Annotated in this window: 57 protein-coding genes (2 of these 57 only partly in view); 29 read left to right on the top strand and 28 right to left on the bottom strand. The window is 67.3% G+C overall.

The window, feature by feature from the left end; all coding sequences use genetic code 11:
- On the bottom strand, positions 1 to 499 hold the 5' portion of the coding sequence (locus ABZ004_RS05365; RefSeq protein WP_355678530.1) for a helix-turn-helix domain-containing protein. Its footprint begins 137 nt before the window's first position; only the first 499 of its 636 coding nucleotides appear in the window; its start codon is at positions 497 to 499; its stop codon lies beyond the left edge, outside the window.
- Positions 500 to 526: 27 nt separating this feature from the next.
- Here ABZ004_RS05365 and ABZ004_RS05360 point away from each other — a divergent pair, with 27 nt between their 5' ends.
- Positions 527 to 1,969 carry an MFS transporter gene (locus ABZ004_RS05360; RefSeq protein WP_355678529.1) on the top strand — a complete coding sequence of 481 codons (1,443 nt, stop codon included), beginning with the start codon at positions 527 to 529 and terminating at the stop codon, positions 1,967 to 1,969.
- A gap of 4 nt (positions 1,970 to 1,973) precedes the next feature.
- Here ABZ004_RS05360 and ABZ004_RS05355 read toward each other — a convergent pair whose 3' ends face one another.
- Positions 1,974 to 2,801, bottom strand: coding sequence for a phosphotransferase (locus tag ABZ004_RS05355; RefSeq protein WP_355678528.1), 828 nt, complete (start codon positions 2,799 to 2,801; stop codon positions 1,974 to 1,976).
- Between ABZ004_RS05355 and ABZ004_RS05350 the strand changes: the two genes are divergently transcribed.
- On the top strand, positions 2,783 to 3,217 hold the full coding sequence (locus ABZ004_RS05350) for a GNAT family N-acetyltransferase (RefSeq protein ID WP_355678527.1): 435 nt from the start codon (positions 2,783 to 2,785) through the stop codon (positions 3,215 to 3,217). The two genes, ABZ004_RS05355 and ABZ004_RS05350, sit on opposite strands and share 19 nt — an antisense overlap.
- 6 nt (positions 3,218 to 3,223) lie before the next feature.
- Here ABZ004_RS05350 and ABZ004_RS05345 read toward each other — a convergent pair whose 3' ends face one another.
- Complete coding sequence (locus ABZ004_RS05345; protein ID WP_355678526.1) at positions 3,224 to 4,606, bottom strand: epoxide hydrolase family protein; 1,383 nt, start codon at positions 4,604 to 4,606, stop codon at positions 3,224 to 3,226.
- Positions 4,607 to 4,788: 182 nt separating this feature from the next.
- Here ABZ004_RS05345 and ABZ004_RS05340 point away from each other — a divergent pair, with 182 nt between their 5' ends.
- The 4 genes from ABZ004_RS05340 to ABZ004_RS05325 all read left to right on the top strand — a co-directional run bounded on the left by ABZ004_RS05340 (position 4,789) and on the right by ABZ004_RS05325 (position 10,343).
- A complete protein-coding gene (locus ABZ004_RS05340; RefSeq protein WP_355678525.1) occupies positions 4,789 to 6,936 on the top strand; it encodes an MMPL family transporter in 2,148 nt (715 codons plus the stop codon).
- Between the two features lie 242 nt (positions 6,937 to 7,178).
- The gene (locus ABZ004_RS05335) at positions 7,179 to 7,754 is read left to right on the top strand and encodes a DUF5134 domain-containing protein (RefSeq protein WP_355678524.1); all 576 of its coding nucleotides are present in this window, start codon (positions 7,179 to 7,181) and stop codon (positions 7,752 to 7,754) included.
- An 85-nt stretch (positions 7,755 to 7,839) separates the two neighbouring features.
- Positions 7,840 to 9,180: an FAD-binding oxidoreductase gene (locus ABZ004_RS05330; protein WP_355678523.1), complete on the top strand. Its 1,341-nt coding sequence runs from the start codon at positions 7,840 to 7,842 to the stop codon at positions 9,178 to 9,180.
- Between the two features lie 80 nt (positions 9,181 to 9,260).
- Positions 9,261 to 10,343 (top strand): heavy-metal-associated domain-containing protein, encoded by a 1,083-nt coding sequence (locus ABZ004_RS05325; RefSeq protein WP_355678522.1) that lies wholly within the window; start codon positions 9,261 to 9,263, stop codon positions 10,341 to 10,343.
- Positions 10,344 to 10,347: 4 nt separating this feature from the next.
- Here ABZ004_RS05325 and ABZ004_RS05320 read toward each other — a convergent pair whose 3' ends face one another.
- Entirely contained in the window at positions 10,348 to 10,827 is a 480-nt protein-coding gene (locus tag ABZ004_RS05320) for a vitamin K epoxide reductase family protein (protein WP_355678521.1), read from the bottom strand.
- Between the two features lie 2 nt (positions 10,828 to 10,829).
- Positions 10,830 to 11,732, bottom strand: coding sequence for a DUF929 family protein (locus ABZ004_RS05315; protein ID WP_355678520.1), 903 nt, complete (start codon positions 11,730 to 11,732; stop codon positions 10,830 to 10,832).
- Positions 11,733 to 11,928: 196 nt separating this feature from the next.
- Between ABZ004_RS05315 and ABZ004_RS05310 the strand changes: the two genes are divergently transcribed.
- A complete protein-coding gene (locus ABZ004_RS05310; RefSeq protein ID WP_355678519.1) occupies positions 11,929 to 12,702 on the top strand; it encodes a class I SAM-dependent methyltransferase in 774 nt (257 codons plus the stop codon).
- Here the strand turns inward: ABZ004_RS05310 and ABZ004_RS05305 are convergent.
- Positions 12,691 to 13,263 carry a helix-turn-helix domain-containing protein gene (locus ABZ004_RS05305; protein WP_355678518.1) on the bottom strand — a complete coding sequence of 191 codons (573 nt, stop codon included), beginning with the start codon at positions 13,261 to 13,263 and terminating at the stop codon, positions 12,691 to 12,693. The genes ABZ004_RS05310 and ABZ004_RS05305 overlap by 12 nt on opposite strands.
- Positions 13,264 to 13,349: 86 nt before the next feature.
- Here ABZ004_RS05305 and ABZ004_RS05300 point away from each other — a divergent pair, with 86 nt between their 5' ends.
- Positions 13,350 to 14,228 (top strand): SDR family oxidoreductase, encoded by an 879-nt coding sequence (locus ABZ004_RS05300; protein WP_355678517.1) that lies wholly within the window; start codon positions 13,350 to 13,352, stop codon positions 14,226 to 14,228.
- A 35-nt stretch (positions 14,229 to 14,263) separates the two neighbouring features.
- A complete protein-coding gene (locus tag ABZ004_RS05295) occupies positions 14,264 to 14,722 on the top strand; it encodes a Fur family transcriptional regulator (RefSeq protein WP_355678516.1) in 459 nt (152 codons plus the stop codon).
- Here ABZ004_RS05295 and ABZ004_RS05290 read toward each other — a convergent pair.
- Genes ABZ004_RS05290 through ABZ004_RS05275 form a run of 4 tightly spaced genes read right to left on the bottom strand, consistent with a single transcriptional unit; the run spans position 14,688 to position 18,188 of the window.
- Positions 14,688 to 15,512: a metal ABC transporter permease gene (locus ABZ004_RS05290; protein ID WP_355678515.1), complete on the bottom strand. Its 825-nt coding sequence runs from the start codon at positions 15,510 to 15,512 to the stop codon at positions 14,688 to 14,690. The genes ABZ004_RS05295 and ABZ004_RS05290 overlap by 35 nt on opposite strands.
- The gene (locus ABZ004_RS05285) at positions 15,509 to 16,321 is read right to left on the bottom strand and encodes a metal ABC transporter permease (protein WP_355678514.1); all 813 of its coding nucleotides are present in this window, start codon (positions 16,319 to 16,321) and stop codon (positions 15,509 to 15,511) included. Before ABZ004_RS05285 ends, ABZ004_RS05290 begins: the two co-directional genes overlap by 4 nt.
- A 38-nt stretch (positions 16,322 to 16,359) precedes the next feature.
- A complete protein-coding gene (locus ABZ004_RS05280) occupies positions 16,360 to 17,241 on the bottom strand; it encodes an ABC transporter ATP-binding protein (protein ID WP_355678513.1) in 882 nt (293 codons plus the stop codon).
- Positions 17,238 to 18,188 (bottom strand): zinc ABC transporter substrate-binding protein, encoded by a 951-nt coding sequence (locus tag ABZ004_RS05275; protein ID WP_355678512.1) that lies wholly within the window; start codon positions 18,186 to 18,188, stop codon positions 17,238 to 17,240. Before ABZ004_RS05275 ends, ABZ004_RS05280 begins: the two co-directional genes overlap by 4 nt.
- 127 nt (positions 18,189 to 18,315) lie before the next feature.
- Between ABZ004_RS05275 and ABZ004_RS05270 the strand changes: the two genes are divergently transcribed.
- Positions 18,316 to 19,236, top strand: a complete 921-nt coding sequence (locus ABZ004_RS05270; RefSeq protein WP_355678511.1) for a cysteine synthase family protein — start codon at positions 18,316 to 18,318, stop codon at positions 19,234 to 19,236.
- A gap of 28 nt (positions 19,237 to 19,264) precedes the next feature.
- Entirely contained in the window at positions 19,265 to 19,927 is a 663-nt protein-coding gene (locus ABZ004_RS05265; protein ID WP_355678510.1) for a helix-turn-helix domain-containing protein, read from the top strand.
- Here the strand turns inward: ABZ004_RS05265 and ABZ004_RS05260 are convergent.
- On the bottom strand, positions 19,917 to 21,830 hold the full coding sequence (locus ABZ004_RS05260; RefSeq protein ID WP_355678509.1) for a potassium transporter Kup: 1,914 nt from the start codon (positions 21,828 to 21,830) through the stop codon (positions 19,917 to 19,919). The two genes, ABZ004_RS05265 and ABZ004_RS05260, sit on opposite strands and share 11 nt — an antisense overlap.
- A gap of 241 nt (positions 21,831 to 22,071) precedes the next feature.
- On the opposite strand from ABZ004_RS05260, the gene snpA reads away from it, so the two are divergent.
- Together snpA and ABZ004_RS05250 are read left to right on the top strand one after the other, a co-directional pair.
- Complete coding sequence (snpA, locus tag ABZ004_RS05255) at positions 22,072 to 22,698, top strand: snapalysin (RefSeq protein ID WP_355678508.1); 627 nt, start codon at positions 22,072 to 22,074, stop codon at positions 22,696 to 22,698.
- A 125-nt stretch (positions 22,699 to 22,823) separates the two neighbouring features.
- The gene (locus ABZ004_RS05250) at positions 22,824 to 23,633 is read left to right on the top strand and encodes an alpha/beta hydrolase (RefSeq protein ID WP_355678507.1); all 810 of its coding nucleotides are present in this window, start codon (positions 22,824 to 22,826) and stop codon (positions 23,631 to 23,633) included.
- Positions 23,634 to 23,692: 59 nt separating this feature from the next.
- Here the strand turns inward: ABZ004_RS05250 and ABZ004_RS05245 are convergent, their stop codons facing one another.
- From ABZ004_RS05245 to ABZ004_RS05210, 8 genes are all read right to left on the bottom strand, one after another.
- Positions 23,693 to 24,556: a helix-turn-helix transcriptional regulator gene (locus ABZ004_RS05245; protein WP_355678506.1), complete on the bottom strand. Its 864-nt coding sequence runs from the start codon at positions 24,554 to 24,556 to the stop codon at positions 23,693 to 23,695.
- A 57-nt stretch (positions 24,557 to 24,613) separates the two neighbouring features.
- The gene (locus ABZ004_RS05240; RefSeq protein WP_355678505.1) at positions 24,614 to 25,003 is read right to left on the bottom strand and encodes a VOC family protein; all 390 of its coding nucleotides are present in this window, start codon (positions 25,001 to 25,003) and stop codon (positions 24,614 to 24,616) included.
- 19 nt (positions 25,004 to 25,022) lie between these two features.
- Positions 25,023 to 25,763, bottom strand: coding sequence for an aminoglycoside phosphotransferase family protein (locus ABZ004_RS05235; protein ID WP_355678504.1), 741 nt, complete (start codon positions 25,761 to 25,763; stop codon positions 25,023 to 25,025).
- A 61-nt stretch (positions 25,764 to 25,824) separates the two neighbouring features.
- Complete coding sequence (locus ABZ004_RS05230; protein ID WP_355678503.1) at positions 25,825 to 26,529, bottom strand: class I SAM-dependent methyltransferase; 705 nt, start codon at positions 26,527 to 26,529, stop codon at positions 25,825 to 25,827.
- Complete coding sequence (locus tag ABZ004_RS05225; protein ID WP_355678502.1) at positions 26,526 to 28,118, bottom strand: ATP-dependent DNA ligase; 1,593 nt, start codon at positions 28,116 to 28,118, stop codon at positions 26,526 to 26,528. Before ABZ004_RS05225 ends, ABZ004_RS05230 begins: the two co-directional genes overlap by 4 nt.
- Before the next feature lie 40 nt (positions 28,119 to 28,158).
- The gene (locus ABZ004_RS05220) at positions 28,159 to 29,127 is read right to left on the bottom strand and encodes a Dyp-type peroxidase (RefSeq protein ID WP_355678501.1); all 969 of its coding nucleotides are present in this window, start codon (positions 29,125 to 29,127) and stop codon (positions 28,159 to 28,161) included.
- A 58-nt stretch (positions 29,128 to 29,185) separates the two neighbouring features.
- The gene (locus tag ABZ004_RS05215; RefSeq protein WP_355678500.1) at positions 29,186 to 30,607 is read right to left on the bottom strand and encodes an aminotransferase class V-fold PLP-dependent enzyme; all 1,422 of its coding nucleotides are present in this window, start codon (positions 30,605 to 30,607) and stop codon (positions 29,186 to 29,188) included.
- On the bottom strand, positions 30,604 to 31,929 hold the full coding sequence (locus ABZ004_RS05210) for an MFS transporter (protein WP_355678499.1): 1,326 nt from the start codon (positions 31,927 to 31,929) through the stop codon (positions 30,604 to 30,606). Before ABZ004_RS05210 ends, ABZ004_RS05215 begins: the two co-directional genes overlap by 4 nt.
- A gap of 80 nt (positions 31,930 to 32,009) precedes the next feature.
- On the opposite strand from ABZ004_RS05210, the gene ABZ004_RS05205 reads away from it, so the two are divergent.
- Positions 32,010 to 33,317 carry a CPBP family glutamic-type intramembrane protease gene (locus tag ABZ004_RS05205; protein ID WP_355678498.1) on the top strand — a complete coding sequence of 436 codons (1,308 nt, stop codon included), beginning with the start codon at positions 32,010 to 32,012 and terminating at the stop codon, positions 33,315 to 33,317.
- 40 nt (positions 33,318 to 33,357) lie between these two features.
- Positions 33,358 to 34,071, top strand: coding sequence for an HAD family hydrolase (locus ABZ004_RS05200; RefSeq protein WP_355678497.1), 714 nt, complete (start codon positions 33,358 to 33,360; stop codon positions 34,069 to 34,071).
- Positions 34,072 to 34,152: 81 nt separating this feature from the next.
- Here the strand turns inward: ABZ004_RS05200 and ABZ004_RS05195 are convergent, their stop codons facing one another.
- Positions 34,153 to 35,112: a sigma-70 family RNA polymerase sigma factor gene (locus tag ABZ004_RS05195; protein ID WP_355678496.1), complete on the bottom strand. Its 960-nt coding sequence runs from the start codon at positions 35,110 to 35,112 to the stop codon at positions 34,153 to 34,155.
- Positions 35,113 to 35,517: 405 nt separating this feature from the next.
- Entirely contained in the window at positions 35,518 to 37,590 is a 2,073-nt protein-coding gene (locus ABZ004_RS05190) for a S9 family peptidase (RefSeq protein ID WP_355678495.1), read from the bottom strand.
- A gap of 79 nt (positions 37,591 to 37,669) precedes the next feature.
- Here ABZ004_RS05190 and ABZ004_RS05185 point away from each other — a divergent pair, with 79 nt between their 5' ends.
- A complete protein-coding gene (locus tag ABZ004_RS05185; protein ID WP_355678494.1) occupies positions 37,670 to 38,380 on the top strand; it encodes a hypothetical protein in 711 nt (236 codons plus the stop codon).
- Between the two features lie 6 nt (positions 38,381 to 38,386).
- On the opposite strand, the gene xth is transcribed toward ABZ004_RS05185, so the two are convergent.
- From xth to ABZ004_RS05170, 3 genes are read right to left on the bottom strand one after another with little or no spacing between them, the layout of a single operon-like run.
- On the bottom strand, positions 38,387 to 39,190 hold the full coding sequence (gene xth, locus ABZ004_RS05180; RefSeq protein ID WP_355678493.1) for an exodeoxyribonuclease III: 804 nt from the start codon (positions 39,188 to 39,190) through the stop codon (positions 38,387 to 38,389).
- A gap of 9 nt (positions 39,191 to 39,199) precedes the next feature.
- Positions 39,200 to 39,445: a DUF3817 domain-containing protein gene (locus tag ABZ004_RS05175; RefSeq protein ID WP_355678492.1), complete on the bottom strand. Its 246-nt coding sequence runs from the start codon at positions 39,443 to 39,445 to the stop codon at positions 39,200 to 39,202.
- Positions 39,446 to 39,447: 2 nt separating this feature from the next.
- Complete coding sequence (locus ABZ004_RS05170) at positions 39,448 to 39,906, bottom strand: hypothetical protein (protein WP_355678491.1); 459 nt, start codon at positions 39,904 to 39,906, stop codon at positions 39,448 to 39,450.
- Positions 39,907 to 39,997: 91 nt separating this feature from the next.
- Between ABZ004_RS05170 and ABZ004_RS05165 the strand changes: the two genes are divergently transcribed.
- Positions 39,998 to 40,429 carry a MarR family transcriptional regulator gene (locus ABZ004_RS05165; RefSeq protein ID WP_355678490.1) on the top strand — a complete coding sequence of 144 codons (432 nt, stop codon included), beginning with the start codon at positions 39,998 to 40,000 and terminating at the stop codon, positions 40,427 to 40,429.
- Between the two features lie 293 nt (positions 40,430 to 40,722).
- Here the strand turns inward: ABZ004_RS05165 and ABZ004_RS05160 are convergent, their stop codons facing one another.
- Entirely contained in the window at positions 40,723 to 41,322 is a 600-nt protein-coding gene (locus ABZ004_RS05160; protein WP_355678489.1) for a TetR/AcrR family transcriptional regulator, read from the bottom strand.
- A 74-nt stretch (positions 41,323 to 41,396) separates the two neighbouring features.
- Between ABZ004_RS05160 and ABZ004_RS05155 the strand changes: the two genes are divergently transcribed.
- From ABZ004_RS05155 to ABZ004_RS05140, 4 genes are read left to right on the top strand one after another with little or no spacing between them, the layout of a single operon-like run.
- Positions 41,397 to 43,520, top strand: coding sequence for a short-chain dehydrogenase/reductase (locus ABZ004_RS05155; protein WP_355678488.1), 2,124 nt, complete (start codon positions 41,397 to 41,399; stop codon positions 43,518 to 43,520).
- A gap of 1 nt (position 43,521) precedes the next feature.
- Positions 43,522 to 44,388, top strand: coding sequence for an alpha/beta fold hydrolase (locus ABZ004_RS05150; RefSeq protein ID WP_355678487.1), 867 nt, complete (start codon positions 43,522 to 43,524; stop codon positions 44,386 to 44,388).
- Positions 44,385 to 44,777, top strand: a complete 393-nt coding sequence (locus ABZ004_RS05145; RefSeq protein WP_355678486.1) for a YccF domain-containing protein — start codon at positions 44,385 to 44,387, stop codon at positions 44,775 to 44,777. The genes ABZ004_RS05150 and ABZ004_RS05145 overlap by 4 nt, the downstream gene beginning before the upstream one ends.
- Positions 44,774 to 45,505, top strand: coding sequence for an MBL fold metallo-hydrolase (locus tag ABZ004_RS05140; RefSeq protein WP_355678485.1), 732 nt, complete (start codon positions 44,774 to 44,776; stop codon positions 45,503 to 45,505). The genes ABZ004_RS05145 and ABZ004_RS05140 overlap by 4 nt, the downstream gene beginning before the upstream one ends.
- Before the next feature lie 102 nt (positions 45,506 to 45,607).
- On the opposite strand, the gene ABZ004_RS05135 is transcribed toward ABZ004_RS05140, so the two are convergent.
- Entirely contained in the window at positions 45,608 to 46,132 is a 525-nt protein-coding gene (locus ABZ004_RS05135) for a hemerythrin domain-containing protein (protein ID WP_355678484.1), read from the bottom strand.
- An 88-nt stretch (positions 46,133 to 46,220) separates the two neighbouring features.
- Here ABZ004_RS05135 and ddaH point away from each other — a divergent pair, with 88 nt between their 5' ends.
- Complete coding sequence (ddaH, locus tag ABZ004_RS05130) at positions 46,221 to 46,988, top strand: dimethylargininase (RefSeq protein ID WP_355678483.1); 768 nt, start codon at positions 46,221 to 46,223, stop codon at positions 46,986 to 46,988.
- On the opposite strand, the gene ABZ004_RS05125 is transcribed toward ddaH, so the two are convergent.
- A complete protein-coding gene (locus ABZ004_RS05125) occupies positions 46,968 to 48,293 on the bottom strand; it encodes a DNA polymerase IV (RefSeq protein WP_355678482.1) in 1,326 nt (441 codons plus the stop codon). The two genes, ddaH and ABZ004_RS05125, sit on opposite strands and share 21 nt — an antisense overlap.
- 36 nt (positions 48,294 to 48,329) lie before the next feature.
- Here ABZ004_RS05125 and ABZ004_RS05120 point away from each other — a divergent pair, with 36 nt between their 5' ends.
- The 7 genes from ABZ004_RS05120 (at position 48,330) to ABZ004_RS05090 (ending at position 54,668) form a co-directional block, all read left to right on the top strand.
- On the top strand, positions 48,330 to 49,121 hold the full coding sequence (locus ABZ004_RS05120; RefSeq protein WP_355678481.1) for an MBL fold metallo-hydrolase: 792 nt from the start codon (positions 48,330 to 48,332) through the stop codon (positions 49,119 to 49,121).
- Between the two features lie 162 nt (positions 49,122 to 49,283).
- Complete coding sequence (locus ABZ004_RS05115) at positions 49,284 to 50,762, top strand: glutamate--cysteine ligase (RefSeq protein WP_355678480.1); 1,479 nt, start codon at positions 49,284 to 49,286, stop codon at positions 50,760 to 50,762.
- A 278-nt stretch (positions 50,763 to 51,040) separates the two neighbouring features.
- Positions 51,041 to 51,469 (top strand): universal stress protein, encoded by a 429-nt coding sequence (locus tag ABZ004_RS05110; protein WP_112247498.1) that lies wholly within the window; start codon positions 51,041 to 51,043, stop codon positions 51,467 to 51,469.
- Position 51,470: 1 nt separating this feature from the next.
- On the top strand, positions 51,471 to 52,088 hold the full coding sequence (locus tag ABZ004_RS05105; protein WP_355678479.1) for an HhH-GPD-type base excision DNA repair protein: 618 nt from the start codon (positions 51,471 to 51,473) through the stop codon (positions 52,086 to 52,088).
- A gap of 253 nt (positions 52,089 to 52,341) precedes the next feature.
- The gene (locus ABZ004_RS05100; protein WP_355678478.1) at positions 52,342 to 53,670 is read left to right on the top strand and encodes an RNA polymerase sigma factor; all 1,329 of its coding nucleotides are present in this window, start codon (positions 52,342 to 52,344) and stop codon (positions 53,668 to 53,670) included.
- Entirely contained in the window at positions 53,670 to 53,945 is a 276-nt protein-coding gene (locus tag ABZ004_RS05095; RefSeq protein WP_355678477.1) for a DUF6412 domain-containing protein, read from the top strand. The genes ABZ004_RS05100 and ABZ004_RS05095 overlap by 1 nt, the downstream gene beginning before the upstream one ends.
- 48 nt (positions 53,946 to 53,993) lie before the next feature.
- The gene (locus tag ABZ004_RS05090; protein ID WP_355678476.1) at positions 53,994 to 54,668 is read left to right on the top strand and encodes a YidC/Oxa1 family membrane protein insertase; all 675 of its coding nucleotides are present in this window, start codon (positions 53,994 to 53,996) and stop codon (positions 54,666 to 54,668) included.
- A 5-nt stretch (positions 54,669 to 54,673) separates the two neighbouring features.
- Here ABZ004_RS05090 and ABZ004_RS05085 read toward each other — a convergent pair whose 3' ends face one another.
- Positions 54,674 to 55,248: the 3' portion of a YncE family protein gene (locus ABZ004_RS05085; RefSeq protein WP_355678475.1), read on the bottom strand. 670 nt of this gene lie beyond the right edge of the window; 575 of the gene's 1,245 nt are visible here — the last part of the coding sequence; its start codon lies beyond the right edge, outside the window; the stop codon is at positions 54,674 to 54,676.

The raw sequence follows: 55,248 nt of genomic DNA, 5'->3' as shown, positions 1-55,248 counted from the left end.
AGAAGGCGGCGAGGAGCGCAGCGTCGCCGCCGAACACCGGCGGCCGTTCGAGCTCCTCGGCGAGGGCCTGTTGGAGACCAGCGGCGATCTCCCGCGCGCGATTGGCCAGCGCCGGTGATGCCGCGACCGTCTGAAAGAACGGCAGCGCTCCGTCAGCCAGGCCCGACAGCGGGTGCCGCGCATCGGCGAGCTCGAGCGTCAGATCGCGGAGGAGCACGAGGACGTCGTCGCCCGGACCCCGGTCCCGTACGGCGGCCAGCAGCAGATCGAGCGCGTCGGCCTGCCGATCGAGGAAGAGGTCCTCCTTCCGGGCGAAGTGCTTGAAGACCGTCACGCTCGAGACGCCGGCCGCCTTCGCGACGTCGGCGACCGTCACCGCGTCGAAACCGCGCTCGACGAAGAGCCCGGACGCGACCTCCGCGATCTTGGCCCGGGTCTGCGGCCCGCCCCGTGTTCCGGTCCTCGGCACGGCGATCAGCTCCTCATGAGGTTGTGTCACTAAGCTTAGTGAGTTAACTTAGTGACTATGATCATCGCACATTCTCCCGGATCGCTCCGGCAGGCCTGGGTTGCCTTGGCCGGGCTCTCGGCCGTGTTCCTGTTCGAGATGCTCGACAACTCGATCCTCAACGTCGCCCTGCCGACCATCGGGCGCGACCTGCAGGCGTCGACCACGCAGCTCCAATGGGTGACCGGCGGGTACGGCGTTGTGTTCGGCGGACTGATGCTCGTCTTCGGAGCCCTCGCCGACCGGTCCGGTCGCCGGCGGATGATGCTGATCGGGCTGGTGCTGCTCGCGGTTGCGAGTCTCGCGACCGCCTTCGTCAGCAGTGCGAATCAACTCATCGCGGTCCGGGTCGCGATGGGGATCGCCGCCGCGATGACCACGCCCGGTTCGATGGCGCTGGCCTTCCGGCTGTTCGCCGACGACGGTCTCCGGGTGCGCGCCTTCACCGTGATCTCGACCGTCGGCATGGCCGGCCTCGCAGTCGGCCCGACGGCGGGCGGCTTCGTGCTGTCCTTCGCTCCGTGGCAGGTGCTGCTGCTGATCAACGTCCCGATCGCCGCCCTCGCGTTCATCGGCATCCGGACTGGGATCGCCGCCGACGATCCCGCCGAGCTGCACCGCGACCCGGTGGACATCGGCGGGGCGATCCTCGGCACCGCCACGATTGTCCTCGCTCTCGTCGCCCCGACGTTCTTCGTCGAGCAGGGCGCTGGCGCCTGGCAGCCCTGGGTTACCACGGCTGCCGTCGTACTGGCCGCCGTGCTCTTCGTACTTCGCGAGCGGACGGCGAAGTTCCCGCTGCTCGATCTCAAGCTCGTCGCTCGCCCGCTGGTCGCCAGCGGTCTGGCCTACAAGGCTGCCTCCGGACTCGCGGTCGCGGGACTCGGTTACATGGTCACGCTGCAACTCCAGCTGGACTGGGGTTGGTCGCCTGCGCTGACGGCCATCGGCATGCTGCCGCAGGTCGTCGTACTACTGGCCGGTGGCGCACTCGTCACCCCGTTCGTGAAGCGGGACGGGCTCGAGAACTCCGCCTGGATGAGCTCGGCGCTGGTCGTAGTCGGCCTCGCCGTCTACGCGACCCTCGGTCGTCTCGGCTACGGATGGGTCGCGCTCGCCCTCGTGCTGGTCTCCGCCGGGATCCGCGTGGTCGGCGTCGTCGCCGGCACGAACGTCATGCGCGGTCTCCCCGAGAACCGCTCCACGATTGGCGCCGCCCTGGTCGACACGTCCTCGCAAATCACCACCGGCATCGGGATCGCCGCCACCGGCACGATCCTCGCCGCGATGTTCACCGGCAGCATCGCCACTGCGCACTGGACCCCACACCAGACCTCACAATTCGAGGCGGCGATCACCGTCGCGGGCCTGGCCCTGACCATCACAGCCGGAGCCCTCGTCAGCTGGGCGTACCTCCGCACCCGTCACACCGCGCCCATCGCCGAGCCGGTGGCAGCTTGACCAGTCAGAGGAGTTTGGTGAGGGAGCGATGAATGTAGTCCATCGTCATGTCGAGGTTGGCGGCGAAGGATGGGTTGACCTGGGACATCCCGGCGCACCAGAGGCCGAAGGCGACGTCGCGGGTGGCGATGAAGGCGTCGAGGTGAGTCAGGTCGGGGAGTTCGCGGTGGGCTGCATAGCCATCGAGGAGCGCGGCACGGAGTACGGGGTAGTTGTCGCGGTAGCGGTTGTCCCACAGCGGTACGGCGAGGTCGTAGAGCCAAGAGCCGAATCCACAGTCGTCGAAGTCGATGATGCGGAGCGCATCGCCATCGAAGAGAGCGTTCTCCAGATGCAGATCGGCGTGGATGAGTCCGTCCGGCCCGTCGGTCATGACCACAAGCATCCGGCGCGCGATCTCGTCGAACTGGAGGCGGACCGGCGTCGGCAGGAGATCCCAGCAGTCGGCGGCTGAGATTCCGCCGTACTCCATCGTGTTGCCGAAGAACGTCTCCCACTCCCACTGCATGCGCACGAAACCCGATGGGGGAGTCCACGTCGACGCGTGCTCATGCAGACGGGCAAGGACGCCGCCCAAACGCCGGAAATGCACAGGACGTGGGTTGTTCGCCTGCATGCGCCCGGTCTGCCAGAACGTGGTGTTCTCCCCATGCGCGATGAACGTCAGCCGCAGATCGTCGAGGGCGTAGTCCGCCAGCGCCCGCACGCCCGTACGCCGGATGCGGGCGACCTGAGCGCGCTTCGACTCCAGGTCGGCCATCCGCGGAGCGTATCGATATGTACGGGCAACATCACTTGCTTTTGACTGAGGGCATGGAGATACGACTCGCACAGACCAGCGATGCCGCCGCCCTGAACGACCTGCTGCAGCAGCTGGGGTATGCCCAGGGCGACAACGAGACGACAGCCGACCGGATCGAGAACTGGGGCAAGGAGGACTCGAGTGCGGTCTATGTCGCCGAGGCCGACGGTGAGGTTCTCGGCGTGATCGCGGTGCACACGTGCCCATTCTTCGAGCGGGCGGGCTCGTGGGGCCGGATCGTGGCACTGGTTGTCGACGAGCACGCTCGCGGCAAGGGCGTCGGTGCCGACCTGGTAGCCGCGGCGGAAGGCTTCGCCACCAGCCGCGGCTGCGTTCGCATGGAGGTCACCAGCAACGACCGCCGTACAGATGCCCACGCGTTCTACCAAGGGCGCGGCTATGTCATCCAAACGGGAAAGTCGTCCCGCTTTCTCCGCGATCTCTAACCAGGGTCAGCGAAGGGCGCGGAAGGCGTTGCGGACCTCGTTGGTGAACAGCAAGGGCTCTTCCCAGGCGGCGAAGTGGCCACCTCGGGCGGGCTTGTTGTAGTAGGTGAGGGTCGGGTAGGCGTTCTCGACCCAGCTCCGGGGCGCCACGAAGATCTCGCCGGGGAAGGCGCTGAAGCCGACCGGGACGGTGACCGGGGGAGGGACCTGGCGGCCGCCCTGGGGGTGGGCGCCTTCCCAGTAAACGCGGGCGGCGGATGCGCCGGTGCCGGTCAGCCAGTAGGTGGTGATGTTGTCGAGGATGTGCTCCCGGGTCAGGTTGCCGGACGGCTTGCCGTCGACGAAAGCCCCGGCGCTCTTGTAGTAGGAGTCGGTGTCGTGGTCGAGCATCCAGGTGGCCAGCCCGACCGGTGAATCCAGCAGCGAGTAGCCGATCGTCTGCGGCCGGGTGTTCTGCTCGATGAGGTAACCGCTGCCGGTAGCGCGGAACTGGTCGAGCGCGGCCGCGGCCGACTGCTCCTCGGCGGTCTCCTTCGGCTCGACAGCGCCGCCGAGGGCCGGCACCAGCAGGTTCATGTGGATTCCGAGCAGCCCCGCCGGAGCCTGGCGTCCAAGAGTGTCGGTGACTGCAGCACCGACGTCACCGCCTTGAGCGACGTACTGTGAGTAGCCGAGTCGTCGCATGAGTTCCGTCCACGCCTGGGCGATGCGGGCCGGTCCCCAGCCGAGCTCGGTCGGCTGGCCGGAGAAGCCGTAGCCGGGGATCGACGGGACGACGAGATGGAACGCGTCCGCCGCCCGGCCGCCGTGCTTGGTCGGATTCGTCAGCGGGCCGACGGCGTCGAGCATCTCGACGATCGAGCCGGGCCAGCCGTGCGTCATGATCAGCGGCAGCGCGTCCTCGTGCGGCGACCGGACGTGGATGAAGTGGATGTCGACGCCGTCGATCTCGGTCTTGTACTGCGGAAGCTTGTTCAGCTTCTCCTCGAACCGGCGCCAGTCGTACCGGGTCGTCCAGAACTTCGCCAGCGCCTGTGCGGTCGCGAGCTGGACTCCCTGCGAGCGGTCCGTGACCAGCTCCTTGGCCGGCCACCGCGTCTCGGCGACCTTCCGGCGCAGCGTGAGCAGCTGCTGCTGAGGAACCGAAACCCGGAACGGCCGGATCCGTGCATCATTGATTGTGCTTGCGGAGGCGGCTGCACCGGTGGCGGCGCCGGCCGGCGTTTCGCCGAACGTTGCCAGTGCGATTCCGGCGGCGCCCGCGGCCAGCCCGCCCTGCAGCACGCTCCGCCGCGTTGGCCCGGCCGCGTCGTTGGCTGTCGCTGTCGCTGTCGCTGTCGGCTTGGCACCTCCGTCGGTGGTGGTGAGTCGAGCCGAGGATGAGCGCATGGGTCTCCCTTTCACAATCGGACAAGCCTTCGTTGGTGGCTTCAGCCTGGTCGGATCCCAGCCTCGTCGCGCCCGTGGAAACCCCTGGTCGAGACCCCGTGTCAGCGTGGTGACACCGCGGTGTCAGGCTGACCCGCGATCGTGGTTGTCTACGAATAACCGGCCTGGAGGACAGATAGAAAATGTTTCACCGCATCGGGCGCGCCGTCGTCCGTCATCCCCTCTGGACGATCGTGGCGTGGGTCTTCGTCGCGGCCGCCGTCGTCGCGACGGCGCCGAGCCTGCCTTCCAGTAGCGACCAGAGCAGCTTCCTGCCGAAGAGCTACGAGTCGATCCAGGCCGCCGAGCTTCAGCAGAGTGCCTTCCCGAGCAGCTTCACGCCGTCCGCGATCGTCCTCTACTCGCGGGCCGACGGCGGCAAACTGAGCCCTGACGACCTCAAGGCCGCGGCGAACATCACTACCCAGCTCGGCGCCAAGAAGATCGACCAGGTCGAGCAGGTCGTCCCCGGCCCGCCGTCGAAGGACGGCCGCTATGTGATGGGCCTGGTCTCGATGAACGACGCGACCGCAGGGCAGCCGAAGCAGATGGACGCCGCGAAGGCGCTGCGGAACGACGCCAAGGAACTCACCAAGGGCACCGCGCTGGACGCCAGGCTCGGCGGTTCGGCAGCGCAGGGCCTGGACCAGCAGGAGTCGTCCAACCGGGCCAACGTCCTGACCTTCGTCGGCACCTTCGCGATCATCCTGATCACGCTGCTGATCATCTTCCGGTCGCCGATCCTCGCCGTACTCCCACTGCTTGTCCTGCTCGCACTGGTCTCGACCACCGCCAACGCACTGATCGCCGACGCCTCCAAGCTCTTCGGGCTCGAAGCGAACAGTTCGATCTCGGCGCTGCTGATCGTCGTACTACTAGGCGTCGGCACGGACTACTACTTGTTCCTCATGTTCCGGTACCGCGAACGCCTGCGGGCCGGTGATGAGCCGAAGCAGGCCATGATCAACGCGGTCGGCCGGGTCGGCGAGGCGATCGCCTCGGCAGCCGGTGCGGTCATGATCTCGTTCCTCGCGCTCCTGCTCTCCACGCTCGGCTTCCTCAAGCAGATGGGCCCCGCACTCGCCATCAGCGTCGCCGTAACCCTGATCGCCGCGCTGACCCTGTTCCCGGCGATCTGCTCGCTGATCCCGCCGCGCGCCCTGTTCTGGCCGTCGAAGGCCTGGCAGAAGGAGCCCACCAACGCACGCTTCGCCGCACTCGGCCGCGGTGTGCAACGCCGGCCCGGCCTGTACGCCGCTGTCTCGGGCATCATCATGGTCGCGCTCGCCCTCGGCACCCTGGGCTTCAAGGCGACCTTCGACCTGGCCGCCGGTTCGATGCCGGACACCAAGGAGTCGATGGTCGTCCAGACCGAGATGCAGAGCGCGTACTCGGCCGGTGCCGCGGAACCGACCTCGGTCCTCGTCACCTCGGGCAGCGCGATCGACCAGGCCGCGCTCCCGGCGTACGAGAAGAAGCTTGCGGCGGTCGACGGGGTCGCCGACGTCGCGCCGGCCGCGCTGAGCAAGGATGGCAAGACGGCCAACATCACGGTGACCTTGAAGTACGGGTCCGCGACCGACAAGGCGCTCGAGGTGATCAGCGACGTCCGGCAGGTCGCGCACGCCGAGGCGCCGCCGAACACCAAGGCGCTGGTCGGCGGGATGACCTCGATCTTCAAGGACATCAATGCCGCGGTGAACCACGACTACCGCACGGTGTTCCCGCTCGCCGCGCTGCTGATCATGGTCATCCTCGGCCTGTTGCTCCGCAGCGTCGTCGCACCCTGGTACCTGATGGCTTCGGTCGGCCTCGGCTTCGCGGCCACCCTCGGTGCCACGGTGCTGATCTTCCAGAAGGGACAGGGACATTCGGGGCTGATGTTCATGCTGCCGGTGATCATGTACCTGTTCGTGGTCGCGATCGGGACGGACTACAACATCCTGATGATCTCCAGGCTCCGGGAAGAAGCCCGGGAGGGCCGTGAGCCGCGCGAGGCCGCCAGCATGGCGGTGCGGCACGCCGGTCCGACGGTGGCCGCGGCCGGGTTCATCCTGGCGGCGACCTTCGCCACCTTGATGCTGGCCGGCAACTCGCTGCTGACAGAGATGGGTTTCGCCGTCTCCTTCGGCATCGTCGTCGCCGCGTTCGTGATGGCGATGTTCTTCACGCCGGCGCTGACCGCGCTGATCGGTCACGCCGCCTGGTGGCCGGGTGCGCAGGACCGCAAGCCGCCGACGCAGCACGCGCAGGCCGAGGAACGCGAACTCGACCTCTCCGCGAAGAGCTGACGTAGTAACTGGGGGGACCGGCTCGGCGAGTCGGTCCCCACCGGGAGACCTCGACCACACGCTCCCACGCCCTCACCTTCCTCATGCGCCTCTCGCAACACCGCAACGTCAAACTCCGCCGGATCGCCGAAGAAATCGTCGCCGACGTCGCCACAACGACCTGATCACACAGGGTTGCCGGAGCTGGATCGAGGGCATGTTTCCGAGTGCCGTCGTCGATCTGGGGAAGGCGTGGTGGTCCAGTGCTCGCTCACGGGTGGCAGGTCGCGCTGACCGGGTTGTTCTCGGCGACCACGGCGTACTGTTTCTGGAGGCTGGCGACCGCGCGGTCCCAAGGGATCGAAGCCGTCGTCGACGTGAACCACATCCTGATGGGCCCGGCGATGCTGCTGATGGTGTGGTGGCCGTCGGCGACCGGGGCGAAGTGGGTGCAGCTGGCGGTGTTCGCGGGGATGGCGGTGGTGTTCGCGCGACACCTGACCGGCCTCGTCACCGTGACCGGCCGGACTGGCGCGTTGCTGCACGCCGGAATGAATCTCGGCATGGTGTGGATGCTGCTGGCGATGCCCACGCTGATGACCGCTGATCCCGCGATGGCAATGGACATGCCCGGTCACCAGCACTTCTCGGAGCTGGCCGGAACCCGGATCTGGGCCGCGATGGGGAGCTGGGTCGCGGTCGGTCTGATGATCCTGGCAGCGGCCTGGTGGATCTCCCGCGTACTGCGGGCGCCGGGTCACCGCGTGCTCTGTGCCTGCCACGCCCTCGCCTTCTGCGGGATGGCCGCCATGCTGGGCTTGATGACGCCGGCCCTCTGAGTCGAACTTTGTGGTGGGGGTCACGTCACAAAACCTCGGTCGCTGTCGTCGGGTAGTCGTCCGGCAAGCGTATGGAGGGAATGGCATGAGTTCAGTAGTGGAAGATCTTGGTCGCGACTTCGGTGGAGAGATCATCGAGCCTGGGGGAGCGGAGTACGAGGCGGTGAGTGGGTCGGTGCTGGTTGCCGGCAGCCCAGCGGTGGTGGTGCGGCCGTCGACGGTGGCCGATGTTCAGAAGGCGGTCAGGTTCGCCGCCGACTCGGGGCTGGAGCTGTCGGTGCGCGGTGGGGGCCACGCGTTCGCGGGGTTCGGGACCAACGACGGCGGCGTCGTCATCGATCTCAGCAAGCTGGCGAGTGTCGAACTCGTCGACAAGGAACGTCACCTCGTGCGGATCGGTGGCGGCGCGCTCTGGGGACAGGTCGCGGCGACTCTGGCGACGCACGGCCTGGCGATCTCGTCCGGCGACACGAAGAGCGTCGGGGTCGGCGGGCTGACCTTGAGCGGCGGGATCGGCTGGAAGGTCCGGAAGTACGGCCTGGCCATCGACAATCTGGTTGCCGTCGAGCTGGTCACCGCCGAGGGAGAGGTCGTGCGAGCGAGTGCCGAGGAGAACCCGGAGCTGTTCTGGGCGATCCGCGGTGGTGGCGGCAACTTCGGGATCGTCACCGCGTTCGAGTTCGAGGCGCACCCGACGACCGAGGTCTTCCACGGCAAGCTCACCTTCCCGGCCGCCGAGGCAGCCGGCGTACTCCAGGGCTGGGCGGACTACCTCCGTACGGCGCCCGAGGAGCTGACCTCGACCGTCACACTCGCCAACCCGTTCACCGGCGGGCCGGAGGCGCCGATCGAGATCCTGGTCGCCTTCGACGGCGACTCACAGGAGCAGGCCAACGAGGTGATCGACCCCATCCGCCGCCTCGGCACGGTGCTCGCCGACACCGTCGTACGGAAGCCTGTCGCGGACACTCTCGAAGAGGGATTCGCTCCGCCGCCCGGCATCAAGGTCGTGAACCGGAGCGCCTTCGTCGCCGAGGAATCTGTGCCCGAGGTGCTCAAGATCCTTGCGGAGGTCGGTACGTCGGAGCGGTCGCCGATCCTTGCTCTGCGGAGTGTCGGCGGAGCAGTCGCACGGGTCGCCGATGACGCCACGGCGTACGCGCATCGTCAGGCGGAGTTGATGGTTCTGGTGACTGTTGTGGGTCCGGCCCCGGTGGTCGAGGCGGCTCAGCCAGGGCTGGATGCGATCTGGGCACGCCTCGCCCCCCACATCACCGGTGCCTACGCGAACTTCCTCGCCTCGGCGACGGACGAAGATGTCGCCGCGATCTATCCCACGGAAACCTACAAGCGGCTCGCGGCGGTCAAGAGCCAGTACGACCCGGGCAACCTGTTCCGCGGCAATCACAACGTGCGTCCGGCCTGACACGCGGGCGGCAGCAGAGTCCCGCGTTGGTTTCTAGACTTGGAGGAGTCGTTTTGCCCGGCCGGGGAGGTTCGCTGCGAATGTCTACCGGTTCGTACGATCGCGCGGCCGCGGCGCGGGTGCTGGCGGAGGCTGCTCGCCCCTTCGGCGAGTTGTCTCTCGGCCCCGCGCGCAGGGTTGAGGCGGAGCCGGTGCCGCTGGTGCCGGCAAGGGGGAGTCACCTGACCGAGCTACAGCTCACCTATGTGCGGGAACAGATGCGGCCGTGCCCGGCCTCATTGGTCACGAGTGCGGCCAGCACGGTGAATTGGCGCGACAGCGAAGGCGTTCTCAATGTGGCGCATTGCGGCTCGCTCGGGGCGGTCGTCCCGGTCGTGGCGCGGGAGGCGACGCTGGTTCTGTGGCGGACGTTGGCGACGGACGAACGGGCGCTCTCGGATGAGGCCCGGGCGGTGATGGCGGCGACCACGACGGACAAGGATCCGCTGGAGATTCTGCGGGTGGGGATCGACACGACGGCGCGCGGGTTGGTGCAGCACGCGTACCTTGCCGACAGTACGCCGTACGCGAATGCCGCCGATTTTGCTCGCGGGATCAGGGATTCCGGGATCTTCGGCGTCGTGGCGAACACCTGGTTCTGGGGTTTGCAGTCGTCGACGTTTCGCCGCGGGATGATCCCGGTGCGGCTGCGGATCCAGGACGGCATGGTTCGCTACGCCGCCGAGACGACGAGCATCCTGCGAGCGATGAAGGACGTGGCGATCGCCGAGGCGGTGTCCGAGCAGTACGCCAAGTTGCCGCCGGGGGAGCAGCCGCGATGTCTGGCCAACATGGCGGTGGACGGCACGCGGCTGCTGCCGGGAGTGGTGGACACCTTTGTCGAGACGTTCGTGCAGTTGCTCGATCTGGTCGAGGTCGGTCGGTCTAGGGATGCGGAGGAAACCGTGGATGCTGCCAACGAGGTGTTCGAGGTACCGGACATGACGTGCTCGCACTGCACGAACACGATCACCGGGGTGCTGGAAGGCCTGGGAGTGCAGGTGTCCGGGATCGACCTCGAAACCAAGCAGGTGGTCGCCGTGTTTCCGACGGCCGAGGTGCGGGAGCAGAGTTTCGAGGCGATCCGGGGACGCGGCTATACCGTCGTACCGGGGAGTGCTTGAGCAATCAGTCGATCGGCGGTAGGGCCACCCGGATGACGACGAGGCCGAACAAGATGATCGTGAGTGCGTGGACGACCGTGCACCACAGGCAGATCGCGTTGATCTGGAACAGCTCGGCCCAGATCAGGTAGCAGACGAACACGACGCCGACCACGACCGCCGCGAGACGGGCGCGGCCGGGCCATGGCGACGCTGTCCGCCAGAACGGCGGGAGCGACAGCACGGTCATCGCAGCGAAGAAGCCGAGGCCGAGCAGGGCGACCGGGATGCCTGCGAGCTCGGAGTACTTGCTGCTGGTGACCTTGGCGCAGTTGACGACGCCGGTGTTCGGGCAGGCGAGCGTCGTACCGGCGGTGAAGTGCTCGTAGGTCAGGTACGCCGCGACGGCGAGGCCGGCCACCGACACGACCAAGGTTGCCCAGGGCAACCAGCCGAGCCGTGCGACAGCCTCGGTGCGCTCCCGCGAGGATGTGGTCCCGCTCATGATCAGCTCTTCCCGAGCGTGCCGGTCGCTGCCGTGACCGCGGGTGACGTGCAGACCGCGGCGGGCTGGTTGTTGGTGAGCTTGCAGAGCGCGGCCGTGTACTTGTTGGCCGAACCGTCGATCGCCTTCGCGATCGGGCTCGACGGATCCTTCAGCGCGTCGGCGATCTCGGTCTGCGTCTTGCCGGCCAGCAGGTCCGGGCTGTACGTCGCGCCGGCCGAGACGTACTTGCCGCCGAGGTCAACGAACGGGATCGAGCCCGCGCTCGACACGTACGGCGGCTTGTTGTAGGTGTCGAAGGTGTTCTGGTCGGCCGCGGTCGGCGTGTCCAGCGGGGCGTACTGCCCGTTGACCTTCTCGTTCGTGGTCGTCTCGACGCCGGTGAAGGCCAGGTACTGGCTGGTGTAGGTGGCGCCATGGAAGGACAGCGTCGGCGTGTTCGGGCTGACGTCGTCGCCTGCGGAGTGCGTCGTGCCGAGGTTGCTGAAGGTGCCGAACCGGGAGAGCGCGACCGTGACCGGCCAGCGCTCCGCCGCGCAGTACGGGCAGAACTCGGCGCCGATGTAGAGCACCTTCGGCTTGCCGCCCGCGGTCAGGGCCGGCGCGGTGATCTCCGAGGGACCGCCCTGGACGCCGTCGGTGCCGACCTTGTCGAAGGTCTCGGCCGGAACGGAGGCGAGCGTCGTCGTCAGCGAGGTGTCGGCCTTGCCGGACGGTCCGGTGGCGGTCTTCTTCTCGCCACCCGCGAGCCGGATCGCGACCAGCCCGCCGATCACGGCGATGACCACCACGACGGCTCCGACGGCCAGCAGCAACCGTCTCCGCCGCTCGGCCCGCTGCTGAGCTGCCAGCTCCGCCGCGACCCGTTCCCGTGTCCTGGCCTTCTGTTCGACACGCTTACTCACTGCAATTCTCCCGCCTGGTCATGAAGCGAGCCGAGTCTAGCCACGGCCGCAGAACACCTCACCCACGACAGGCCGATCAGCCCACGTCGCAGCGAGTAACCAGACAACGGTCGACCCATACCCCGAGTTCCGCCTCTTGGGTGAACTCGTTGTGTCATAGGGTTCCTAAGGGGAACTTACTAGAGGAGGAGTGGGGATGGGGCGGTTGGCGGATGGGAGTGCTGGAGATGCGGATTACGGGCGGATCGGGGATGGGTATACGGCGTACCGGCAGCCTGAGGCGGAGATCGAGGGGGCTGTTCGGAGGGCGTTGGGGGATGCGCGGACGGTGCTGAATGTCGGTGCGGGGGCTGGGTCGTACGAGCCGCGTGATCTGGAGGTGACCGCGGTGGAGCCGTCGGCGCAGATGCGGGCTCAGCGGCCGCCCGATCGGGTCGCCGCGATCGACGGGATCGCCGAGGAGCTGCCGTTCGCGGACGACACCTTCGATGCGGCGATGGCGACCTTCACCGTGCATCAGTGGTCGAACCTGGAAGCGGGACTCGCCGAAATGCGTCGGGTCACGCGCGGTCCGGTTGTCGTGCTGACTTGCGATCCGACGCTGCTGCAGAAGTTCTGGCTCTACGAATATGCGCCCGAGGCGATCGAGACCGAAGCGCGTCGCTACCCGGCCGTCGACGTCATCACCTCAGGGCTGGGCGGCGGCCAGGTCATCGCGCTGCCGATCCCACTCAACTGCAGCGACGGTTTTGGCGAGGCGTACTACGGGCGCCCGGAACGCCTGCTCGACCCAGGCGCCCGCAAAGCCAACTCAGCCTGGAGTTTCGTCGCCCCGGAAGTTCACGAGCGGTTCGAAGCCACCCTCGGTCGCGATCTGGCCGACGGAACCTGGGATGCCGCTCACGGCCATCTCCGCACCCAGTCGCACTTCGATGGTTCGCTCGTCCTGATCGTCTCTTCAGCCAAGTGAGGCCGTGGCGGCCCGGAGGTCCGCCAGGGCCTTGAGAGCGTACGGAGCGAACTCGTCGGCGGAGTCGGCTTCTGACCATTCGGCGTACCCGCGTTTGAAGGCGAGGATGCCGAGTTCGCCGGCGAGCTGGGCGATCGGATCCGGGACGCCGCGGGCGACCAGGGCCGCGGTCATGGTTGCGGCGAGGCCAACACTCTTCAGGATGTCCCGCTCCTGGAGCTCGGTGCTAGCGGCGACGGCCGCCTTCAGCCGGGGACCGATCTCGTGATTCATCGGCCCGAAGGCGCTCGACGCCCGGGACAGCCCGGCCGCCACGGCCTCGAGCGGACCGGCCTCCGGTGGTGCCTCGGCGATCCCCTCGGCCAGCAGCCGGCTCAGCGCATCCTGGCCGGCCACGAGCAGCTCCCGCTTGTCGGGGAAGTGCCGGAAGAAAGTGCTCCTGGTGACGCCCGCACGCTCGGCGATCTGCGCGACCGTCGTCGCGTCGTACCCCTGCTCGGCGAAGAGATCGACGGCGGCCACGACCAGCCGTTCGCGCGCTCCCGGTTCCCACCGTGCCATGGCCCGATCCTACGTGATGGGACCATTGTCCCGTCACCCTGGTACTGTGATGGGATAAGAGTCCCATCACTTGTCAGGAGAGTCCCATGAAGGTCTTCGTCACCGGCGGCACCGGTCTGATCGGCTCAGCCGTCGTCGCCGAACTGCTCGGCCACGGCCACGCCGTGCTGGTGCTCGCGCGCTCCGAGGCGTCCGCAGCAGCTGCCGAGAAGGCAGGTGCCGAGGTATTGCGGGGGAGCCTGGCCGACCTCGACGTCCTCCGCGCCGGAACGGCCCAGTCGGACGGAGTGATCCACCTTGCCTTCAGTAACGACTTCAGCAGCCTGGATGCCGTGGCCCGATCGGTCGCCGAGGAAACGGCAGCCATCGCAGCACTCGGCGAAGAGCTCGTCGGCAGCGATCGCCCCTTCGTAACGGTTTCCGGTACGCCGTACGTGGCCGGCCGGGTCTCCACCGAAGCCGATGCGCCGTCGACCGAAGGCCTCGTGGGCGGCCGCGGTCGCGCAGTGCTGGCGGCCCTGGATCTCGCGTCCCGCGGAGTCCGGACCTCCGCGGTGCGCCTGCCGCGCACAGTCCACAACGAAGGCAAAGGTGGATTCGCCGGCATGCTGACGTCGATCGCGCGCCAGACCGGTGTCGCCGGCTACCCGGGCAACGGAGAGCAGCGCTGGCCGGCCGTGCACGCCCTCGATGCGGCCGTCCTCTTCCGGCTCGCCCTGGAGTCGGCCCCGGCGGGGAGCTCCTGGCATGCAGTGGCCGACGAAGGTGATGCCGTCCGCGACATCGTCACGGTCATCGGCGAGCAACTCGGACTCCCCGTCCAGTCGCTACCGCCGGAGTCATTCGGTGCCCTGGGTGCTGTGTTCGCAATGGACCAGCCGTCGTCGAGTACGCACACCCAGGACGCACTCGGCTGGAAGCCCATCCAGCCAAGCCTTCTCGAAGACCTGCGCCGCATCTCTTAATAGAGATGGAAACCATGTTCAGGTAGCCTTGACGCGTGACCGACGAGGTGGAGCGCCTCAGTGCAGCCGATATCGGGCTGCGGCGAACGCGCCAGCGGGCCGCGATCCTCGACATGCTCGCCGGTTGCCGGGAGTTCGTGTCGGCCGGCGAACTGCATCACCTGCTGGGATCCGCGGGGATCTCGATCGGCCTGACCACGGTCTACCGCGCACTGCACGACCTCGAGCGCGCCGAGTTGGTGGACGTCGTACGGGATGACGCCGGTGGGAGGCACTACCGGCAGCGTCCGGTGACGGGTCATCGGCATTACTTCATCTGCCGATGCTGCGGTCTGAGTCTCGTGGTCGACACGGATGTTGTCGAGCGCTGGGCGGAGGGGCTCGCAGCGGACGCCGGTTTCTCAGACCTCGAGCACACCCTCGAGCTCTCCGGCGTCTGCGCCGATTGCTACCAGGTGATCAATGGGGGAGAAGCCGGAAACGGCGCTGACTGACGATGACGGCAGCAGCGAAGACAGCTGTTGCGGCGGCCAGGATGCCGAAGCTGGGCGGCACTTTCGGCACGGTCGAGCTCAGCGCCAATCCGGCCCACATCTCGAGGATCGCCAACCCCGCCGACAAGGCGAGAGCTCGGTAGGGGCGGTCGGTCAATCGCTGTGCGGCGCCTGCGGGAGCAGCCAGGAGGCCCAGGATCAACAGCGATCCGACGGCCTGTGTCGCCACCGCTGCGCAAGCCCCGACCAGGGCGAGAAAGACAAACCCGAGAAGACGCACCGGTACGCCGCGCGCGGCCGCCACCGCTTCGTCAATGGAGGCGAACAGCAACGGCCGCGCGACCAGCACAACCGCGGCACAGACCACCAGCGCGACGACTGCCGACGTCACCGCCTGGGACAACGACAGCCCGAAGATCGACCCGAACAACACGCTGACCCCAGCATTGCCGTTCGCCGCACTCCGCGACGTCGTGTACACGGTCAGGAAGAAGACGCCCAGACCGAGGATCCAGCTGAACACATTGCCGATGGCAACATCATCCGGCCGGCCTCGCCGTCCCAGTACGCCGAGCAGCAGAGCGACCCCGATGGTTGCGGCGAAGAGGCCCAGCCGAGGATCGACACCGATCGCGAGGGCGGCGAGCGCACCGGTGAAGGCGACGTGGCTCAGTGCGTCGCCGGTGAACACTTGCGCCCGTAGTACGAGGAAATAGCCGATCAGACCCGCGGCGCCGGCAATCGCCGTACCGGCGAGCAATGCGTGCTGGAAGAACGCCTGGCCGATCATGCGACGGCCACGGAGGGCCGGAAACGAAGGCGCGCGAGAACGTAACCCACGAAGGCGAAAGTCGTCACGAAGAAGCCGATCGGATAGGGCGAGTAATACGCGGCGAACAGCCCGAACCACGTCACCACGACCGCGAAAACAACGGACAATGCCAAGCCGAGACGCGGGCTCGCCGTCAAAGCCTGAGCAGTCGCTGCGGGCATTACCAGCAAGGCAAAGACGAGCAGCGAGCCCGTGATCTGACTGGCCCCGGCCACCGCGGCGCCCAAGATGATGAGAAACACCATGCTGAGCATCCGCACCCTCACGCCGCGGCCGGCAGCGACATCAGGATCGACGGATGCGAAAAGCAACGGCCGGCCGATCACGGCCAGCACAGCCAAGACAACGAGGGCAACTGTTAGCAACACCCAGACCTGCGTCGCGGTGATTCCCAGAAAGCTCCCGAAGAGCAATGCGGTCACTCCGCCGAGCAATCCCTTGTAAAGCGCGGCGAACAGGAACCCGCAAGCCAGCAGGAAAGCCTGCATCGTCCCCGTCAAGGCCGACTCGAGCCCATCGGCATCCCGCCCGATCCGCGGTATCAGCCCGAGCACGATCGCCGCCACGACACAAAAGGCGAAATACCCGTACGTCGTACTCAAGCCGATCAGCGTCGCCCCGGCCGCACCCGGGAACCCGACGACCGCCAGCGTGTGCCCCGCGAAGCTCTGGCGACGCAGCACCATGAACCAGCCGACGATCGCAGCCACCACGGCGACGATCGTGCCTGCGCGGAAGGCGTTGACCATGAACGCATAGGCCCACATCTCCCGGAGGTCAGTCAGGAGGTTCCACGACCAGGACGTCATAACCACACGCCGCCAGGCGACTCGTGCCGATCGCTGTGGAGGGCGGGTGCCTCGGGTTGGCCGACGACGACGAGTCGGCCATCCGAAGTACGTAGTACCTCGATCGGGGTCTGGTAGAGCCTCGACAACGTCTCGGAGGTGATGACGTGGTCGGGGCGGCCGGAGACCGCACCGCCCTCGGCGAGGTAGACGACCCGGTCGAGCCGGGACAGGATGGGATTGATGTCGTGGGCAACCATCATCACGGTCACCCCTTCCTCGCGGCAGATCCGCCCGACCAGGGCCGCCATCGCCGCCTGGTTGGGCAGGTCGAGGCTGTCGAGCGGTTCGTCGAGCAGCATCAGGTCGGGCCGGCGGACGAGCGCCTGGGCGATCAGCAGCCGCTGCTGCTCACCACCCGAGCACTGACCGATCGGGCGGTGCGCGTACGCCGAGGCGCCGACCAACTCGATGACCTCGGCGATCCGGGCGGCTTTGCGCTGCCGGCCGGAGAACGGGAGACCCCAGCGGTCGCCGTCCCAGCCGAGGCCGACGACGTCGATGCCGCGGATCCGCAGTGAAGCGTCGAAGCTGCGCCGCTGCGGGAGATACCCGATCCGGTCGCCGGTCCGACCCGGTCGTTCACCCAGCACCCGCACCTCACCGTCGGCCGGCAACAACCCGAGCAACACCTTCACCAGCGTCGACTTGCCGACCCCGTTAGGCCCCAGCACCGCCACAAACTCACCAGCACTCACGTCAAGGTCCACCCCGGACCACAACGCCCGCCCCCCGACCCGAACCGCCGCCCCCCGCAAAGAAACAGCAGGCAGAGTCGTTGCGGCCGACAACCGAGTGCGAGGCTCCGGTGGAGCGGACGGGTGCGGGGCGGTTGTCATTTGGTTGCGGCTTTGGTGAGGGCTTGCTGGATGCCTTGGAGTTGGCGGACCTGCCAGTCCTGGAAGGAGACGCCGGCCGGCGTCGGGGTTTCGGTGACGGTCGCCACCGGGATGCCCTTCGCCTCGGCTGCCTTGACCTGGGCGGCGACGTCCGGCGTGCTGTTCTGGCTGTTGTAGACGTAGATCTTGATCTGCTTGCCGGCGATCTGCTGATCGATCAGCGACTTGTCGCGCGCGGTCGGGTCGGTGCCCTCGCTGATCGCACTCAGGAATGTGTCCGGCGTCAGCATCTTGAGTCCGAGCCCCTCGGCCAGCGGGCTCACGATCGACTCGGACGCGCCGATCGGCGTACCGGCGTACTTGCTCTTGATGTCGCTGATCAGCTGGTTGTACGGCGCCAGCGTCTGGTCCACGAAGGTGGTCTTGAGCTTGTCGAAGTCGGCGGCGTCGGCCGGGTCGAGCGACTTGTAGTCGTTGGTGATCTGGTCGATCACCTGCCGGACGTTGGCGGGGGAGTACCAGCGGTGCGGGTTGCCGCCGGGCTGGATGCCGACGAGGTCGCCGACCTTCAGGTCCGTGCGGCCGTCGGTCGGGTTCGCGGCCAGCAGCTTGTCGGCCCAGGCGTCGTACCCGATCCCGTTGACGATGGTGAACTGCGCGCCGGCCACGGTCCGCGCATCGGCCGCGGTCGGTTCGTAGTCGTGCGGGTCGGCATCCGGGTTGCTGATGATGCTGGTGACCTTGACGTGGTCACCACCGAGCTGGGCCGCGATGCTGCCCCAGAAGTTCTCGGCCGCGACGACCTGGATCGTCTTCCCGCTGCTCGCGGGGGTGTCGGCGCTCTTCGGCGACGAGGTGGAACAGGCGGCGGCAGCGAGCACCGCCAGCGCCGTCAGCCCGCCCGCTGCGAGGCGGCGGACAGCGGATACGGAGTGAACGCTCTTCACGAAGATCCCTTCAGATGAAAATGACATTCAAAACCATACTCCCCCGAACGGCGGCAGCGAAACCGCGGGCGGGCTAGTTCAAGATCTGAACTACAGGTTTTCCGCTCACCAGCCGAAGCTTGTGAGCATGAAGGTCACGTCTCCCACGGTGCTGGACCAGATCGGTGATACCGCGTTGCTGCCGTTGCGCCGGCTCGGACCACACAACGGATCCCGGATCCTGCTCAAGCTGGAGGACGGCAATCCGACCGGCAGCATCAAGGACCGGATGGCGCTGGCGATGATCGAGGCTGCCGAAGCCGACGGCCGGCTGCGGCCGGGCGGCCGGGTCGTCGAATACACCGGCGGGAGCACCGGCGTCTCGCTGGCCCTGGTCTGCGCCGTCGCGGGATACAAGCTCGACATCGTCAGCTCGGACGCGTTCGCCGCCGAGAAGCTCGCGCACATGCGGGCGCTCGGCGCCGAGGTGCACGTGATCGCCAGCGACCGAGGCCGGATGACGGAGAAGCTCACCCGCGACATGATCGAGGCGGCCAGGATCATTGCCGCGGACAACGGCGGCTTCTGGACCGATCAGCTGAACAACACCGACCAGCTGCAGGCCTACCACGCGATGGCCGACGAGATCTGGGCCCAGACCAACGGTGAGCTCGATGCGTTCGTGCAGATCGTCGGTACTGCGGCGTCGCTGCGGGGAAACGCTGAGCGGCTGCGAGCGTACGACGACTCGATCACCGTCGTCGGGATCGAGCCCGCCGAGTCCGCTGTCTTGTCCGGGCACCCGACCGGTGCGCACAAGATCGACGGCGTCGGGGCCGGCTTCGTCGTACCGCTGTGGCACGACAAGGTCGCTGACGCGATCGAACTGGTCTCCACCGAGGAGGCGACGGCTATGGCGGTCGCCCTCGCCCGGACCGAAGGACTGTTCGCAGGCACGTCGACGGGAGCAAACGTGGTGGTTGCCCTGCGCATCGCCGAACGGCTCCCACCGCACTCGACGATCGTCACGGTCCTGTGTGACACGGGCATGAAGTATCTGAGCAAGTGACCGCGGCCGACGTCGCTAATCTGGGCCGATGAACGGGTACGGGCAGTTCTGCGCTGTGGCACGCGCGCTCGACATCGTCGGAGAACGATGGACCCTGCTGATCGTGCGGGAGATGCTCTCCGGGCCGGTCACGTTCGGCGACATCCGTCGAGGCATTCCCCGGATCCCGCCGGCGACACTGACCACCAGGTTGCGTTCCCTTCGCGCGGCCGACCTCGTCCGCGTTGCCGACCGCCGTTATCAGCTGACCGCTTCCGGGCTGACCCTCGCTCCGGTCGTTCGTGAGCTGGCGCGGTGGGGGATGACCACCGAAAGCGCTGCCTTGTCCGAGGACGACCTCGACACCGCGGCACTCACCTGGGATATGCAACGCAGGGTCGATCTTGATGCCCTGCCCGAGAACACCGTGGTCCTCGCGCTCGAGTTCACCGACCGACCGGAGCGAGACCGGTACTTCTGGCTGCACCTGTCGAGAACGAACGTCATCCTGTGCCGGCAAGACACCGGCGCGCCGGTGGATCTCTGGCTCACGGCACCGACTGCCGAGGTCACCCAGTGGTGGCTCGGCGAACTGACCTGGTCGCAACTGCAGCGGCATCCGGGAGTCACCATCCACGGAAACCGTGGTCTACAACGCCAGATGCAGAACTGGTTCCTCCGATACGCGTTCGCCAGGCAGCTCAGACGTTGATCTGGGAGCCCATGATGACGACGCGGTCGCGGGGGAGGGCGAAGTACTCGGCGGCGTCCGCGCTGATCCGGGAGGTGGCGACGAAGAGGCGTTTGCGCCAGCGGGCCATGCCGGGGGCATCGCCGGCCCGGAGTTCGATCGTGGACAGGAAGTACGACGTGTCGTCGAGCTTGACCGAGATCTCCGGGCTCTGCTCGGCGGCCAGCCGTAGTACTTGCGGTACGTCGGGACTCTGCAGGTAGCCGAGTCGCGCGGTGACGTGGACGATCCCGTCGTCGGTGTGGCCGAGGTCGTCGACAGTGACCCGGTCCTCGTCGGCGACGTGCGGGACCGGCTGGGTCTCGAGCGAGAGGATCACCACGTTCTCGTGCAGGATGTGGTTGTGCTCGACGTTGGCCCGCATCGCGAGCGGGACGGTGGCCTTGCCGCGGTTGAGGAACACCGCCGTACCGGGCACCCGCCGGAGCGGGGGATCGGCCTCGTGCAGCTCCTCGATGAAGACCGGTAGCGGACCCTCGTCGCTCTCGCGTTGCCGGGTGACCAGCTCGCGTCCACGCTGCCACGTGGTGAGCACCGTGAAGACGGTGACGGCGATCAGCAGCGGCAACCAGGCGCCGTGAGTGATCTTCGTCAGGTTGGCGGCCAGGAAGAGCAGTTCTACGGTGAGGAAGGCGCCCGCGCCGAGAAGCACCACCCAGAGCGGCTTACCCCACTGCCGGCGAACGATGTAGAAGAACAGCAGCGTGGTGATGGTGATCGTGCCGGTCACCGCCATACCGAAGGCGAAGGCGAGAGCGGCCGACGACTCGAAGGCGAAGACGAGCGTGATGACCGAAATCATCAGCGCCCAGTTGATCCACGGGACGTAGATCTGGCCGACCGTCTCGCTCGAGGTGTGCAGGATGCGCAGGCGTGGCAGGTAACCGAGCTGGACCGCCTGGTGTGCGACGGAGAACGCACCGGTGATGACGGCTTGCGAGGCGATCACGGTCGCCGCCGTCGCGAGCAGGATCATCGGAATGCGCGCCCAGCGCGGGATCAGCAGGAAGAACGGGCTGCTGATCGCCGACTGGTCCGCGAGCACCAGAGCGCCCTGGCCGAGATAGCTGAGGATGCAGGCGGGGAACACGATGAACAGCCACGCGCGGGCGATCGGGGCCCGGCCGAAGTGGCCGAGATCGGCGTACAAGGCCTCGGCCCCGGTGATCGCCAGCACCACGGCGGCGAGGGCGAAGAACGCGGTCGAGAAGTGGCCGGTGAAGAAGCTGATCGCATACGTCGGCGAGAGCGCCTTGAGGACCGCTGGGTGACGGGTGATCCCGGCGATGCCGCAGGCGGCGATCGAGCTGAACCACACGACCATCACCGGCCCGAAGGTCCGGCCGATCCGTGCGGTGCCCAGCCGCTGGACGGCGAACAGCACGATGATGATGGTGGCGGTGATCGGTACGACGAAGTCGCCGAGGCCGGGCTCGACGACCTTGAGGCCCTCGACCGCGGACAGCACCGAGATGGCCGGGGTGATCATGCTGTCGCCGAAGAACAGCGACGCGCCGAAGATCCCGAGACCGGCCAGGATCAGCTTCGTCCGCTTGCTGCCCGCCACGGTCCGGCCCCTGATCAAGGTGATCAGCGCCATGATGCCGCCCTCACCGTCGTTGTCGGCGCGGGTCACGAACAGGACGTACTTGATCGTCACGACGATGGTGACCGACCAGAAGATCAGCGAGCTGACGCCGTAGACGCTGTCGATCGAGGCCGGCACCGGATGCGGATCGCCGGGGTTGAAGACCGTCTGGATCGTGTAGATCGGGCTGGTGCCGATGTCGCCGAAGACGATCCCGAGGGCACCGAGCGTCAGCGCTGTCTTGGCCGGCACGCGCGTCTTGCTGGGGCTGCTCACCCGCGCATTGAAGCATCACCCGCTGACCGGCACGGAACCGCGACCCGCTCTTTCACAGGCTCTTCACAAGGCCCGGCGAAGGGCGCCCTGCGTCGGATGCGGGCCGATCGCCGTGGGCAGAAGGATTGCCCTCGGATTTTCACCGACCTGATGCGGAATTCCGGCCGCGCTGCCAGCATCCCGAGTTAGCGAACAGTAACCGACTGATCGCTCTCCGCCCAGAGTGAGTAGTGAGGTTCCCATGTCTTCACGCAGCATGCTGTCCGTCGTGGCGATCGCCGCGCTCGCAGTAGCCCTCCCGGTCGTCGCCGCCGCCCCGAGCGATGCCGCACCGGCCCCGTCCGCTCCGACCCAGGTCACCTCCACGTACGTCGGCAGTGCGCAGGATGCCGCCAACAACAAGGCCTTCTACGACGCGGTGATGAAGTCGGCCCAGGCCAAGCGAGCCAAGCTGGGCAACAAGACGGCCGCCGTCACGGTCGTCTACAGCGCCAGCCGCGCTCCCAGCTTCAGCACCCAGATCGCCCGGTCCGCCCAGATCTGGAACAACGCCGAGAACAACGTGACCCTGGTCCAGGGCTCCAACTACGACTTCTACTACCGGGAAGGGAACGATTCGCGCGGCTCCTACGCCAGCACCGACGGCCACGGGAGCGGCTACATCTTCATCGACTACAGGCAGGCCCAGCAGTACGACAAGACCCGGATCGTCGCCCACGAGACCGGCCACGTGCTCGGCCTTCCCGACCACTACTCCGGTCCGTGCAGCGAGCTGATGTCGGGCGGCGGCCCTGGCCCGTCCTGCACCAACCCGTACCCGAACTCCACCGAGGCGGCTCGGGTCGACCGCCTCTGGGCGAACGGCTAACCCTCGTTGCCGCCCTGGCTCCCTCGAGCCAGGGCGGCATTTTCTTTTCTCCACAGCGATGAGTTCCGGCGACGGCGGGAGTCCTACTCCCGACAAGCAGTCCGAACCATCCTGAGGAGCACACGATGAACAACACCCTGACGGTCCCCGGCGCCGACCTGTACTACGAACTGCGCGGTCGCGGCCGCCTCGTCGTACTGGTCGGATCGCCGATGGGGGCGCGGTCCTTCGAGCCGTTGGCCGAGTTGCTCGCGCCCGACTACACGATCCTCACCACCGACCCGCGCGGGATCGACCGCAGTCCGGTCCACGATCCCGACCAGGACTCGACGCCGCAGTTGCGAGCCGATGACCTGGCCGCCCTGCTCACGAAGGTCGATGCAGGTCCGGCGACCGTCTTCGGGTCGAGCGGTGGCGCCATCACTGCACTCGCTTTCGCCCAGGCGTATCCGTCGTTGGTGGAGACGGTCATCGCGCACGAACCGCCGCTGGCGGAACTGGTCGAGGATCGCGACGAGCTGCACGCCGGAACGGAGAAGCAGATCGCCACCTACCTCGACGGCGACATCGTCGGGGCCTGGCGGCTGTTCATGGCCCAGGCGAACATCGAGCTGCCGCCCGGGTTGCTGGAGATGATGTTCGGCCCCGATCGCCCGGCCGAACAGCTCAAGGACGAGCGGCGCTGGTTCGAGCACGAACTGCTCGAGACCACCCACTGGCAGCCAGACCTGCCCGTACTACGGGCAGGCGCGCCCCGCATCATCGCGGGCATCGGTGAGGAGTCGGCCGGCCAGGTCTGCGACCGAACGACCAGAGCGCTGGCGGCCGAACTGGGGATCGAACCAACCATGTTCCCCGGCGGCCACACCGCCTTCGCCGACAACCCGACGACCTTCGCACCCCGCCTGCGAACCGTCCTCGAATCCACCATGTGAACTCGCCCCGAGCCGCGCCGACTGGCCCCCACTCTGTCAATACCTGATCCAGGGCGAGCTCAGTCGAGGTCGTGGAGGATGGCGGTGATTTGCTGGGCTGCTTTGTGGGGGCGGGGGCCGGTGGTGGCGAGGGTGTCGAGGATGCGGGTGTAGGTGTCGACGTCGGTCGGCCGGTCGAGGTAGGACGCGGTGGTGAGCTGCTCGACGTACACGACGTCCGGCAGGTCGGGATGTGGGAAGCGCAGGATGCTGAAGGCTCCGGAGGTGGCGGCGTGCCCGCTGCTGCCGAGCGGGATGATCTGCAAGGTGACATTGGGCCGATGAATGGACTCGAGCAAGGCGATGAGTTGCTCGCGGTGCACGTCGGGCCCGCCGATCGGCCTTCGTAGTACGGACTCTTCGATCACTGCCCAGAGCTTCAGAGCAGGATCGCGATCGAGCACCGCCTGGCGGGTGATCCGGAGTGCGGCGATCCGGTCGATCTCGGCTTCGGAACGTTCCTCGTTCGTCAACCGTGCAACGGCTCGCGCGTACTCCGGCGTCTGTAACAGCCCAGGCACGAACTGCACCTCGTAGGTGCGGATCAACTCCGCGGCCGCCTCCAGTCCGAGATAGGCACCGAACCAATCGGGGGTCACATCGCCGTACTGATGCCACCACCCGCGATTGTTCGCATCACGCGCAAGCTGCAGCAAACTGTCCCGCTCGGCATCGCCGACCTCGTACAACCCCAGCAGATCGGCGACATCGCGCTCCTTGAACCCGACCCGGCCGAGCTCCATCCGGCTGATCTTCGACTCCGACGACCGGATCGCCCAGCCGGCCTCCGATCGTGAAATTCCCGCCCGCTCACGCAGCCTCCGCAGCCGCGTGCCGAGCATGATCCGCAACGCCGTCGGCCCTGCCTCACTCCGCCCCGCCATATCCCAAGCTTACCTCATTATCGAACATATGTTCCCATGAGATCAGCCGCCTTCGAGCTACTGGGAGACGCGCTGCACCAGCTGGATGGGGTGCTCGTCGGGATCGACGACGAAGGCGATCCGCAGCTTTCCGTCGAGGAACGGATGCGGCGGCGTGTGCTCCTGCGCGCCGGCTTCCAGGGCCATCGCGTACGCCGCCTCGACGTCGTCGGTCCAGAGCGTGATGCTGGCGCGATGCCCGCTCGTCACCGGCACGATGCCGTGACTCTCGGCGGCCGGCTCCGGCAGCGCCAGCCCGACTGAGAACCCGCCAAGCTCGATCTCGATCTTGACCGGCTGGTGCTGACTCGTCCGGAAAGTCTCCTGAAAGCCGAACCGCCGGTAGAAGGTTGCGGCGCGCTCGGTATCGGCCACGAACAGGATCACCTGGGGATCGCTGAAGTACATCCTTCGATCTTGCCAGACCTCACATGCGGGATCTGAGGACGTCGAATTCGCAGCCGGGGGAGTTGGGATCGAAGCCGTGCTCGATCAGCCAGCGCGAAGCGAGGAGGCTTCGGAGCGACCACCAGGCGCGGATGGCGTCGAGGTCGACGTCGGATCCGTAGCCGGTGAGGACGTCGGCAAGGCGTTCCTCGTGCCCGAGCGTCAAGCTCGCCAGGTCGAACATCGGATCGCCCGGGCCGGCCTCGGACCAGTCGATGATGCCGGTGAGCTCGTCACCATCGACGAAGATGTGCGTGATCTGCAGATCTCCATGCACGAACATCGGCCTCCAAGGCCGGAACGCCGCCTCGGCGATCTCCCGGTTGCGCTTGACCAGATCACTCGGGAGAACACCGCTGCTGATCAGCCAATCGCATTCGGCTTCGAGCTCAGCCGGGAGTTCGTCGTAATTCTTGCGACCAGGCCACGGTGGCAGCGGCGCCTCATGCAGCCTCCGTACGGCGGCGCCCGCAGCAGCCCAGGCCGCCGGCGAGGCGGTCGACGGCGCACCCAGTACGCCGAGCGCCGTCCCTGGCACCGCGGAGATCGCAAGGACGGGCGGATTCCGCCACAGGATCTCCGGCGTCGGCACCGGCGCCAGAGCCATCGCCGCCACCTCGACGTCGATGTTCTGCTGATCGGAGTCGATCTTCAGGAACACCTCACCGACCCGCAGCGTCGCGCGCTGGCTATGGGCAACGACAACCTCAACCTCGTCCACGCGGTCATTCTCGCGGAGCTACTCACCGACGTCACCGGCTTTATCGGCCGGCGACGCGGCGTCAGTCGCGGAGGTATTCGGCTCGCCAGCGGTAGAGGGCGGGGTCCGAGGGGCTGGGTTGTTTGTCTAGCTGGATGAGGCGGACGTCGCCGGTCGCGAACGCGTCGATCGCGGCCCGGGTGAGCGGCCAGGGCGGCCCTTCGACGACCTCGTCCGCGATCTCCACACCGTCGACCTCGTCGCGGGCGGCAGCGATGACGAGCAGGGTGCCACCGACCCGCACCAGCGCGGTGACCTGCTGGGTCGCGGCCGGTTGCAGGTGGATCGGGAGCGCCTGCACGGTGTAGATCTCGACCACCAGATCGAACGCACCCCGCCAGTGAGCCGGCGGATCGAACAGGTCGGCGACCACATACTCGACCTTGGTATCCGGATGGGCGTCCCGCGCGGCCGCGACCGCAGACGGCGAGATGTCGAACGCCGTCGTGTCGTAGCCGAGGTCAGCTACCAACTCGGCGTCCCACCCCATCCCGGCACCGACAACAAGAGCCCGCTTGCCCGCGCCCGAAGGCTCAGCCGTCCCGACCCAATCGGTCAGCAACGCGTGCGCACCGCCGCGATCCCACGGCACCACAGCCCGGCCCTCACCGGCCGCGGCGTACAGCTTCTCGAACCACCCGGTCGGATCGTTCTCAGCCAGCGATTGGGCGGCAAGCCGGCGGGAGGCGACGTCGGGATCGGGATCGGGGGTCTGTTCGGCTGTCATACCGGTGATTCTTCCGTCTGCCCGGCAGGATCCCCGGGATCGCCGGTCGCATCTTGACCAATTCCTGAAGGCTGATGGATCGCCCGCACAGCCTGCACGGTGTCGACCTGATCGGGCGTCTTGTCGTCGCGATACCGGACCACCCGGGCGAACCGCAGCGCCATCCCGCCCGGATACCGCGTGGACGTCTGTACGCCGTCGAACGCGATCTCGACCACCACCTCCGGACGCAGATAGACCGTGTAGTCGTCCCGGCGAACCTCGAGCTCCTGGAACTTCTCGGTCTGCCAGCGCAACAACTCGTCGGTCAGCCCCTTGAACGTCTTCCCGAGCATCACGAACTCGCCAGTCTCCTCGTCCCGCGCGCCGAGATGCAGGTTCGACAACCAGCCTGTACGCCGGCCGTGGCCCCACTCCGCCGCGAGCACCAGCAAGTCGAGCGTGTGCGTCTGTTTGACCTTGACCCAGCCGGATCCCCGCCGACCCGCTTCGTACGGCACCGACAGCGACTTCACCATGACACCTTCATGGCCGCGCTGCACGGCATCGGTGAAGAAGGCCTCGCCGGCTTCGGCGTTGTCGGTGACGAGCCGGGGGATCCGCTTTTCCTCGGGGATGACCTTGCTCAGCCATTCGTGGCGCTCGGTGCTGTCGAGGCCGAGCAGGTCGTTGCCGTCCAGATGCAGGATGTCGAAGAAATACGGCGTCAACGGCACCGTCTCCGGACCGGTGGCCGCGCGCGTCGCCGTACGGGATCCGGTGACCTGGAAGGCTTCCGGGCGGCCGTCGGCGCGCAGGGCGATGAGCTCGCCATCGAGAACGACCTTGTCGACCTTGAGCTCGAGGACCGCGGTGACGACCTCGGGCACCCGGCCGGTGATGTCGTCGAGGGTCCGGGTGTAGACGACGACCTGGTCGCCGTCGCGGTGCACCTGGATGCGGATGCCGTCGAGCTTCCACTCGATCGCGGCCGGGCTGCCGGTCTTCTCCAATGCCTCGGCGATGCTGGTCGCCGACTGGGCGAGCATCGGCTGCACCCCCCGCCCGACCTCCAGCTTGAACTGATCGAGGCCGGCCTCACCCTCGGTCAGCACGGCTACGGCAACGGGCGCCGCGGCACCTCGCAACATGGTCGCCGCCCTGATCTTCGCCAGCGGGACGCCGGTCGCTTTGGCGACCGCGTCGGCCATCACTCCGTCGAGCGCCCCCTGACGCAGCTCGCCGCCGACCAGCAGCCGGAGGAACTTCTGCTCCTCGGCCGTCGCCCGCTCGAACAACGCGTCCACTGCCGCCCGCCGCTTCGCCTGCGACCCGGCACCCGCGAACTCGGACAGCTCGGCGAACGCCGCGTCGACCTCCTCGATCGTCAGCGAGGCCGTCTCGGCAGGCGCCGGCGCGTCCATCAAGGTCCGCCAGCCGACGCCCGTACGCCGTTGGCGCAGCTCACCGGACAGGTACGTGACGACGATCGCCGTCTCCTCCGCCTCGGTGGCGCTGACCAGCAGGGTCGCGATCAGATCCGCCTTGGCCCGGCGCGACCGCGTCCGACTCAGAGCGGCAGACGTCGCGACCACATCAGCTAGCAACATGATCCCAGTCTCGCCCACCCCACCGACATTTTCCGGTAGGTCAGGGAGCCGGTGGGAGGTCGTCCAGGAAGTCGGCGGTCGGTGTGTAGAAGAGGGTGCCGGTGACGGCGGTGGAGAAGTCGAGGATCCGGTCGTAGTTGCCCTCGGGCTCGCCGAGGAACATCCGGCGGAGCATCAGCTCGGTCACGCCGGGGTCCTTGGCATACCCGATGAAATAGGTGCCGAACTCCTGCGCGCCGATGGAGCCGAACGGCATGTTGTCGCGCAGGATCTGCTGCTCGTTCCCCTCCTCGTCCTCGATCACGTTGAGCACGATGTGCGCGTTGGACGGCTTCTCGTCGTCGGGCAGCTCGGTGTCCTCCAGCTTGGTCCGCCCGATCACGAGCTCCTGCTGCTCGACGGTCAGCGCGTTCCACGCCTTCATGTCGTGCAGGTACTTCTGCACGATCACATAGCTACCTCCGGCGAACGACGGATCCTCCGGCCCGACCAGCACCGCCTCCGAAGCCTCCGCGCCGGCCGGGTTCTCGGTGCCGTCCACGAAGCCGAGCAGATCGCGCATCTCGAAGTACTTGAACCCGTGCACCTCGTCGATCACCGTTGCCGCGCCGTCCAGCTCTTTCATCACCTGCTGCGCCAGCTCGAAGCAAAGGTCCAGCTGACCGGCGCGAATGTGGAACAGCAGGTCACCAGGTGTCGACACCGCCTTGTGCTTGCCGCCGTTCAGCTCCACGAACGGATGCAGCTTCGCCGGCCGGGGTCCACCGAACAAGCGATCCCACGCGTCCGACCCGATGCTCGTCACGCACGACAACCCACCGTCGGGAACCCGGAAACCGACACCCCGCGTGAGGCCCGTGATCCGCTCGAGCAGCGCCCGCGCGGCTTCCTCGCCGCCCGGCTCGATCCGGACGACCAAGAAGATCGCCGCTCCGGTCAAGGGCATCAGCACGGATTGCGGCAGGGCACGGGTTGTCGCGGCCGGACCAGCGGTCGGATCGGTCACCATCGGCACTCTCCTTCGGACAGATTGAGCGTCAGCATGCAACAGGTCCTGACACGCCGGCTCAGGTGGGTCTCATCAGCCGATCAAGGAAGGCGATCAGCAAAGCCTCCCGCAGCCTGGGCGGCGCGACATCCAGCAACGCGTTCACCGGCGCCATCCGTTCGGGCAGCCCATCGCTGTCCCCGAGCCCCGCCAATGCCAGCAGCCCATCGAACGCCGCATCGTCCAGCGTCGCCGGATCCAGCCCACCCGCAGCCGCAGCCAGCTCAGGAGCAACCTGAACCGGCCCAGCCTCCTGCGCTTTCCGTACTGCGGTACGCAACGCCTCAATGAGCTTCTCGCCCCGCGCAGCAGTCGCCGCACTCACCGTCAGATGCAACGAGGCCGGCTGATCCCGGAAACTCAACTGCGGCTGCACGAACCACCCCAACGCAGCCATCTCGTCGGCAATCGTGAACACGTCCGCCCGCTCATCACTGCGCAATGCCACCAACGTCGTCGCCGGCGTCGCAAGCACGCTCAACCCATCCACCTCGTCCGCCGACTCCGCCAGCCGCACCGCGGCGTCGTACGCCGTTCGCGCCAGCCGCCGATATCCGTCGTCACCGATGTGCTGCACGACCGCCCAAGCAGCCGCCAGCGGAGCACCTGATTTCGTCGACTGGGTGGTCGAGTTGAGCATCGTGTACCCAGGCCAGTCCGCGTGCGCGAAGAACTGCGGCCGCCGCAATTCCGCCGACCGATGCAGCAGGATCGACGCCCCCTTCGGCGTGTACGCGTACTTGTGCAGATCCACCGAAATACTCGTCACCCCCGGTACGGCGAAGTCGAAGTCGGCCACCTCGACCCCGTCGGCGCGCAGGTACGGCAACACCCAGCCCCCGATGCAGGCATCCACATGACACCGAACACCCCGCTCGGCCGCCAGCGCAGCGATCTCCGGCACCGGATCGACCACACCGTGCGCGTACGACGGAGCGCTCGCCACCACCAGCACCGTGTTGTCGTCGCAAGCCGCCGCGATCTCGCCGGGCCGCGCCTTGAAGGTCACCGGATCGACATCGACCACGATCGGCCGCACGCCGAAGTAGTGCGCCGCTTTGAAAAATGCAGCATGAGCCGTGGACGGCAACACCATGCTCGGCCGCGCCGTATCACCCGCCTCGATCCGGGCAGCATCCCGAGCAGCCTGTACGGCGAGGAGGACCGACTCCGTCCCGCCAGAGGTCACCGTGCCGACCACACCCGGCCCACCTTGCAGCAAACGTGCCGCCCAGCCGACCAGGTCATTCTCGAGTGTCCGCAGGCTCGGGAACACCGTCGGATCAAGGCCGTTCGTAGCGCCGTACAAGGCCAAGGCCTGCCGCCCGATCTCGTCCGCCTCGGCGAGACCCGAGTCGTACACATAGGCGAGCGTGCTGCCGCCGTGGGTCGGCAGATCGCCTTCCTGCAAGGCCTTCAACCGGGCCAGCACGTCGCTCATCGCGCCTCCAGTACTTCGTCCGCCGTCAATCGGTATCGCCGCAAGGTCAGGAAACTCAACGCCGTCAGTCCAACAGGCACCACCGACATTCCGGCCACGATCGCAGTGACGGCCGAATCTGGTTGGACCGCATCCCGTCCGGTCGACGAAACGTACCCACCTGCCGCCAGCACCAACGCGTACAAACCTGGTCCCAAGGCAAGCCCGAGTGTTTCGCCGGCCGTCCAGATCCCGGTGAAGACGCCGGCCCGGCGGATCCCGCTGCGTGCCGCATCCACCGCCGCAACGTCCGGCAGCATCGCGAGCGGAAAGACCTGTACGCCGGTGAACCCGATCCCGACCACGCCGGTCGCGAGGTACACGTACCAGACCGGCACGTGCTGGGCCGGCAGCAGTAACAAGGCGCCCAGCCCGAGCACTGCCGAAGCCGCGAGGAAGCCCGTCTTCTTACCGAATCTGTTGCCGAAGGCAAGCCAGAGGGGACTGACGACGAGCGCCGGACCGACGACGCAGACGAAACAGATCGACGCAGCGCCAGGATCGCGCAGGACGTAGCGCGCCAGGTAGTCGATCCCGGCCAGCATCGATCCGATCGCCAGCGCCTGCAGCATCAGCGTGAACAGGAGCCAGCGGAAATCGGCCGCTTGTGCGACCACCCTGAGCTGTTCGCGGAGGGTCCCGGTCGCCTCGCCGGGTCTGCCGATCGGGGCGCGCCGCGTACCGTAGTACGCGCCGATCGTGCCGATCGCCAGGAGCACTGCGACGACCAGGCCCATCACCCGATAGCCGTCGCGGCCGCCGATCGCGTCGCGGATCGCGGGGGAGCTGCCGCCGCTGATCAGGATCGCGATGGTCAGCACGGCCACCCGCCAGGACATCAGGACGGTTCGCTCGCCGTAGTCGTCGGTGATCTCGGCGGGCATCGCGATGTAGGGCACTTGGAAGAACGCGTACGCCGTCGCGCAACCGAGGAACGCCAGCAGGACCCAGGTCGCGTCGAACCACTGCGAATCGAGATCAGGTACTGCGAACAGCAGGGCGAAGCAGACCGCCAGCGACAGGCCTCCGCGCAGCAGGAACGGGCGGCGGGGGCCGAGTGGTGATCGGTGGCGATCGCTGATCCGGCCGGCAAGCGGGTTGAGGATGACGTCGAGGGCCTTGGGCAACAACACGATCGCGCCGGCCGACGCGGCGGCGATGCCGAGGGTGTCGGTCAGGTAGGGAAGCAGCAGCAGGCCCGGCACCGTGGCGAACGACCCGGTCGCGACGGACCCGAGGGCATAGCCGACCCGCACGGAACGAGATAGCGGCTGAGCGGACATGGCGGAAGCATGCCAGCAGAACGGCATCCCGTGCTGAGCGTTGTCCACAGGCCCTTGCCCCGATCTCATAGAGTCACGCCATGGATTCGCACCAGGGCCCGCCACCGACCCCAGACCCAGGCGAAGAACCGCGCCCGACGGACGCGCAACAACCACCCGCCGCCACGGGACATGAGGCACCTGGCTTCTGGTCAGCCGAACAGCCCCCGCCCTGGGGCGGCCCACCACCACCGCAGTACGGGCAGCCGCAGCCCGGACAGCCGCCGTACGGGCAACTGCCGCCGGGGCAGGCGCCGTACGGGCAGTCCGGGCCGGGACAACCTGGCCAACCGCAGTACGCGCCACCGCAGTACGGACAGCCGCCGTACGGGCAGCCGCAGTACGGGCCGGACGGGTGGGGGCAGCTGGCCTTTGGGCAGCGGGCGCCTGTGGCGCCGAGGGTGGTGGCGGCGCCGGCGGGGGAGCCATTTCATCGATTGGGGCGGAACGCGAAGTTCCGGTGGTGGCAACCACTTGCCGGTACTGCGCTGTTGGTCGCCCTCGCGCTCACCCTGACCCTCGTCGTACTGATCGCGTGGGAGGTGGTGCACGGTGTCGTCGCAAAGAATTTCACCGCACCCGAAGGCAACGCGCTCTTCCCCAACACGACCGAGGACCTCGCGGCGCAGCTGGTGATGCTCGGCATCCTCACACCGGCCGTCTTGTTCGTCGTCCGGATAGTGCAGCGCCGCCCCGCCTGGAGCGTCGCCTCCGTCAAGAACCGCCTCCGTCTGCGCTGGCTCGCCATCTGCTGCCTACCGGCGATCGGCTACCTGGCACTGTCCTACGCCCTCGGTACGGCGGTCGACGCGATCTTCCCCAACGTCGACACCGACACCTCCGACTCCGGTTCCTGGGTCGGACTCAGCGCCTTCATCCTGCCGGCCGTGCTGATCGTGCTGCTGGTCCCGTTCCAATCCGCAGCCGAGGAATTCATCTTCCGCGGCTGGTTGATCCAGGCCGTCGGTTCCTACGGGCCGGACAGCGGCAGCAATGTGGTGAAGCGGATCCTGCGCACGCCCTGGCCGGCATTGGTGATCAGCAGCGCGGCTTTCGTCTCGGCGCACGGGTACACGGGTTGGGCGATGGCAGACATCTTCCTGTTCGCGATGACCGCGGGCTGGCTGGCGGTCCGGACCGGCGGGCTCGAAGCCGGCATCGCGCTGCACACGATGAACAACCTGTTCGCCTTTTTGTTGCCTGCGGCAATGGGTAAGCTCGACGGCTGGTCGAACCAGGGTGGCGCGCCGTGGACGTTGCTGGTCAGCGACATCCCGTGCCTGGTGTTCTACGCATTCGCCGTGCTGTGGCTGGCGAAACGGCAGAAGCTCGAGACGGTCAGCGGATAACCGGAGGAGATTGTCGGCGGCGTCTGGTTCACTCTTCGCCGTGACGAACCCGAAGAGTGAACCGATCGAAGCCGTCCTGTTCGACTGGGGCGGGACCCTGGCGACCTGGCACACGATCGACCTGTACGCCGTCTGGCGGTCGGTGGCCGAGCTGATCGACGAGGCGCGGGCCGAGGAGGTGGCCAAGCGACTACTGGCGGCCGAGAACTCGATCTGGCAGCGATCGAAGGAAGAGCACACCAGCAGCACGCTGGAGGAGGTCTGCCTGCTGGCGGAGGTCGCGATGACACCGGCCGCGCTCGCGGAGTACGAGCGTCAGTGGCAGCCGCACACGGTGCTGGAGCCGGACGCGATCGAGACGTTGACGGCATTGCGGGAGCGCGGGCTGAAGGTTGGGGTGCTGTCGAACACGATCTGGTCCCGGGAGCGGCACGAGGAGATTTTCGCGCGGGACGGCGTACTGGACCTGCTCGACGGTGCTGTCTACACGAGCGAGGTGCCGTGGACGAAGCCGCACCCGGAGGCGTTCCTCGCGGCGATGCGGGCTGCTGGGGCGACTGAGCCCTCGCGCTGCCTGTTCGTCGGCGACCGGCTGTTCGACGACGTGTGGGGAGCCCAGAACGTCGGCATGCGCGCCGTCCACATCCCGCACAGCGCCATCCCCGCCGACCAGATCGGCCACACCGAAGGCGTCCCCGACGCCACCATCCAGCACCTGTCAGAGCTGCCTGCCCTGATAGATAGCTGGCAGTAGGTACGAGAGGACCCCCGGCCGGGAGGGTGGTCGGGGGTCCTTGGGGGTGGGGCTTCAGTTGGCTGGCGCCGAGGGCTCGGTCTAGGCGGCCAGGGACGGGTCGGCGAGGCGACGCAAGCGGCCGAGGGCCTCTCGCTCGATCTGCCGGACCCGCTCGGCCGAGATGCCGTGCACCGCGCCGATGTCGGCCAGCTTCGCCTGCCGGCCGTCGTGCAGGCCGTACCGGCGCCGGATGACGTCCGCCGACCGCGGGTCGAGCTGGTCGACCAGGCTGAACAGTCCGGACCGGTCGGAGGCGTCGGCCACCAGCTGATCCGGCCCGGGCGCGGTCTCGGCCGCGATCAGGTCGCCCAGCGAGGTCTCACCCTCGTCGTCGATCGGGTTGTCCAGGCTGATGTGGTCCCGGCCGATCCGGATCAGGTCGGTGACCCGCTCCACGTCCAGGTCCAGCTCCAGCGCGATCTCTTCGAGCTCCGGCTCACGTCCGAGCTTGCGCTCCAGCGTGCGCCGGGCCGACCCGATCTGGTTCAGCTGCTCCACCACGTGCACCGGCAGCCGGACCACGCGGGCCTGCTGCGCGATACCGCGGGTGATCGCCTGCCGGACCCACCAGGTCGCGTACGTCGAGAACTTGAATCCCTTGCGGTAGTCGAACTTCTCCACCGCGCGGATCAGGCCCGTGTTGCCTTCCTGGACCAGGTCCAGGAGCGGCATCTGGGACCGTCCGTAGCGGCGGGCGATCGAAACCACCAGCCGGAGGTTCGCGGTCACGAACCGCTGCTGCGCGCGCTGGCCCTCTTCGGCCAGCCACTCCAGCTCTTCCTCCGTCGCATATTTGGGCGCTCCGCCCTTCTTACGTCCAACCCGCCCCTCGGCCAGCAGTTGCTCCGCGAGGAGACCTGCCTCGACCGTCTCAGCGAGCTCGACTTCTTCTTCAGCGGTCAGCAACGGCGTACGAGCGATCTCTTCCAGGTAGAGACCGACGCTGTCCTTGCCGTCGATACCGTCGTCCGTTGACCGGACACGAGCCATGCGAGCCACCGAAACTCCCTTCGTCGTTACATGGAGAGCAACGCTCGAGTGAGGTTCAAGATTCCACGATGAGTGTGTAAACAGCCTGAACGTTCCCTGAGATTTCCCGGCACCGTTTCTTCAGCGGCAACTCAGCGTGGAACCCACGAGCGGATCGGTTCTGCGCGCGCCGGTCGCCGGATCCGCAAATTCGGCTTCTTCTGCTGGGTTTCCGCTCCTGGGACGCCGTGATCCTGCGATTGGTTGACACGGGAGAGCCGTTGTTTTGTCAGGAATCCGGCGGTCGAAATGTGGTGCAGCACACACAAGATCAGAACCTCACGACGAGATCAACGCGTCCAGTACCCGCGCTCTTCCCCGCAAAACAAAGAGCCCCGGGAAGTGAGGACTTCCCGGGGCTCTTCGGTGATCGGGTCAGGCCAGGCCGAGCACATCCAGTTCCCAGGCCGACTGGAACGCGAGCTCGCGCCACGCGTCGTACCGGCCGCTGCGTCCGCCATGCCCGGCTTCCATCTCCGTCTTCAGCAGTACGTCGACGGTGCCGGTCGCTGTCGCCCGCAATTTGGCGACCCACTTGGCCGGCTCGACGAAGAAGACCCGGGTGTCGTTCAGGCTGGTGATCGCGAGGATCCGCGGATACTGCTGGGCCGACACGTTCTCGTACGGCGAGTAGGACTTCATGTACCGGTAGACCTCGGGGTCCTCGAGCGGGTTGCCCCACTCCTCCCACTCGATCACGGTCAGCGGCAGCGACGGGTCCAGGATCGTCGTCAGCGCATCCACGAACGGCACCGACGCGATCACGCCACCGAAGGCCTGCGGCGCCAGGTTCGCGACCGCACCCATCAGCAGACCGCCCGCGCTACCGCCGTGCGCGACGATCCGCTCGGGCCGCGTCCAGCCGGACTCGACCAGGTGTTCTGCGCACGCGATGAAGTCGGTGAACGTGTTCTTCTTCGTCAGCGTCTTGCCGTTGTCGTACCAGTGCCGGCCCATCTCGCCGCCGCCACGGATGTGCGCGATCGCGAACACCACGCCCCGATCGAGCAGCGAAAGCCGCGCGATCGAGAACCACGGGTCCATCGACGCCTCGTACGAGCCGTACCCGTACAGCTCGACCGGCGCGTTCCCGTCCTTCGGGACGTCCTTGCGCGCCACGATCGAGATCGGCACCTGCGTCCCGTCCGGCGCCGTGGCCCATTCCCTGTACTGCGTGTAGTCGCTCAGGTCGACGCCGCCGAGCACGGGCTGCTGCTTGAGCAACCGGCGCTCTCCGGTCACCACGTCGACGTCGTACGTCGTACTGGGCGTGACCAGCGACGTGAAGCTGAACCGGTAGCGGGTGTCGTGCCACTCGTCGTTGCGGCCGGGGGAGACCGTGTAGATCGGCTCGTCGAAGGTGAGTGCCTCGGGAGCGCCGAAGACCGATCCCTCGCGGCGCATGATCGCGAGCTCCGTGAGCGCATCGCGGCGGCGGTACAGGATCACGTGGTCTGCGAACGCGTCGACACCGAGCAGCCGGCTCGACTCGTCGCCCTCGATCAGCGTGGTCCAGTCGCCGGGCGCATCCAGGGACGCGGTCGCGAGGGAGAAGTTCGCCGCATCGGCGTTGTGGGTGATCAGCAGTTGATCGCCGGCGTGCTCCACGTCGTACTCGACGCCCTCACGCCGCGGTGCGACCACGACGAGCTCGCCGGTGGGGTCGTTGGCGTCGAGCAGCCAGACCTCGCTGGTGAGCTTGCTGCCGAGGCTGATGACGATCGCCTGCTCGTTGCGGGTCAGGTCGACGCCGACCCAGAACCGCTCGTCCGGCTCCTCCAGGACGAGGACGTCCTCGGTTTCGCCGAGGGTGTGCCGCCAGATCTGGTGCGGGCGCCAGGCGTCGTCGACCTTGGTGTAGAAGATCGTCGAGCCGTCGGCCGACCAGGCCGATCCGTAGTGCAGTTCGGGCAGTTCGTCCGGCAGCAGGTCACCGGTGTCGAGGTTCTTGATCCGCATGGTGAAGCGCTCGTCGCCGGTCAGGTCGGTGGAGTACGCAAGCAGCCGGCCGTCGGGGGAGACGTCGACGGTGCCGAGCGAGAAGAACTCCGAGTCACCCGCGACCTCGTTCCCGTCGAGCAGGATCTCTTCGCCGGGAATCTCGCCGTCGGTGGCCGGCGGCTCGTCCCCGTCGACCTTCACCCGGCAGCTGATCGCGTACTGCTTCCCCTCGACCGTGCGGGTGTAATACCAGTACCCGCCGCGCCGAGCGGGCACGCTCAGATCGGTCTGCAGGGTGCGGTCCGAGATCTCCTGAAAGATTGCCTCCCGCAACGGTTCCAGGTGCGCCGTGCGAGCCTCGGTGTACTCGTTCTCGGCCCGCAGATACCCCAGCACCTCGTCGTCACTCTTGTCCCGCAACCACTCGTAGTCATCGACGAAGACGTCTCCGTGATGGATGCGTTCAACAGGCTTCTGCGCCGCGACCGGCGGCTTCAACTCGGACATGCGAGCGACATTACAACCTGCCGTACGCCGACGACGCTCCCCGGGACGGAAGCCCCTAGCGGTCTGGTTTGATGCGGTGGTGACCGATTGGGCAGCACTGCAGACCGCGTACGGATCCGCCGAGGGCATCCCGGCTCTTCTTGCACGAGCTGCTGCGGCGGGATCGGATGACCAGGAGCTCTGGAACGAGCTGTACAGCCACCTGTGCCACCAGGGAACGGTCTACAGCGGGAGCTATGCCGCGCTCCCAGCCCTGGCCCAAATGAGCGTCCGGCATGAGCCGAGCGACTACATCGCCGCGCTGCACCTGGCTGCCGGGATCATCGCATCGAACGACGTCGTCGGAGACCGTACGGCGGTTCGTCGGCGGTACGGCCGGGAGCTGGACGAATGTCATGCCGTCGCCGAACAGAATCTGCCGCTGGCGAGGGACGACACCTACTTCATCTACGGACTGCAGGCGCTGATGGCGTTCGAGGACGGCGGTGTCTGGCAACTGCAGCTCGACTGCCTGATCCACGGTGAGGCCGCGCTGCAATGCCCGTCGTGCGACGAGGACTTGCTTCTGGACCTCGACATCGCGGAGCCCCGGGTCAGTGGTTCCTCGGACGACGTGGCGGCGGCCGTCACCCCGCTCGAACCTCGGGCATCGTCGATCGAGGGCCGTCTGCTAGCTCTCGCACGCTCCAACGACCGGCCCGTCGTTGCGGCCGAACTGCCCTACCTCTTCGGCACCTCGAGCTGCCCGGAGTGCCACGAGCCGTTCTCGATTCCGTCAGCTCTCGTCTGACTGGGATCAGATCGCGTACGTGGCTACGACGGGGGCGTGGTCGCTCCAGCGTTCGGCGTAGGTGGGGGCTCGGTGGGTGCGGCAGGTGGTGGCGGTGGTGGCCAGGGCGGGGGAGGCGATCTGGTAGTCGATGCGCCAGCCTGCGTCGTTGTCGAAGGCCTTGCCTCGCCAGGACCACCAGGAGTACGGGCCGGGGCCGTCGCCGCCGAAGTGGCGGCCTAGGTCGACCCAGCCGGCGGCGAAGAGGGAGTCGAGCCAGGCGCGTTCTTCGGGGAGGAATCCGCTCTTCTTGCGGTTCGCTTTCCAGGCTTTCAGGTCGACCTCGCGGTGGGCGATGTTGAGGTCGCCGCACATCAGCACGTGTCGCCCGTCGGCCCGTAGTACGGACAAGCGCTCGGTGATCGCATCCAGGAACGCGTACTTCTCGGCCTGCCGCCGGGGAGTCTCGAATTCGCCCGTGAACACATAGGTGCTGATCGCGGAGAGCGTGCTCCCGTCGTCCAGCACGATCTCGGCCTCGACCCATCGTCCGCACCCGGCGAACCGCTCGGGCCCGATCTCGGTCGTCTCCAGCTTGATCGGGCGACGGCTGGCGATCGCGACACCCGCGCGGCCCTTGTGACCCTCGATCGTCGGTTCGGCGTGCGCGATGTGCCAGTCGCCGCCGAGGTGATCCCGCAGTACTTCGTCGGTCGCGCGAACCTCCTGCATCAGCAGCAGTTCCGGATCGGTCTCCTCGAGCCAGGCCGCCATCCCGCGCCGGTAAGCAGCCCGAATCCCGTTCACATTGACCGTCGCAACCTTCAGCACCCCAGAACCCTAACGTTCGCCGGCCGCCCGCAACGCCAGGTACCCGCCGACACCCGGCACGAAGGACAACCACTTCGCCTTCGCCGGTGCACCCTGCAGCGAGAAGACGGTCACGATCGTCACCAGGTACGCCGTACCGTGCGTCGGCCCGAGTGCCGAAGCAACGGGTGCCCAGTGCACGGTGAACAGGTTGGCGAAGAGCAGCACGACGGTGATCGCCTCGACCGCCGCGGTGATCTTGAGCAGCCGTAACATCGTCAGACTCCCGTGGTCGAGCCGGGGCGGACGATCATCAGGACGACCACGATTGCCCAGAGGAGAGCGAAGATTCCGGTGGTCATGGAGAGCGTTTTCGCCTGCGGTAGCAGGGCTTCCCGCTGCTCAGGCGTCGCGGCGAGAACGCGGCTCTGGGTCGGCAGGACGAGGAAAGCCAGTACTGCGGCGGCTGCCAGAGTCAGCACCATCGCGATGACCAGCCAGTACTCACCCAGTACGCCGAGCCCGGCGCCGACCGCGATGCCGAAAACCGGCACGGTGATGCCGGCGATCGCGTAGCCGCGGCTGATCCGGTGCAGCAACCGCAGTACGGCGCTGTCGTTGTCCTCGGAGCTGAGGAACTTCCGGGCCAGCGGCGGGAACATGCTCGCGGCCACGGTCACCGGGCCGACGAAGATGATTCCGGCGAGGACATGGATGCTGAGCAGAACCTTGTTCATGGGGCTCCCGATCGGCTGAGAGAGGCGAGTTTCAGGCAAACTGTAACTACAGTTGCAGTCGAACTGAAACCCGGTCTGCGAAGATGAGGACGTGACCGAGCCACCCGAGGCGATCAACACCGCGCTGCTGCTGATGATGCTCGGCCGGCGGATCCGCGAGCAGGCGGAGATCGAGCTCCGCGCCGAGGGGTTATCGATGCGGCAGTTGTCCGTGCTCGGGCACCTCGCGCATCAACCCGGTCTGTCCTACAGCGAACTCGCCCGACGCGACGGCATCACCGTGCAGAGCATGCAATCCACGCTGCTCCAACTGGAGAAGGCCGGAGCTGTCGAGCGCCTCACCGCACCGGGCCGCGGGCGTACGGCGGACCTCCAGGTCACCGCCGACGGTCACAAACTCCTCGACCGAGGCCGCAAAGTCCTGAAGGCCGCCGACCAGCGCCTCGAGAAGGCGATCGGCCCGGCCGCGACAGCCGAGATGGGCGCCGCCGCCCTGAAGGCCCTCCTGGCGCTGAAGGACTAGTCACCCAGCGCTGAAGGACTAGTCACCCAGCGCGCCCAGCCGGGTGAACTCTTCGCGATGCGGAGCCGATCGCCTACGCATCGCCCGCCTCTTGCGACCGCTGCCGCGGTCTTCCTCCGCTGCCCCGGTTTTCCTCCGCTGCCGCGAAAATAGCGGGCCAGTGGACGAAAATCGTGTCAGCGCCGCGGTAGTCCGCTACCGAGCGAGGGCGCCTCGCTGACAGCTGACCCGGAGATCCATCGGCGTCGGGCTGGGCAGTCGGCCAGCGGGGCGAGGAGCGCGACGGTGGTTGGTCAGATGGTGGTGAGGAGGGCTGCTAGGGAGCCTTCGCAGAGGTGTTCGAGGGTGTCGGGGGAGACGGTGGGGTGTTCGATCCAGGTGAGCAGGGTCTGTTCTACGTAGCCCTGCCAGCCGTGGCACAGCAGTTCGACTGCTGGGGTGACCTCGGTTCCGGAGGCGGCGACGGCGTCGATCACCCAACGGCTGAAGACCTGCCGGATCTCCGTGTGCAGAGCCCGTACTGCGGGGTCGCCGGCTGCCGACATCAGCAGGGTCGCCCGATAGAGCGCCGGTGCTTCGAGCACCGCCCGGACGAAGGCGCGGATCCCGCTTCGCAACTGCTCCTCGGGTGGTAGTGAGAGGTCGGGGGCGGTCCGCAGCATCATCTCGGCGGCCGCTTCCTCGATCACGGCGTACTGGAACTTCTTTTTCGAGCCGAAGTAGTGGAACAGCAGCGCGGGGGAGACCTGCGCCTCGGCCGCTACCAGTTCGACGGTGAGTTCGCGGTGCGGATCCGCCTCCAGCACCCGCCGAGCCGCATCCAGAATCTGCGTCCGCCGCTCCTCGGGCCGCAACCGAGGCGAGCGCCCGGCAGCTGGGGTGGTCTGGGTCATACGGGCCAGTCTATTGAGTATTGGCTCAATAAGCACTTACTGTTGAGTGTCCACTCAACAGGCGGAGGTCGACGATGGCCGGCAAGGTCGTACTCATCACAGGCGCGTCCCGGGGAATCGGCGCCGCGGTGGCCCGGAAACTGGCGAGCGAAGGCGACACCCTGGCGCTGGTCGGGCTCGAACCCGACGAGCTGAAGAAGGTCGCTGAGGACTGCGGCCCGGACGCCGGCTGGTGGGAAGCCGACGTGACCGACCTGGAGTCGCTGCGCACCGCCGTCGAGGCGATCGCCGAGCGGTACGGCCGGATCGACGTGGTGATGGCGAACGCCGGCATCGCGGCACCCGGCTTCACCCGGAGCATGGACCCGGCCGTCTGGGAGCGCGTTCTCGACGTCGACCTGTACGGCGTCTGGCGGACCGTGCACCTGACGCTTCCGCATCTCCTGAAGAGCAAGGGCTATCTCCTGCTCGTCTCGTCGCTGGCCGCCGTCGTCCACATCCCCGGTCTCGCGTCCTACAATGTCGCCAAGGCAGGCGTCGAGGCGATGGGCAACACCCTGCGGGCCGAACTCAGGCACCTCGGCGTCACGGTCGGCGTGGCCCACATGACGTTCGTCGACACCGACATGGTGCGCGGCGTCGACGAGCACCCGGTGTTCGGCAAGGTGCGCACCGGCATCCCGCTGGCGAGCCGGGTCTACCCGCTGGACTTCGCCGTCGACAAGTTCACCACCGGCATCAACAAGCGCTCGAGGGTCATCCACGTCCCGGGCTGGATCGGACCGATGAAGATCTTCCGGGCGCTGATTCCGCACCTCGTCGAGTTGGGCGCACGCTTCAACGTCCCGAAGGCCGACCGCGCCGCACTCGCCGACATCGAGGCCCGCGGTGCCGCCGAGTCGTCACGCGCCTCCGGCGCCGGCGGCAAGGCCGACGCCGAAAAGGCCCACCCGCCGATGACCGAAGCGCCCCAGAACGGCGAGGCCCGCCAGAAGGACAAGGCCCGCCAGAACGACGAGCCCCGCCAGGACAAGGAGCGCCAGAAGGAGCGCCGGTACGACGTGGTGCTGCTCGGCGCGACCGGCTTCACCGGGGCACTCACCGCGGAGTACCTCGCCAAGAACGCCCCGCCTGAACTCAAATGGGCCCTGGCGGGCCGGAACAAGGCAAAACTCGAGACCGTCCGCGAGAAGCTAGGCATCGACCTCGACCTCGTGATCGCCGACGTCAACGATCCCGAATCGCTGCGTGCACTCGCCGAATCCACCCGCATCGTCGTCACCACGGTCGGCCCCTACATCCGGTACGGCGAACCGCTGGTCGCCGCGTGTGCCGAAGCCGGCACCGACTATCTGGATCTGACCGGCGAGTCCGAGTTCGTGGACAAGATGTACGTCGCGCATCACCAGAAGGCGATCGAGACCGGTGCCCGCATCATCCACTGCTGCGGCTTCGACTCGATCCCGTACGACCTCGGCGTCCAGTTCACCGTCGAGCAGTTGCCGCTCAACGTCCCGCTCCAGGTCGAAGGGCTGATCCGCGCCGGTGGCACCCCGTCGAGCGGCACCTTCCACACCGCGATCACCGCCTTCTCCCGAGGCAAGCAGAACCTCGACGCACATCGCGCCCGCCGCAAGGCGCAGCCGCGTCCCGCAGGCCGTTCGGTCAAACTGACGACCGGCCGAATCCACCGCGCACAAGGGTTCTGGGCCGTTCCGCTCCCCACGGTCGACCCGCAGATCGTCGCCTACTCGGCCAACCTGCTCGACAACTACGGCCCGGACTTCCGCTACTCGCACTACGCCGCAGTGAAACACCTACCGGTAGTTGCCGGCGGCATCGCCGGACTAGGCCTGCTGGCGGCTGCGGCGCAGATCCCACCGGCCCGGAACGCCTTGCTGTCAAGGTTCAAAGCAGGCGACGGACCAAGTCCCGAGCGCCGCGCGAAGTCCTGGTTCAAGGCACGCTTCATCGGCTCCGGCGGCGGCAAGCGGGTGACCACAGAGGTCTCCGGCGGCGATCCGGGGTACGACGAGACAGCCAAGATGCTCGGAGAATGCGCTCTCTCGCTGGCCTTCGACGATCTCCCCGCGACCTCCGGGCAGACCACAACGGCGGCCGCGCTGGGCCCAGCCCTCCGCGACCGCCTCATCAAAGCCGGCATCAAGTTCCGCGTGGTCTCCACTGAGGACTATTGAGATGGAGCCCATGGGAGTGACCTCGGCCGACGGCACCCGGATCGCCGTCTACCCGTACGGCGATCCGGCAGCCCCCGTCCTGATCGCGGTCCACGGCTACCCGGACAACGCCACGTTGTGGGAGCCGGTCGCGCACCGGCTCGCCGAGGAGTTCCACGTCATCACGTACGACGTCCGCGGCGCGGGGGAGTCGGATCACCCACGCAGCCGTTCGGCGTACAAGTTGGAAAGGCTCGAGGAAGACTTCACCGCCGTCCTTGACGCCGTGTCACCAGATCAACCGGTGCAGTTGCTCGCGCACGACTGGGGCTCGATCCAATCCTGGCACTTCGTCACAAGCGATCGGCTCCGCGGCCGGATCGCGTCGTACGTGTCGATCTCGGGACCGTCGCTCGACCACGCCGGCTACTTCCTGCGGAAAGCACGACCGAGCGAAGTCGTACGGCAACTCCTCCATTCCTGGTACATCTTCTATTTCCATCTGCCCTGGCTGCCCGAGCGCGGCTGGCGCAAAGGCTGGGCGAACCGGATCTTCAGCCGCCTTGAATCCAGTGCAGGTGGAACGGCATCAGCCCCTGGAGAGCGCTCCCTGCCGGACTACGTGAACGGCCTCAACCTGTACCGCGCGAACGTGCTGCCGCATCTGCTGCGTCCCGAGCAACGGCGTACCGACGTACCGGTGCTCGCTGTTTCGCCCGACGGGGACGCGTTCGTGACCACGCCGCTGCAGACCGATATCGCGCGCTGGGCCCCCAATCTCAGTGTGGAGGTGGTCAGGGGCGGCCACTGGTTGCCCCGGAACGATCCCGGACTGGTGGCCCGGTTGACCCTCGAACACACCCGGAGGGTGGCAGGCTGGCAGGTATGAGAACGATCCTGAACCTGATCTGGCTGGTCCTCGCCGGTTTCTGGCTGGCGCTCGGCTACATCGCCGCCGGCATCCTCTGCTGCATCCTGATCATCACCATCCCGTTCGGTATCGCGTCCTTCCGGATCGCCGGGTTCGCGCTCTGGCCGTTCGGCCGGACGATGGTCGACAAGCGCGGCGCGGGCGCCGGTTCGGTGATCGGCAACGTGATCTGGGTGGTCGTGGCCGGCTGGTGGCTCGCGCTCGGTCACCTGGTCAGCGGGATCGCGCTGTGCGTCACGATCATCGGCATCCCGCTCGGCCTGGCGAACTTCAAGCTGATCCCGATCTCCCTGTTCCCGCTGGGCAAGGACATCGTCTCGACCGACGAGGCCTTCGGCGCTCGATGAGGACGCTGACGGTCCTCGGCTCGTGTGGCGCCTGGCCCGAGCCGGGGCGGGCGTGCGCGGGGTTCCTGCTCGAGTACGACGGGTTCAAGGTCGTCCTTGATCTCGGATACGCGGCGTTGCCGCAGCTGCTGAAGTACTGCCCGACCGGTGAGGTCGATGCGATCGTGGTCACTCATCAGCACCCGGATCACTGCGTCGACGTGAGCGCGCTCGCCCGGGTCCGCTACTACCTCGCACCCGACGCGGCCCCGATCCCGCTGCACTGCCCGCCAGGCGTTCTCTCCGTACTACGGGCGCTCGAGCCCCGCCCCGATCCCGCAACCGTGTTCGAGGTGCACGACCTCGCCGACACGACCGGGCTCGGCCCGTTCCAGGTGGAGAGCGTGCTCTTGCCGCACTACGTCACCAACCTCGGCGTACGGCTGACTGCGCCGGAGCTCACCATCGCCTACACCGGCGACAGCGGCCCCACACCGGAACTCGGTCGGCTGGCCGACGGTGCCGATCTGCACATCACAGACGCAACCCTGCAAGGCGATTCGCCGACGACGACCCCGCGCTACGTGATGACCGCGACTGAGGCAGCAACCGGCGCTGCCGGTGCCAGACGCCTACTCCTCACGCACTTCTGGCCCAACTCAGATCGCGCTCTCTCGACGGCCGAGGCTGAGCGTGTCTTCGACGGAGAAGTCATCGCCGCTGAAGAGGGCTTGGTCATCTCGCTGTAGAAGCTCGCCGTTGAAGGAGGGGTTCCTGCGGCTTTGGGCACGGGTCAGCCGCACTCACGCCGATTCCGGCGACTGACCCGCGCTCAGAGCCGCAGGACCCACTCAGTTCTTCTTGTCTTTGGCGGCCTCTACCAGTTTGCGAACGTTCTCGATCGCGCCGCAGCCCGAGTCGATGAGGCGGCCGCGTTCGGCGGCGAACTCGGTACCGAGCCGCAGCCGTACTTCCTCGTCCACGTCGGTCTTCGCGGGGTTGAGGACGTCGCGTTCCTCCTCGTCGAGGTGGTGGGTCAGCGCCTCGGACAGCTCGTGCGTCTTCTCGCTGAACTCCTCCGAGCTGCTGTCCTCGACCTCCATCAGCGCGAGCAACGCCTCGTTGCCCTCATCGTGCTCGTGCGTGGAGTGCTCGACCTCGTCCTGGTCGATCGCGTTCTTCTTCCGCAGCATCGGATAGACCTTCGACTCCTCGGCCTCGGCGTGTGCGATCAGCACGGTCGCGAGATCGGCCAGGACGGCGTCCCGGTCACTCTCCACGGCGCGCAGTTCGCGGAGCGCCTCTTCGAACCAGCGGTGATCGGCGAGGATCACCTCGACCACGTCACCACCGGCACGCTGCAGAATCTTCGGCATTACTCGTCCTCCAAGGGTCTGGGGCTGTAGCCGCCCGGTACCCCCGATCGGCGGTGGCATTCGCCGGGAGTCCGATTACTGTGCGCCCATGGCAACTATTCGCGCGCTCGTTCGCCGTCCCAGCCCGCGCCTCGACGAAGGTCTGATCACTCACATCGAACGGGTTCCCGTCGACAAGGCCCTCGCGGCAAGGCAGTGGCAGCAGTACGTCGACGCGCTGGCCGCGGAAGGCTGGGAGTGCATCGAGGTGCCGTCGGCCGACGACTGCCCGGACAGCGTGTTCGTCGAGGACACGATGGTCGTCTTCGGTGACCTCGCGGTGATCGCGCGCGCCGGTGCCGACGAACGCCGCCCGGAAGCCGCCGAGGCCGAGCGAAGCGTCGCCGCCCAGGGATACCGGATCGCGCACATCACCGAGCCGGGCACGCTCGACGGCGGCGACGTCCTGAAGGTCGGCACGACCGTGTACGTCGGACTCGGCGGCCGGACGAATCAGGCCGGAATCGAGCAATTGCGCGAGCAGGTGCAAGCGCTTGGCGCCCAGGTCATCGCCGTACCGGTCCACAAGGTGCTGCACCTGAAGTCAGCGGTCACCGCGCTGCCGGACGGCACCGTGATCGGCTACGAGCCGCTGGTCGACGACCCGACGGTGTTCCCGAGCTACCTCGCCGTACCGGAGGAGGCGGGGTCGCACGTCGTGTTGCTGGGGGAGAACCGCCTGCTGATGGCAGCCTCGGCCCCCAAGTCGGCTGAGCTCTTCCGCGCCCGCGGTTATGAACCGGTCGTCGTCGACATCAGCGAATTCGAGAAACTCGAAGGCTGCGTCACCTGCCTGTCAGTCCGCCTCCGCGGCTGACGGATCCACCCGCACGAGCCTGGTCAACGCCGGATCCTCGATCGCGAAACTCCGCACCGGCCCGGCCGGCGTCGCGGCGGTCTCGAAGCGGACGGTCACCACGCCACGGCCGGAGCCCCACACCCAGCCCTGGCCGTACTCCGTGTGCACGACGTCCTGACCGGGGTAGTACCCGGTGAGGCGTTCGCGCTGCCGGACCGGAACATCGACGACCTCGACCGGAACATCTTCGTCCTCGGTGAAGAGATCGTCCTGGATCCAGTCGGCCAGCGAGGAGACGCCGACGCCGAGCAGCCGGATCCCGCCGGAGACGTCGCTCTCCTCCAGCAGCCGGCGGGCGACCCTGGCGATCACCCGCGGATCGTCGGTCGGCCCGGCCAGCGTGGACGATCGGGTGTGCGTGGTGAAGTCGTGCATCCGGGTCTTGACCGTCACCGTCCGGCCGGACAGCTGCGCCTTCTGCAGCCGCTCGGACACCCGGTGCGCCATCCGGTCACCGATTGCCGTCAGCAACGACCGGTCCAGGATGTCGGTCTCGAAGGTGTCCTCGACGCTGACCGACTTGGTCTCCCGATCGCTCACCACGGCCCGGTCGTCAGCGGCGACCGCGAGCCGGTGCAGGCTGCTGCCGTGTGCCGACCCGACCTGCCGGATCAGCTCGTCCTGATCCAACTGCTGAAGATCGGCCACCGTCCGCACTCCGGCCATGCTGAGTCGCTGTGCGGTCGCCGGCCCGACACCGGGGATCACGGTCACCTGCATCGGCGCGAGGAACTCGGCCTCGGTCCCGGGCGGCACCACGACCACCCCGTCGGGCTTGTCCAGATCACTGGCGATCTTGGCGATGAGCTTCGACGTACCGGCGCCGACGGAGGCGGTCAGGCCGCCGCTCGCCTCCTTGATCGCCGCCTTCAGGTCGTTGGCGATCGCGGTGACGTCCTCGACGGTCAGGCCGGTCAGCCCGGACGCGGCCAGATCGACGAATGCCTCGTCCAGGGACAGCGGCTCGACCAGCGGCGACAGCGCCCGCATCTGCGCCATCACCGCCTGGCTGCTCTCCCGGTAGACGTCGAACCGGGGCCCGAGATACGCGGCATGCGGACACCGCGAGCGCGCCTCGGCCGTCGACATCGCCGACCGTACGCCGTACTTGCGGGCCTCGTACGACGCCGTCGACACGACCCCGCGCAGCCCGATGCCGCCGACCACCACCGGCTTGCCGCGCAGCGACGGCTTGTCCCGCTGCTCGACCGCCGCGAAGAACGCGTCGAGGTCGACATGCAGGATGGACGGATCGGTACGCACGAGCCAAGTGTCCCCGGTGTCACCGACAATTCCTGGATGACGAACTTTCCGCCGCAGTGGGACGACGGCACGAACGCCGACAGCGCCGAGCACCAGATCCATTGGTACGACGACCGAACGGTCATCATCCGGCAGGCCTTGCGGACCAACTTCGAGGGCCCGTTCATCTACCTGCTCCTCGGCACCGAACGCGCGCTGCTCCTCGACACCGGCACCGGCCACACCAACCTCCGCGAGGTCGTCGACGAGTTGCTGGCGGGCCGCGACCTGGAGCTCGTCGTCGCCCACACCCACGGCCACGGCGACCACGTCGGTGGCGACGACCAGTTCGAGAAGGTGGTTGGTAAGTCGGCGGAGGAGGTGGCCGCGTTCTTCGGGATCACGGCGTGGCCCGAGCAGGTGGTCGAGTTCGATCTCGGTGATCGCGTGCTGGACGTCGTACCGATTCCCGGCCATCACCCTTCGCACCTCGCGTTCTACGACCGTACGACGCGGTTGCTGCTGACCGGCGACTCGCTCTACCCAGGCCGGCTCTACGTCTTCGACTGGCCGGCGTACCGGGCGAGCATCGCGCGCCTGGCCGCCTTCGTTGCCGACGGCAAACCGGTCGACCTCGTTCTCGGCACCCACATCGAGATGAGCCGGCAGCCAGGCGTCGACTACGAGTTCGGCTCGGATCGTCATCCCGGCGAACACCCACTGCAACTTCCGCCGGAGGCGCTGACTCAACTGGCCGACGCACTCGCGACAGCCGGTGACATTCCGCAGCGGATCGTCCGCGACGACTTCATCGTCTTCCCGCTCTCGCCGGAGGGTGTACCGCTGTGAGGTGACCAGTGGGTGAGCTGCGACGCGACACAGGTCACATCTCGGGCAGGGTTCGGGCAGACTGAAGGGCAGGTACAGGGAGCTAGTACTGAAGGTCAGGTACAGGGAGCTAGTACTGAGGCCAGGTACCGGGAGGCGCAGTAACCGACAGCGGAGGCGCAGATGGGCGAGGAAGTCGACCGGGTCGAATTCACCCGGGCGGATCGGACCGCGTTCCGCGACCAGGTCCATCGCAATCTGGACGCGTTCGCCCGGATGCTGCGCGAGGCGCGGTTCGATGCCGAGCGGCCGATGACCGGGATCGAGATCGAGCTGAACCTGGTCGACGAGAACTGCGATCCGGCGTTCAAGAACAGCGAGGTGCTGAGCGCGATCGAGGACGACGCGTTCCAGACCGAGCTGGGCCAGTTCAACGTCGAGATCAACGTGCCGCCGGGGCAGATCGACGGTGACGGGCTGGCCACGATGGAGGAGTCCATCCGGGCCAGCCTGAATGCGGCCGAGGAGAAGGCTTCGCGGACCGGCTCGTCGATGGTCGTCGTGGGCATACTGCCGACGCTGCTCACCGAGCACATCCATCGCGAGGCACTCAGCACCAACCCGCGGTACGCGTTGCTCAACGACCAGATCTTCGCCGCCCGCGGCGAGGACGTCCGGATCGAGATCGACGGCATCGAGCGGCTGCAGGTGACCGCGGACAGCATCGTCCCCGAAGCCGCCTGTACGTCGACGCAGTTCCATCTGCAGGTGACGCCCGAGGCCTTCCCGAAGTACTGGAACGCGGCGCAGGCGATCTCCGGGGTGCAGCTCGCGATCGGTGCCAACTCACCCTTCCTGTTCGGCAAGGAGCTGATGCGGGAGACCCGGATCGCCCTGTTCGAGCAGGCGGCCGACACCCGCACGCACGAGCTGAAGACCCAGGGTGTGCGGCCCCGGGTCTGGTTCGGCGAACGCTGGATCACCTCGATCTTCGACCTGTTCGAGGAGAACTCGCGCTACTACCCGGCCCTGTTGCCGGTGACGTCGGACGAGGATCCGATCGCCGTCCTGGATCGTGGCGACACCCCGGCGCTTTCGGAGCTTCGCCTGCACAACGGGACGATCTATCGCTGGAACCGTCCGGTGTACGACGTCGTCCGGGAGAAGCCGCATCTGCGCGTAGAGAATCGTGTGCTGCCGGCCGGTCCGACGGTCGTCGACACGATGGCCAACGGCGCGTTCTACTTCGGCCTGGTTCGTGCACTGGCCGACGACGAGCGGCCGATCTGGTCGCAGATGTCGTTCAGTGCGGCCGAAGAGAACTTCCATGCGGCTGCCAGGCAAGGGATCGACGCAGAGGTGTTCTGGCCCGGCGTCGGCACGGCCCGCGCGACAGAGCTCGTACTGCGGCGCTTGTTGCCGTTGGCTTCTCGCGGACTCGAGTCGTGGGGTGTCGACGCCGCGGTCCGCGATCGCCTGCTGGGCATCATCGAACAGCGCTGCTTGACCCACCGGAATGGGGCTTCCTGGCAGGCCGACGAGTTCCATCGACTGTATACAAAGGGATCCCACGGTCGCCGGGACGCGCTGCGCGGGATGCTCAGCCGCTATCGCGACCACATGCACGAGAACACGCCCGTGCACGAATGGCCGATCGACTGATCCGGCTCGGCGACTGAACCGGTTAGCCCCGCAGACAACGTAAGACAGCAACGACCGGAATGAAATTGCCTTCGGCAACAGGGTTAGAAGCCGGGCGCGGGGGTATGGAGGGGTGAACCGGTCGGGGGACCGCGGGCGGTGTTGCGGGCACAACTGCCGGAGGGTCACGGATGCGACACAGGTGGTGCTTTTCCACAGATGCCGAAGCGGGTTCAGGGCAGTATCGTTCGGAACGGGTCGACCGTGACAGGTGGCGACACCGGAGGTGAGGCAAGTCGATGACGACCATCGTCGTGGGGTATGTCCCGAAGTCCGAAGGGCGCGCGGCGCTCAGACGGGCGGCGGAAGAGGCGAAGCTACGCGACGCCAAGCTGGTGGTGGTGAACTCGCACCGGGGCGGACGCAGCTTCGACAGCGACGAGGCCGCGGCGAGTGACGCCGCGTTGACGGAGGTACGGGAGCAGCTCGACTCGACCGGTGTGCCCTACGAGGTGCGGCAACTGGTGCGTGGACTCGACCCGGCGGAGGACCTGGTGGCCGTCGCCGAGCAAGTCCACGCGGAGTTCATCGTGATCGGGCTACGGCGCCGGTCCCCGGTCGGCAAGCTCATCCTCGGCAGCAACGCCCAACGGGTGCTGCTCGACGCTCCGTGTCCGGTGCTGGCCGTCAAGGCCGAGCCTGAGTTGTCTGATGGGGAGGAGGACTGAGGTGACTTCGACACGCAGCAAGAAGCTGTGCCTCGCGCAGCAGCCCGACGCCGACGAGATGCTGAGCAGGGACCCTTTCGCGTTGCTGGTCGGGATGCTGCTGGATCAGCAGATCCCGATGGAGCGGGCCTTCGCCGGGCCGGTCGCGATCGCCCAGCGGATGGACGGCCCGTTCGACCCGTCCACGGTCGCCGCCTACGACCCGGACGGCTTCGTCGAGGTGGTGGCCGGCCCGCCCGCGGTGCACCGGTTCCCGACCGCGATGGCGGCCCGGATCCAGACGCTGGCCAAACACCTGGACGAGGAGTACGGCGGTAACGCCTCGGCCGTCTGGTCCGATGTGAAGTCCGGCGACGACCTGCTCGCCAGGCTGTCCGCGCTGCCGGGCTTCGGCGCGCAGAAGGCGAAGATCTTCGTCGCGCTGCTCGGCAAACAGCTGAAGGTGCGGCCGCGGGGCTGGCGGGAGGCGTCCGAACCGTACGGCGAGGACGGCGCCTACAAGTCCGTCGCGGACGTGATCGACGTGGCCTCCCTGGTGAAGGTGCGTCAGTTCAAGATGGAGCAGAAGGTCGAGAAGCGTGTGGTGGCGCGACCGATGCGGCAGACCCGGAACAGTTGAGCGCTGGAGTACGAGGCCGGAACCGGCGGCGCAAGGCGTCGGTTCGGTAACGGATCCGTTGCGTGCAGGCGGTTTCGCAGCGTAACGGCGCGCCATCACGGGGGGTCGTGGAACGGCTGGGCTTGGCTCGCGGATTACAATGGAGTGTTGCTGCCGCCTGACCAGCGAGCCGCCACCAAATCATGGCATGACAACGCTGTATTGATCTACCAGTAACCCTGCAGACTGCACATCGTCAGACGAGAGGTAATTCGTGTCGTCCAGCTCGTCCGAGAACCTTCCCGCCGAGTCCGGCCGGGCCGTGGCCGCCACCGCCCGCAGTACGGCTCCGAGGACCAGCGCCCGAGTGGCCGATCCCGCCGCTAAGAAGGCCCCCGTGAAGAAGGCTGCTGTACCGAACGCGGCCGAGAAGGCTGCTGCCAAGGAGGACGGTATTCCCGCGAAGAAGGCCGCCGCCAAGAAGGCGCCGGCGAAGAAGGCCGTGTCCGAGGCGGGTCTGGCTGTCGACCCGAAGACCGGTAAGCCGCGTGCGCTCGACGAGGTCGACGAGTCGGACTTCTCCCCGGAGGCTGTGAAGCCGCTGGAGAAGGAGCTCAGCGAGAGCGAAGGCTTCGTCGTCTCCGAGGCTGACGAGACCGACGAGCCCGAGCAGCAGGTGATGGTCGCCGGTGCCACCGCGGACCCGGTGAAGGACTACCTGAAGCAGATCGGCAAGGTCCCGCTGCTGAACGCCGAGCAGGAGGTCGAGCTCGCGAAGCGGATCGAGGCCGGCCTGTTCGCCGAGGAGCAGATCGGCGACGAGGCGACCAAGCTGAAGGACAAGGTCAAGGACGAGTACGAGTGGATCTCGGAGGACGGCCGCCGGGCGAAGAACCACCTGCTCGAGGCCAACCTGCGACTGGTCGTCTCGCTGGCCAAGCGCTACACCGGCCGCGGCATGCTGTTCCTGGACCTGATCCAGGAGGGCAACCTCGGTCTGATCCGTGCGGTCGAGAAGTTCGACTACACCAAGGGCTACAAGTTCTCCACCTACGCGACCTGGTGGATCCGGCAGGCCATCACCCGCGCGATGGCCGACCAGGCCCGCACCATCCGGATTCCGGTGCACATGGTCGAGGTCATCAACAAGCTGGCCCGGGTGCAGCGCCAGATGCTCCAGGACCTCGGCCGCGAACCTACTCCGGAAGAGCTCGCCAAGGAGCTCGACATGACCCCGGAGAAGGTCATCGAGGTGCAGAAGTACGGCCGCGAGCCGATCTCCCTGCACACTCCGCTCGGCGAGGACGGCGATTCGGAGTTCGGTGACCTGATCGAGGACTCCGAGGCGATCGTGCCGGCCGAGGCCGTCTCGTTCACCTTGCTCCAGGAGCAGCTGCACGCCGTACTGGACACGCTGTCCGAGCGGGAGGCCGGCGTCGTCTCGATGCGCTTCGGGCTGACCGACGGCCAGCCGAAGACGCTGGACGAGATCGGCAAGGTCTACGGCGTGACCCGCGAGCGGATCCGCCAGATCGAGTCCAAGACGATGTCGAAGCTGCGGCACCCGTCGCGCTCGCAGGTGCTGCGGGACTACCTCGACTGATGACACTCATGGGCAAGGCATTCGCCGGCGTGTGGACGCTGGCGATGCCTGCCCTCGGGCCAGAGTCTGGTCTGCTGGCCGTCGCCGTTCTCACGGCGGCGGCCGCTGTATTTGCCGTGCTCCTCGTCTCGCACGCCGCGTCGAGCCGCCCGACGGCCGAGCCGCTGCTCGCCCGCGCCACCGCCCTGCGTGAGTCCACCCGCAAGGCCGCCTTCCTCCCGCTCCGCGATCCCGACGCCGCCGGCCGGCCGCGTCCCCGAGCACCGGGAAGGTAACGCCCACCCAGCGTTGCCCTTTCCGTTTCTCACTCGTGGAGCTTTGCCATGCCTGCATTCCTCGACGTGCCCGTCAGCGGCGCGTATCACCTCGTCCACTGGATCTCTCAGACCTTCGCACCCCTCACCGGCCCGTACTCCGCGGCGCTGGCCATCGTGCTCTGCACGGTCGCCGTCCGTCTCGCCCTCCTCCCACTCAGCGTCCGCGCAGCCAAAGGCACCAAATCCCGTACTGCGTTGATGCCGCAGCTCAAGGAGTTGTCCGACAAGCACAAGAACAACCCTGAACGGCTGCAGCAGGAGATGGCCAAGTTGCAGGCGGAGTCCGGCTCCCTGTTCGCCGGATGCCTGCCGATGCTTGCCCAGTTGCCCTTCTTCTGGGTGATGTACCGCTTGTTCTCCACGGCCGTAGTCGCCGGTCATTCGAACCAGTTGCTGACGGGCACCTTGTTCGGCGCACCCCTCGGTCTGCACTGGCCGCTGCTCACCTCGACACCGGCGTACCTCGGCCTCGCAGTACTACTTGCTGTCGTTGCCTACTTCTCGGCACGCTGGCAGCAGCGTCAGGCCGAGAGCCAGCCGACCGGACTGGTCGGCCAGCTGACCAAGGTGCTGCCCTACGGCACGCTCGTCACCGCCGCTTTCATCCCGCTGGCAGCCGGACTCTACTTGCTGACCACAACCACGTGGACAGTCCTGGAACGAGCCATCCTGCAGCGGTAGCGCGCTCAGCTCGCGGGGCCGGTCCAGGTGGTGGGGATCTTTCCGAGGCGGACCCGCTGGGGGTGATCGCCGACGACGATCGACGCGATCTTCTGGCCGGTCCCGAAGCTGATCGACGAGACCCGGTCCGATCCGCTCTCGGAGACGACGCACGCCGACCCGTCACCGGTGACCGTTGCCCAGTACGGCTTGGACACTCCAACCAGTGGGCCTTCCTGCAGGGTGGCGCGGTCAACCACCGTGGCGTAGTCGTCCATCGTGCCCGCGACGCAGAGCTTCTGGCCGTTCGGGCTGATCGAGAGTCCGTGGTGCCGGGAGTCGTTCACCCATTTGGTCCGGTCCTCGGTGGTGTTCGGGTTCTTCGGCAGCGTCTTGCTGCGGGTGATCTTGTCGGTGGCGAGGTCGTACTCGAGCAGCCCGTTGAAGAACGACACCTGGAAGTAGAGCTTGGACTCGTCCGGGGTGAAGACCATCGGGCGCACGGCGTCGGAGAGATCCTTGCGGCCGAAGGCGTCCAGCCGCGGTCGCATGTCGATCTCCTTGACCTGCTGGAAGTTCGTGGTGTCTACGATCGTGATCT

It is taken from the genome of Kribbella sp. NPDC006257 (assembly GCF_040613535.1).
Classification (GTDB): Bacteria; Actinomycetota; Actinomycetes; order Propionibacteriales; family Kribbellaceae; genus Kribbella.
The sequence above is the reverse complement of the archived record's forward strand: the minus strand, read 5'-3'. Positions and strand labels throughout refer to the sequence as shown.

Excerpts from the sequence above, each read along its gene's own strand:
- ABZ004_RS05360 (WP_355678529.1), top strand. The coding sequence starts at position 527 with ATGATCATCGCACATTCTCCCGGATCGCTCCGGCAGGCCTGGGTTGCC.
- ABZ004_RS05350 (WP_355678527.1), top strand. The coding sequence starts at position 2,783 with ATGGAGATACGACTCGCACAGACCAGCGATGCCGCCGCCCTGAACGAC.
- ABZ004_RS05345 (WP_355678526.1), bottom strand. The coding sequence starts at position 4,606 with ATGCGCTCATCCTCGGCTCGACTCACCACCACCGACGGAGGTGCCAAG.
- ABZ004_RS05340 (WP_355678525.1), top strand. The coding sequence starts at position 4,789 with ATGTTTCACCGCATCGGGCGCGCCGTCGTCCGTCATCCCCTCTGGACG.
- ABZ004_RS05330 (WP_355678523.1), top strand. The coding sequence starts at position 7,840 with ATGAGTTCAGTAGTGGAAGATCTTGGTCGCGACTTCGGTGGAGAGATC.
- ABZ004_RS05325 (WP_355678522.1), top strand. The coding sequence starts at position 9,261 with ATGTCTACCGGTTCGTACGATCGCGCGGCCGCGGCGCGGGTGCTGGCG.
- ABZ004_RS05320 (WP_355678521.1), bottom strand. The coding sequence starts at position 10,827 with ATGAGCGGGACCACATCCTCGCGGGAGCGCACCGAGGCTGTCGCACGG.
- ABZ004_RS05310 (WP_355678519.1), top strand. The coding sequence starts at position 11,929 with ATGGGGCGGTTGGCGGATGGGAGTGCTGGAGATGCGGATTACGGGCGG.
- ABZ004_RS05305 (WP_355678518.1), bottom strand. The coding sequence starts at position 13,263 with ATGGCACGGTGGGAACCGGGAGCGCGCGAACGGCTGGTCGTGGCCGCC.
- ABZ004_RS05300 (WP_355678517.1), top strand. The coding sequence starts at position 13,350 with ATGAAGGTCTTCGTCACCGGCGGCACCGGTCTGATCGGCTCAGCCGTC.
- ABZ004_RS05290 (WP_355678515.1), bottom strand. The coding sequence starts at position 15,512 with ATGATCGGCCAGGCGTTCTTCCAGCACGCATTGCTCGCCGGTACGGCG.
- ABZ004_RS05285 (WP_355678514.1), bottom strand. The coding sequence starts at position 16,321 with ATGTGGGCCTATGCGTTCATGGTCAACGCCTTCCGCGCAGGCACGATC.
- ABZ004_RS05280 (WP_355678513.1), bottom strand. The coding sequence starts at position 17,241 with ATGACAACCGCCCCGCACCCGTCCGCTCCACCGGAGCCTCGCACTCGG.
- ABZ004_RS05270 (WP_355678511.1), top strand. The coding sequence starts at position 18,316 with ATGAAGGTCACGTCTCCCACGGTGCTGGACCAGATCGGTGATACCGCG.
- ABZ004_RS05265 (WP_355678510.1), top strand. The coding sequence starts at position 19,265 with ATGAACGGGTACGGGCAGTTCTGCGCTGTGGCACGCGCGCTCGACATC.
- snpA (WP_355678508.1), top strand. The coding sequence starts at position 22,072 with ATGTCTTCACGCAGCATGCTGTCCGTCGTGGCGATCGCCGCGCTCGCA.
- ABZ004_RS05250 (WP_355678507.1), top strand. The coding sequence starts at position 22,824 with ATGAACAACACCCTGACGGTCCCCGGCGCCGACCTGTACTACGAACTG.
- ABZ004_RS05245 (WP_355678506.1), bottom strand. The coding sequence starts at position 24,556 with ATGGCGGGGCGGAGTGAGGCAGGGCCGACGGCGTTGCGGATCATGCTC.
- ABZ004_RS05240 (WP_355678505.1), bottom strand. The coding sequence starts at position 25,003 with ATGTACTTCAGCGATCCCCAGGTGATCCTGTTCGTGGCCGATACCGAG.
- ABZ004_RS05230 (WP_355678503.1), bottom strand. The coding sequence starts at position 26,529 with ATGACAGCCGAACAGACCCCCGATCCCGATCCCGACGTCGCCTCCCGC.
- ABZ004_RS05225 (WP_355678502.1), bottom strand. The coding sequence starts at position 28,118 with ATGTTGCTAGCTGATGTGGTCGCGACGTCTGCCGCTCTGAGTCGGACG.
- ABZ004_RS05220 (WP_355678501.1), bottom strand. The coding sequence starts at position 29,127 with ATGGTGACCGATCCGACCGCTGGTCCGGCCGCGACAACCCGTGCCCTG.
- ABZ004_RS05215 (WP_355678500.1), bottom strand. The coding sequence starts at position 30,607 with ATGAGCGACGTGCTGGCCCGGTTGAAGGCCTTGCAGGAAGGCGATCTG.
- ABZ004_RS05210 (WP_355678499.1), bottom strand. The coding sequence starts at position 31,929 with ATGTCCGCTCAGCCGCTATCTCGTTCCGTGCGGGTCGGCTATGCCCTC.
- ABZ004_RS05205 (WP_355678498.1), top strand. The coding sequence starts at position 32,010 with ATGGATTCGCACCAGGGCCCGCCACCGACCCCAGACCCAGGCGAAGAA.
- ABZ004_RS05190 (WP_355678495.1), bottom strand. The coding sequence starts at position 37,590 with ATGTCCGAGTTGAAGCCGCCGGTCGCGGCGCAGAAGCCTGTTGAACGC.
- ABZ004_RS05175 (WP_355678492.1), bottom strand. The coding sequence starts at position 39,445 with ATGTTACGGCTGCTCAAGATCACCGCGGCGGTCGAGGCGATCACCGTC.
- ABZ004_RS05170 (WP_355678491.1), bottom strand. The coding sequence starts at position 39,906 with ATGAACAAGGTTCTGCTCAGCATCCATGTCCTCGCCGGAATCATCTTC.
- ABZ004_RS05160 (WP_355678489.1), bottom strand. The coding sequence starts at position 41,322 with ATGACCCAGACCACCCCAGCTGCCGGGCGCTCGCCTCGGTTGCGGCCC.
- ABZ004_RS05155 (WP_355678488.1), top strand. The coding sequence starts at position 41,397 with ATGGCCGGCAAGGTCGTACTCATCACAGGCGCGTCCCGGGGAATCGGC.
- ABZ004_RS05150 (WP_355678487.1), top strand. The coding sequence starts at position 43,522 with ATGGAGCCCATGGGAGTGACCTCGGCCGACGGCACCCGGATCGCCGTC.
- ABZ004_RS05145 (WP_355678486.1), top strand. The coding sequence starts at position 44,385 with ATGAGAACGATCCTGAACCTGATCTGGCTGGTCCTCGCCGGTTTCTGG.
- ABZ004_RS05140 (WP_355678485.1), top strand. The coding sequence starts at position 44,774 with ATGAGGACGCTGACGGTCCTCGGCTCGTGTGGCGCCTGGCCCGAGCCG.
- ABZ004_RS05135 (WP_355678484.1), bottom strand. The coding sequence starts at position 46,132 with ATGCCGAAGATTCTGCAGCGTGCCGGTGGTGACGTGGTCGAGGTGATC.
- ddaH (WP_355678483.1), top strand. The coding sequence starts at position 46,221 with ATGGCAACTATTCGCGCGCTCGTTCGCCGTCCCAGCCCGCGCCTCGAC.
- ABZ004_RS05120 (WP_355678481.1), top strand. The coding sequence starts at position 48,330 with ATGACGAACTTTCCGCCGCAGTGGGACGACGGCACGAACGCCGACAGC.
- ABZ004_RS05115 (WP_355678480.1), top strand. The coding sequence starts at position 49,284 with ATGGGCGAGGAAGTCGACCGGGTCGAATTCACCCGGGCGGATCGGACC.
- ABZ004_RS05110 (WP_112247498.1), top strand. The coding sequence starts at position 51,041 with ATGACGACCATCGTCGTGGGGTATGTCCCGAAGTCCGAAGGGCGCGCG.
- ABZ004_RS05095 (WP_355678477.1), top strand. The coding sequence starts at position 53,670 with ATGACACTCATGGGCAAGGCATTCGCCGGCGTGTGGACGCTGGCGATG.
- ABZ004_RS05090 (WP_355678476.1), top strand. The coding sequence starts at position 53,994 with ATGCCTGCATTCCTCGACGTGCCCGTCAGCGGCGCGTATCACCTCGTC.